The following is a 56,692-nucleotide window of genomic DNA, read 5'->3' on the forward strand; positions in this document are numbered from 1 at the left end:
AGACCCGGCAAGGCTGGAGCCTCAGCCGGATGCGCGAGCAGGTGCTGAAGGTCGCCGCCACGCTGAGGCTGCACGCTCGGCGAATCACCGTTCATCTGGGTGCCGCCGCCGACAAGTGGTGGCCGACGCTGCTGAAGGGGTTGCCGAAGCTGACCGCACTGAGCTGACGCTCCTGCGAGACCACCACAGCATCAGAAAGCGAGCGATCGGAGCGGCGGTCGGCGATCACGGCTGCTTGGACGGCCGCCATTGATTCCAAAGAGCTATAAGTAAGTAGGAAAAGGGCTGCGTTCTGGCATTACTCAACAGCCACTCGCGCTGAAGAGGCGAATCCTGATAAGCAATGCCAACAGCCAGTACCTTCAGACCGCTCAATCAGCGCCCTCGTGAATAAGGCGGGGTCAGGCCTAACCCGGTGCCGTTGGCGATGGGAACGCCGGGTTTGCGCACCCGTTCAAAGGGTTTGAAAATACGCTGAATATCCTCCTCTTCTATACCTACACCAGTATCGTGAATAGTGAATTCCGCCACTTGATTGCGGTAGCGGAAGTTCAGCGACACCTGGCCATGGTTAGTAAATTTGATGGCGTTGGAAAGCAAGTTGATGAGTATTTGGCGCAGGCGTTTTTCGTCGGTGATGACCCATTCAGGAATGCGGCCTTCGCTGGTAAAGGTAAAGTCGATGCCCTTTTCTTGAGCTTGGAGGCGAAACATTGCGACAATTTCATCAATCAGCGCGCTGACTCTGACCTGGTTGCGATACAGTTCCAGTCTACCCGCTTCAATTTTGGAGATTTCCAATAGCCCTTCGATCAAGTCAGACAGGTGTTCCGTGCTGCGGCGTATGATGGCGACCGCTTTGCGCCGTTCTGGGGGAATAGTGTCATCGTGTTCCAGTAATTGGGCATAGCCAAAAGCGGCATTGAGCGGAGAGCGAAGTTCATGGCTCAAACTGGTTAGATAGCGGCTTTTGGCCTGATTGGCTGCTTCAGCTAGCTCTTTGGCTTTTTGTAGTTCCCGATCGGTCTTCTCATGGGCATCGATTTCTTCCAGCAGCATGCGTGTTTGGCGATGAGATTCTTCGTGAGCGACGACGCGGCTTTCGCTGGCCAGCACAAAGAGCCAAGCTACTACGCCGCTGACAATCACAAAAATGGCAAATATTTTAGCCAGTGTGGTCGCCATCAAGGCTTCCACCTCCATAGAAAGGGTGGGAAGCTGATAAAAAACTAGAATCAAGAACCCCGCAATCACCAGAGTGACTAGCATCAATAGACTAGCGAAATGGCCCATTCGAGAGTTGAAATGCTTGAGTATACGATTAGGGAGCAGTGTGCCCAACCAGTCCATTAATTGCTCCTGAAAGGTAGCGTGCTGCTTGCATGCATCGTTGCAGCGAGCGTCCAGAGAACAGCAGAGTGAACAGATAGGGGCATTATAAGCAGGGCAAAAGGCCATATCTTCACTATCGAAATGGTGCTCGCAAATGATACAGGCTTGGCCTTGGAGGACCATCTGGGGTTCTGGGGGGCGAGCGATGTAATAGCGCCCCTTGGTCAACCAAGCGATGGTGGGAGCGCAGATGAACGCGGTCAACAAAGCCAAAAAGGAAGCCAGTGCTGCTGCCGTGTCGCCCCAGAGCCCTGCCCTGGCGGCGAGTGCAACGGCTGTTGCCAAGAGCATTGCGCCAAACCCTACAGGATTGATGTCATAAAGATAAGCGCGCTTGAATTCGATATGGCGTGGGCTAAGCCCTAATGGTTTGTTGATGACTAGATCGGCTACTAGCGCTCCTATCCAGGCCATGGCCACCATCGCGTAGTTGGCTAAAATGACTTCAAACGCACGGTAAATGCCGATCTCCATGAGTACCAGTGCGATCATGACATTAAATAGTAGCCAGACCACGCGCCCTGGGTGGCTATGGGTAAGGCGTGAGAAGAAATTGGACCAAGCGATGGAGCCCGCATAGGCATTGGTGACATTAATCTTAAGTTGGGAAAGTACAACGAAAATACCTGCCAGTGCCATCAAAGTGGCAGGATGCGTGGTGACATGACTAAATCCTACCAAGTACATATGCATCGGCTCTTGAGCTAGCTCTGTGGCCAAGCCGTGGTGGAGTGCGAGTACCGCCAGCAACGAGCCTGCCAATGCTTTTAGAGCACCAATGATGATCCAGCCTGGGCCACCGGCGAGCACTGCGGTCCACCAACGCAGGCGTTTACCCGGCTGTGCTTCGGGAATAAAGCGTAAGTAGTCGACTTGCTCGCCAATTTGGGCAACCAGTGAAAACATCACCGTGGTCGCCGCTCCGAACAGTAATAGATCGAACCCTTGAGGGCCTACAATGGTGTTGTCGAATGCCAACCAGCGTGGGAGAGAGTCGGGATCCTGAAATAGGATAAAAATAAAGGGAGTCAGCTGCAGAATAATCCAGAGTGGCTGAGTCCAAACCTGGAAACGACTAATGTAAGTAAAACCATGGGTGACGATGGGGATCACCACCAGAGAGCTGATGACATACCCCAGGGTGAGCGGAACGTTGAACAGCACTTCTAGTGCCATCGCCATGATGGCGGCTTCTAATGCAAAAAAGATGAAAGTGAATGTCGCGTAGATGAGCGACGTCAGCGTCGACCCCAGATACCCAAACCCAGCGCCGCGAGTGAGTAGGTCGATATCCACCCCATAACGGGCCGCATGGTAGCTGATCGGAATGCCGAGCAGGAATATCACGACAGTGACGGCGGCGATGGCGGCAATAGCATTGACGATGCCGTAGTTGAGGGTGATTACCCCGCCAATCGCTTCCAGAGCCAGAAACGAAATCGTTCCTAGAGCCGTTAGGGCAACACGTTTAGCGCTCCAGCGCCGGGCAGACTTAGCGGTAAAACGTAGCGCAAAATCTTCTAGCGTTTGGTTAGCCACCCATTTGTTGTAGTTGCGTCTCACCGGGAATATGCGTTGTTTTGTGGTCGTCATGGCGGGCCTTTGTGTTGGCCAATCATTATCGGCCAGTAGGATGGGATGCTCTCTTCTCTTAGTCTCTTAACGCTCAAAATTGAAAAGAATCATGCAAATTCCATGCCATGGACGTGTTGATGAGTTTAAATGGTTGGTTAGTGGCTAGGTATGGGGTAAATGACGTAGTGGTCTGGTGTATTCCCCGCATGGTGGCTTCAATAAACGCTCCCCATACTCGTTCGTGAGGAATCAATAAGGTTCTTTCTCTGACAGGGGGCTCACCATGATGATGAAGAAACACACAACGTTTTCGCACTTGCGGCGCTCTTTACTGACCGGCATCGTAGCGCTACCACTCGCGCTTAGCCTATCGTCCAAGGCGTTAAGTGCACCACCCACTGAAGAGGTTAATACCACTGGTCTTGCGGTGACTGACGATACGGTTCATGTGGGTATCCTTCACTCACTGACAGGCACCATGGCGATTAGCGAGACCGGCTCGGTTGAAGCTGAGCAGCTGGCTATTGAGCAGATCAACGCACAGGGCGGTGTTTTGGGCCGTCAAATTGTGCCAATTATTGAAGATGGCGCTAGCGATTGGCCGACTTTCGCTGATAGAACGCGGAAGTTGCTCACTCAGGATAATGTGCCCGCCATCTTCGGTGCTTGGACATCGGCTTCGCGCAAGGCAATGCTACCGGTGCTCGAGCGTGAGAATGGTCTGCTCTATTACCCCACTTTTTACGAAGGGCTAGAAGAGTCACCTAATGTGATTTATACCGGCCAGGAGGCCACCCAGCAGATACTGGCAGGCATCAACTGGGCATGGAATGAACAAGGAGCGCGAACATTCTATCTGATTGGTTCGGATTACATCTGGCCGCGTACCTCAATGAAAATTGCCCGTATTCATATCGAAGAAGTGCTTGGCGGGGAAGTGCTGGGTGAAGATTACGCCCCGTTAGGCCACACCTCCTTCGGCTCCAACATCAACCGCATTCGCCTTCGCAAGCCGGACGTCATTTTCGCAGCAGTAGTCGGTGGAAGTAACGTTGCTTGGTTTCGCCAGCTTAATGCCGCAGGCATTAATGCGGACAACCAAACGTTGCTGACCATTTCGGTCACTGAGGATGAAGTGCTCGGTATTGGTGGTGAGAACGTCGAAGGCTTCTACTCCTCCATGAAATATTTTCAGAGCCTAGATAACGAAAATAACGCTGACTTTGTGGAAGCGTTCAAGGAGCGCTGGGGTGAAGACAGCGTTATCGGAGACGTTTCACAAGCCGCCTATCTGGGGCCTTGGCTATGGAAGGCAGGGGTCGAGAAAGCGGGCAGCTTTGACGTAGACGCTGTTTCTGCTGCCATGGCCGATATTGAATTGACGACAGCGCCGGAAGGCTACGTAAAGGTGCACCCGAACCGCCACCTGTGGAGCAAAACGCGCATAGGTCGTTGGAACGAAGATGGTCAAGCCACCGTCGTGTGGGAGTCTGACCTGGTCGAACCCAACCCCTTCCCAGAAGGTTATCAATAAGCTTCGCTTCACATCACGGCGGTGAAAGCCGCTGTGATGTCGATGATGTTGCCGGATATTGATTTTTATAACGGGGGAGGCAGCCATGAGTGGATTTAGTACTCAAGAGCTATTAGCAATTTTTGCCATGCAAGGCTTTGCTGGCGTGAGCTTTTTTAGTGTTTTGCTACTGATGGCCCTAGGTCTGGCCATCATCTATGGCCAGATGCGCGTGATCAATATGGCGCACGGTGAGTTTATGGTCATCGGCGCTTACGCCACTTACCTGTGTTCTATCACTCTGGGTGCCTTGCCAGGGATGACTGATTACTATCTTTTCTTCGCTATCCCCATCGCCTTTGGTAGCGCTTTTTTGGTTGGCTATGTCGTCGAGATAGCACTCATAAGGCATCTTTATCATCGCCCCCTGGATACTTTGCTAGCCACCTGGGGCTTGGCCTTGATTATGCAGCAAGGGTTTCGGTCTGCTTTTGGGGCCCGAGAGGTGAGCGTACTAGTGCCGGACTGGCTACGTGGCTCTTACCGGCCCACCATGATGATTGATATTCCACTCAACGGTATCGCCATCCTGGTACTTACCCTGCTGGTAACAGTAGGCGTGTGGTGGTTCCTCTTCCGCTCACGCTGGGGGCTGCGAGTGCGCTGCACCACGGCCAACCGGGATATGAGCGGTGCGGTGGGTATTAATACCAAGCGTGTTGACCGTGTCACCTTTGCGCTGGGCTGCGGTATTGCCGGTATTGCTGGCGCTGCCTTTACCACCATTTCTTCCACCGGCCCAACCAGCGGTTCGCTGTATATCGTTGATACCTTCCTGGTGGTGGTGTTTGGAGGCGCGGGAAGTCTGGTGGGCACGATCGCGTCGGCCTTCTCTATCGCTCAGGCCCAGTCACTTATGGAATTCTTTCTGGGCTCCTCCATGGCCAAAGTACTCACGCTGCTGACGGTGATTGGCATTCTGCTGTTGCGCCCTGAAGGGCTTGTGGCTAGCAAGGTTCGCCGCTAAGGAGTCCCATCTAATGAACAAACTTTTCCATTTCTTTCAGGATCGTCACGCAGGCTTAGGCAGCATTCTGCTACTGGCGGTCGTCCTGATGGTGGTTATGCCGCTTGTGTTTGATATCTACCGCCTTAACTTGGCAGGACGTTACCTGACCTATGCTTTTGTGGCACTCGGCCTAGTGCTTTGCTGGGGGTATGGTGGAATTCTAAGCCTGGGACAGGGTATTTTCTTCGGTATCGGTGGCTATGCCATGGCAATGTTTTTGAAGATTGAAGCCTCTGACCCGGAAAGCACCAGCATCCAGACTACGCCGGGCATACCCGACTTTATGGACTGGAACCGTATTACTGAATTGCCGTGGTTCTGGGTTCCTTTCAATAGTCTGACGTTTACCATCATTGCTGTGTTGGTGCTGCCTGCGGCTTTTGCCTTTTTGATTGGTTTCGCCATGTTCAAACGGCGTGTCAGTGGCGTTTACTTTGCCATTATCACCCAGGCCCTTGCGGTAGTGCTGACTATCCTGATTGTCGGCCAGCAGGGCTATACCGGTGGTATTAATGGAATCACCGATCTGCGAACCTTGATGGGGTGGGATATTCGCGATGATAGCGCCCGCTACCTGCTGTATTACCTAAATGCTATTTTGCTAATCGGTTGCCTGCTGGTTGGCCGCTGGGTACTCAACTGCAAATACGGCCGTATTCTGACCGCCTTACGTGACAAGGAGGAGCGGGTGCGCTTTTCCGGCTACGACGTGGCCAACTTTAAAGTGTTCATCTTTTGCCTTGCCGCGTTTATTTCCGGTATCGGTGGCGCGATGTTCACCCTGCAGGTGGGCTTTATGTCGCCCTCCTTCATCGGCATTGTGCCCTCCATCGAGTTTGTGATTTTTGCCGCAGTAGGTGGGCGCCTATCACTAGTAGGAGGCGTTTACGGCGCGCTATTGGTCAGTTTTGCCAAAACCATGTTCGCCGAGGCCTACCCACAGCTTTGGCAGTTCTTGATTGGTGCCGTTTTTATCCTGGTGGTGTTAGTGCTGCCCTACGGATTGGCCAGTATTTACGGCCGCTTTGGTCAACACCTGCGCGCCTTTTTTGAACCCTGGCTCGGCGAAAGAAAGGCTCACCCGTCTGATTCAGGCGATGGATTTCAAGCGCCATCGCCAGAGGCGCTGCAGGAGAAAAGGCCATGAGTTCTAACACCAATTTTATGCTCGCCATCGAAAATCTAACGGTCTCTTTTGATGGTTTCAAAGCCATAGAAGATCTGAATTTTTATATGGATGAGAGTGAGTTAAGAGTGATTATTGGCCCTAACGGCGCAGGTAAAACCACGCTGCTGGATATGATTTGCGGCAAAACCCGCGCCAGTGAAGGGTCGATCAAGTTCAGGGGAAAAGAGCTTACCCGAATGCATGAGCATCGCATTGTCTGGGAGGGCGTAGGTCGTAAGTTTCAGACTCCTTCTATCTACGAGGAATTGAGTGTCTTTGACAACCTCGAAGCTTCTTACCCGCGGGGTCGAAGCGTCTTTGGCGCCTTGGCGTTCAAGCGTGACGAGGAAGTGCTCCAGCGTATCCATGAAGTGGCCGAAGAGATCCAGTTAGAAACGCGTCTTGATGATCTGGCGGGATTGCTTAGCCATGGCCAAAAGCAGTGGCTGGAGATTGGCATGCTGCTCATTCAAGACCCAAAGCTATTAATGCTGGATGAGCCGGTAGCGGGAATGAGCGTAAGCGAACGCGAAGCAACGGCGAAGCTTTTGCGTAAGATTTCCCAAGGGCGTTCAGTCATCGTGATTGAGCATGATATGGAGTTTGTCGCCTCTCTGGGCGGCAAAGTGACGGTGCTGCATCAAGGCAAGATTCTGGCCGAGGGCGACATGCAGTCAGTCAAGCAGGATAAGCGCGTCATTGATGTTTACTTGGGCCACTAAAAGGAGGCTATCCACATGCTTGAAGTCAACGATTTACGCGTTAGCTATGGCCAGAGCGAAGTGATTCACGGTATCAATCTTGCCATGAATCAGGATGAAACCTTAGCTGTCATGGGCCGTAATGGCATGGGCAAGACAACACTATTTAAAGCCTTGATGGGGGTGCTGCCAAGCGGGGAGGGCAGCATTTGTTTGGAGGGTCAAGAGCTGATTGGCCTGCCCGCCCATAAGCGTGTCGCCGCAGGTTTAGCCTATGTTCCCCAGGGGCGCATGATTTTTCCCAACCTCACCGTGATGGAGAACATCGAATCTGGGCTCGAGACCGCAAAAAGTCGCAAAGTGCCCCGAGAGATATTTGATCTATTCCCGGTATTGCTGGATATGCGCAACCGCAAGGGGGGTAACCTCTCTGGCGGTCAGCAGCAGCAACTTGCCATCGCCCGGGCATTGGTTACCGAGCCCAAGGTATTGCTGCTTGATGAGCCTACCGAAGGTATTCAGCCCTCAATCATCAAAGAGATTGCGCGGACGCTTAATGAGATTCGCGAGATGAAAAAGATTGCCATTCTGGTATCCGAGCAAGTGCTCAGTTTCACCATGGAGATTGCCGATCGGCTCACGGTCATTGAGCGGGGCGAGCTTATTCACGAAGAACCCCGTGCCACCGCCGATCAAGCCAAGATTGCCAGTTATCTGTCGGTTTGATTTTGCTTTTTAATCAATCGTTTTTATCAGTATTCAACAAGCAAAGGAGTGAACTTTATGCGTCATGGCGATATTTCCAGCAGTGCCGATACCGTCGGTGTAGCTGTGGTCAACTACAAAATGCCTCGCTTACACAATCGTGAGGAAGTTTTAGAGAACGCTCGCAACATCGCTGAAATGATCAAGGGTATGAAAGTCGGTTTGCCTGGAATGGATCTCGTCGTATTTCCCGAGTACAGCACGATGGGCATCATGTACGACAACGAGGAAATGATGGCCACTGCCGCAACTATCCCAGGGGATGAGACGGCAATTTTTTCAGCAGCCTGTCGCGAGGCGAATACTTGGGGCGTGTTTTCTCTTACCGGAGAGCGACATGAAGATCACCCTCATAAGGCACCGTACAACACACTGATATTGATCGATAACCAAGGTGAAATCGTGCAACGTTATCGCAAGTGCATTCCTTGGTGTCCCATCGAAGGTTGGTACCCAGGAGATACCACCTACGTTACGGAAGGCCCGAAGGGTATGAAACTTAGCCTAATCATCTGTGATGACGGTAACTACCCTGAAATCTGGCGCGACTGCGCCATGAAGGGAGCCGAGCTGATCGTGCGTTGCCAGGGCTATATGTACCCTGCCAAAGAGCAGCAGGTGTTGATGTCTAAGTCCATGGCCTGGGCCAACAACTGTTATGTGGCGGTGGCGAACGCCAGCGGTTTTGACGGGGTTTATTCCTATTTTGGCCACTCAGCGATCATCGGCTTCGACGGTCGTACTCTCGGCGAGTGTGGCGAGGAAGACATGGGCATCCAGTTTGCTCAGCTATCGATCAGCCAGATTCGTGATGCCCGTGCCAATGACCAATCGCAAAACCATCTGTTCAAGCTGTTGCACCGAGGCTATTCAGGTGTTCATGCATCAGGGGATGGTGACAAGGGTATCGCCGATTGTCCTTTTGATTTCTATCGCACCTGGGTGATGGATGCCCAGAAGGCGCAGGAAAACGTCGAGGCGCTAACGCGCAAAACGATTGGCGTTGCCGAATGCCCGGTGGGTGAATTACCCGTTGAAGGCAAGGAGCGTGGCGCAGGGCACGATTCACACTGAAAGGCCTCAAGGCCCAGGGGGAGTAACAAATGCCCTTTATTAATGATCGTCTGGAGGAGAGTCGTGCAATCGCTGGTCTAGAACACGTAGAGAAGGCCAAGGAGAGGCCTTCACGCTTCCGTTTTGACCCTGCAAGGGTAATGCAGCGATTGCGTGAACGTATTGTCGGCCAGGAAGAAGTACTAGATGCCATGGAAGCAATGTTGTACGTGGTCAAGGCTGATATCGGTGCCGAGGAACGCCCATTAGCCGTTAATCTTTTCCTTGGCCCCACGGGGGTGGGCAAGACCGAGACGGTACGACTGCTGGCTGAGGCTATTGCTGGTCGCGCAGATGCGCTGTGCCGTATCGATATGAACACACTGGCTCAAGAGCACTATGCGGCGGCATTGACGGGTGCCCCCCCGGGTTATGTAGGGAGCAAAGAGGGTCATACCCTGTTTGATATTGATGCTATTCAAGGCAGTTACAGTAAACCCGGTATCGTGCTATTCGATGAGTTGGAAAAAGCCTCGAAGGAGGTAGTGCGTAGCCTGCTTAACGTCATGGACAGTGGCCAGTTAGTACTATCGGGCGGCACACGGAAGATCGACTTTCGTAACACACTTATTTTTATGACCAGCAATATCGGTGCTAATGACGTGGTGGCCTATCGTCAACGCTTTGAGCAGGGTTGGCGGCGTTGGCTAAGGTTACAGCCAAGTAAAGAATCTTGGGTACAACAGCAGGCGCTAAAGCGTCATTTCGACCCTGAGTTTCTCAATCGTATAGACCGCATATTGCCTTTCGAGAAGCTGGATGAGAACTGGTGGTCGTCCCTGCTGGATATCGAGCTAGCGAAACTTGATAAACGCCTAGCTAAACAGCAAATCACGCTGCACCTAACCGACGATGCACGAAACTGGTTGTGCGAAAAACGCGACCCACAATTTGGCGCTCGCGATTTAGCTCGAAGGTTGCGCGTGACGCTAGAGCCAGCGCTGGCTAGCGCTCTGTTGAGGCATCCGGATAAGCAGTTATACCAAGCCAGCATCAACGAAAAGCATACTCTTAGCGTTTTGCCGATCACCACTCCATAGATTTTTATACGTCATATAACGTAGTGCCCGTGGTGCATTAGCTTATGGCTGCCTGAGTAACGATTTTACATAGTGGTACAGGGAAAACGGGTTTCTCTATAACCACTATTCGATGTTACGTAAAAGAGGTATGTGTCATGGCTGAAACAATTATTAAAATTGACCTTAATCAGTCGCCTTACGAGAACGAGCAGGTTCATAACCGCTGGCATCCCGATATACCTATGGCCAGCATGGTGAAGCCTGGCGATGACTTTATTATTGAGTGTCATGACTGGACCGGTGGGCAAATCCACAACAATGACAGTGCCGACGATGTTCGCGATGTGGATCTAACCCAAGTCCACTTTTTATCAGGCCCGGTGGGTGTTGAAGGTGCTGAACCCGGTGATCTACTGGTGGTGGATATTCTCGATATTGGCGCCTTTGAAGAGAGCCAGTGGGGGTTCAATGGTTTCTTTTCCAAGCAGAATGGCGGTGGTTTCCTAACCGAGCACTTCCCAGAGGCACAAAAGTCGATTTGGGACTTCAATGGCATGTTCACCAAATCCCGGCATATTCCCGGTGTCGAGTTTGCCGGTCTGATCCATCCCGGCTTAATTGGCTGCCTGCCTTCAAAAGAGATGTTGGATGAATGGAATAGGCGAGAAAAAGAGCTCTATGATACCGAGCCTGATCGTATCCCCCAGTTAGCGGCACTGCCCTATGCCGACACAGCCCATATGGGGAAGTTGACAGGTACCGCCAAGCAGCAGGCTGCCGCTGAAGGCGCTCGAACAGTTCCTCCGCGTGAACATGGTGGTAACTGTGATATCAAAGACTTATCAAGGGGATCAACAATTTATTTCCCCGTCTATGTCAAAGATGGCGGACTATCGGTAGGCGATTTACATTTCAGCCAAGGTGATGGGGAAATCACTTTTTGTGGTGCCATTGAGATGGCCGGTTGGATTCACTTGCGGGTTAACCTGATCAAAGGCGGCATGGAGAAGTACGCCATCAAGAACCCTATTTTCAAACCGAGTCCTATCACGCCTAAATACGATGATTATCTAATTTTTGAAGGGGTATCGGTAGACGAGCAGGGCAAGCAGCACTATTTGGATGTGCATGTGGCTTATCGCCAGGCCGTTCTCAATGCTATTGAGTATCTCAAAAAGTTTGGGTATACCGGTGCTCAAGCCTACTCATTGCTAGGGTGCGCGCCAGTGCAAGGGCATATTAGCGGCGTCGTCGATATTCCCAATGCTTGCGCAACGCTTTGGCTGCCAACGGATATTTTTGATATTGATGTGAAACCGAATGCGCATGGGCCCGGTGCCCAAGTCGCTCAGGGGGCTGACTTACCACTCTCAAAAGATAAATAGAGACTTCCAAGCGTTAATAGCATTGAGATAGGCGGCGACGTCTTAACATCGCTGCCTGTTTAAAACAGAAACTATTAAGGAGAAAGTGGTATGCCTCTTTATGATTATAAGTGTGCTTCCCATGGCTTATTCCATGAGCTTGTTCCCCTACGAGAGTCGGGTGATTCTCACGCTTGCCCAACGTGCGGAACGCTATCCCCTAGAGTGCTGATGGTTGCCCCTCAGCTTTTAATGATGGATGCCTCAAAACGCAATGCCCTTGCGCGCAATGAAAAAGCCGCACACGAACCCAGGCATGGGAACCAGCATAGTGAGCACGAGAACGGATGCTGTCATCGAGAACGTCAAAAACCCCAGGTATTTTATACTGCAGAAGGTAATAAGATGTTCCCCTCAGCACGCCCATGGATGATTAGTCATTAAGGCCTAAGTCACTTCTACTAGGCTCTTCGCCCAGGCCAGCAACGTGGATATTGAGCGCAAAGGCTAGGTAGGTAGCGATTGTTATCCGTTGTTAACTTAAGTTGCCTGATTAGGGCGTGATTGTCGTCGAACACCCGTAAAAAAGCTTTTCTTAACTTTGGGTGCCGTGTGTCTGAGCTATGGTGATACATGGCAGGACGCTATGCGCAACCATGTAAGGAGAAGCAGCCATGAAAGCACTTTGCTGGCACGGTAAGAACGATGTTCGTTACGATACCGTGCCCGACCCCGCGATCGAACACCCCCGCGATGCCATTATCAATGCCAGTAGCTGCGCCATCTGCGGCTCTGATCTGCACCTTTACGATCACTATATCCCCGGTATGTCCTGTGGCGATGTCCTAGGCCATGAGTTTATAGGCGAAGTGATGGAAGTGGGTAGTGAGACGAAAAATCTCAAAGTAGGCGATCGAGTGGTGGTGCCCTTCACCATTGCTTGCGGCGAATGCGAGCAGTGCCAGCGCGGCAACTACTCGGTTTGCGAGCGAGCGCTCCAACCGTAATAAATCCCTGGCGGATAAAGTCTTTGGCCATGGCGGTGCCGGGCTGTTTGGCTACTCTCAACTTACCGGCGGCTATACGGGCGGCCAGGCCGAGTTTGTGCGCGTGCCTTTTGCCGACACCACGCATATTAAAGTGCCCGATACGCTCACCGATGAGCAAGTGCTGTTTCTAGGGGATATTTTCCAAACCGGTTGGCAGGCCGCCGCGCAGTGCGACATTCAACCCACCGATACCGTGGTGATCTGGGGCGCAGGCCCGGTTGGTCAGTTCTGCGTGCGTAGCGCGGTGCTGCTGGGCGCCAAGCAGGTAGTGGTGATTGATAACGTACCCGAGCGGCTCTCAATGGCCGCTGCCGGTGGCGCGATCACTATTAACTTTGCCCACGAAAGCGTACTGGGCAGGCTGCAGGAGCTGACCCACGGTAAGGGGCCAGAAAAGTGTATCGATGCGGTGGGGCTGGAAGCCCACGCCACGCGTTCGCTGGACTCGGTGTATGACCGGGTAAAACAGGCCATGTGGCTGGAAACCGACCGTGCTCATGTGCTGCGCGAGATGATATATGTCTGCCGTCCGGCGGGTATTTTGTCGATCCCCGGGGTGTATGGCGGGCTGGTTGATAAAATCCCTATGGGGGCGGCGCTGATGAACAAAGGATTGACCGTGCGCACCGGGCAAACCCATGTCAAACGCTGGACGGATGATCTGTTGAGGCGCATTGACGAGGGCCAGATCGACCCTTCGTTTGTGATTACCCACTCGGTGGATTTAGCCCAGGGGCGTGAGATGTACCAAACCTTTCGGGATAAGCAGGATGGCTGCGTCAAAGTCATTCTGAAGCCGTAATACTGCACAGGGAGGAGAGTATGAAAACATCGATGAAACGCCATTCCCACTCGCCAACACGCTCAATGTCACCAGCGGATAAATTAGCTAGAGGCTTGGGTTGGCTAAGCTTGGGGATGGGGTTGTATCAGCTAGTGGCCCCGCGTCGGGGTTGAGCCGCGTGTTAGGTATGCCTCATCGTGAAAATAAGATACGCGCCAGCGGTGCGCGGGAAATCCTCAGCGGCATCGGCGCGCTGTCGGATAACCCGACCAACGCGATTTGGAGCCGAGTTGGCGGAGATGTGCTGGATTTTGCCGCGCTCACCTTTGCGTTAAAGCGCCACCCATCGCATAAAGAGAACCTCTATTTAGCACTTGCGGTGGGCGTGCTGACGGTAGTGGATTATAGCTGCGCCAAAGCGCTAAGCCAGCGCCATGCCTACCAGGGCAGTGTCACTCCGGATTACAGCCAGCGAAGCGGCTTCCCTGGCGGGCTGGAAAGTGCCTGGGGAGCCGCCCGTGCCGAAGGGAGTAAAGCGCAGGAAACACTCCGGCTGCCTTCGCCTAACGCGGTGTAATCAGGTCGCTTGCGCTGCCGCCTGCTCTTTTTCGGCGGCGCGGGCAAGCGCTGGGCGATTGGCGTGACGGGCACGGTAAGCCACCAACGGCTCTGGCAAGCGATGTTTCATGCTTGTGGCCCAAGTGAGCGTGTGCGTTAAGAACAGATCTGCCAACGTGAAGGTATCGCCCACTAGATTTTCCTGGCCACGATAGCGGCGCTCGAGCGCGAGCAGGGCTCGCTGGAATTCCCAAGCGGCGGTGGGTAGCACTGAAGGCACGCGCTTATCTTGAGGCAGGGCGAATTTGTGCTTGGCTTGCAGCCACAGTGGCTGCTCGATCTCGGTAACGATGAAACTAAGCCACTGGTCGACCTGGGCGCGCTCGGCAATGCTTTGAGGCAGCAGTTGCCCTGCGCCATACTGCTCGGCGAGATAACGGCAGATAGGCGCAGACTCAAACAGCATTAGCTCGCCATCTTCCAGCACCGGCACCTTGCCATCCGGGTGGCGAGCAAGATGCTCGGTACTTTGCCCCTCGCCTTTATCCAGCGCTACGTGGTGGCACTGGTACTCTAGGCCCAGCTCTTCAAGCGTCCAAGCAGCGCGTAGCGAGCGGGAATTGGGAAAGCTGTATAGCGTGATCATTTGGCGGCTCCAGGCAGTACCGTGAAGTTTTCACTGTAGCGACTCCCTGGAACCCTGTCACGAGCTACTAGCCCCGCGCCGCGCGGATGCGCTCGTAGGCATTGCCAATCTCGCTGGTGCGGGCCTGCGCCACCTCGCGCATGCTCTCCGGAAGCCCCTTGCCCGCCAGCTTGTCCGGATGGTTTTGGCTCATCAGGCGACGATACGCTTTCTTGATCTCGGCGTCGCTGGCGTCTTCTGATACCCCAAGAACGCGGTAAGCATCTTTTAAGGCTTCTTCGCTGGCACCTTGAGAATTGGCCGCCGCACCGTGCAGCATGGCTTCGATTTGCTGCACTTCGGCGTCGCTACAGCCAACGCCACGGGCAACGCGCAGAATCATCTCGTGCTCGGCGGGGTGCAGCACGCCATCGGCGGCAATCGCGCTCAACTGAACCTGTAAAAACACTTGGCGCAGTACCGGCTGGCGCTGGGTGAGACGGTTGACCTTGGCCAGCTCGGCATCCAGGTTGAAGTCAGCCGCGCGGCCCCGGTCAAAGGCGGCGCGAGCTTTGGCGCGGTGCTCGCCCTGAAGGCGCATCTGATCGAACAGCTTTTCGGCCACGCCCAGCTCACCTGGAGTGACCTTGCCATCGGCCTGGCAAAGGCAGCCCATCACCGAAAAGATCGACTCCAGGAAACCTTCCTGCAAACGCGTGCGGGCGGCATTCAAGCGGCGCCCCAGCTGGCGTGCCAACCACCAGCCCAGACCCGCTCCCACCAGCAGGCCCACGGGGCCGCCACTGGCAAGGCCAATCAAACCAAACAGAATCATCAAAAAAAGCATAACGGTCTCAACAAGTTAGTCAGTAAGCTCAAGGCGACGGCAGGCGCGAACGAATGGCTGCTTCGATGCCTTCAGCATCCAGTCCGCAGTCGCGCAATAGCTCGGCGGGGGTGCCGTGTTCCACAAAGGCGTCCGGCAGGCCTAAGTTCAGCACTTCCACCTGAACGCCTTCCGCGTTGAGCAGCTCGTTCACCGCGCTACCCGCACCACCCGCAATGACGTTCTCTTCCAGGGTGACCAGCAGCTCATGCTCGTCCGCTGCGTGGAGCACAGCATCGCGGTCCAGTGGTTTCACCGAGCGCATGTTGATATGGGTGGCGTTGAGCTTCTCAGCCACTTCGGCGGCGGCGCTATTGACGCTGCCAAACGCCAGCAGCGCGATGCGTACGCCGTCGCTGGTGCTCTCGCGACGCACCTGGGCCTCGCCAATCGCCAGCGGCTCTAGGTGCTCTGGAATGACGGCCCCAGGGCCGGTGCCACGGGGGTAGCGTACGGCAGCCGGGCCAGAATGGTGGTAGGCAGCGCTGAGCATGGCGCGGCATTCGGCTTCATCGGCAGGCGCCAGAATCACCATGCCCGGCACACAGCGCAGGAACGAAAGATCCATGCTGCCGTGGTGGGTGGGGCCGTCTTCGCCCACTAGGCCTGCCCGGTCGATGGCGAAGGTGACATCCAGGTCCTGCACGGCCACGTCGTGGATCAACTGGTCGTAGCCACGCTGCAAGAAAGTGGAGTAGATCGCCACCACTGGCTTCATGCCTTCGCAGGCCATACCGGCGGCTAGCGTGACCGCGTGCTGCTCGGCGATGGCCACGTCGAAGTAACGCTCGGGATAGGTTTGCGAGAAGCGAATCAAATCCGAGCCTTCGCCCATGGCGGGGGTAATGCCCATGAGGCGTGGATCGGCGGCGGCCATATCGCACAGCCAGTCGCCGAACACGTTGCAATACTTTTTCTTGGGGGCGTTCTTCGGCGCGCTGGGGCTGGCCGGTTTGCTCACCAGCGAGGTGCTCACGGTCGTGGTGGTTTTTTCCAGCTTAGTAATCGCGTGATAGCCAATCTGGTCGGCTTCGGCGGGCAGGAAGCCTTTCCCTTTGACCGTTTTGATATGCAGGAACTGCGGGCCTTTCTGGTCGCGCAGGTTACGCAGCGTTTGAGTCAGCGCCTCTAAGTCGTGGCCGTCGATGGGGCCCACGTAGTGAAAACCCATCTCCTCAAACAGCGTGGCGGGGCTGACCATGCCCTTCATATGCTCTTCGGTACGCTTGGCTAGCTCCAGGGCGCCGGGCAGGTGGGATAGCACCTTTTTTCCCTCTTCGCGCATTTTGAGGTAGGGCTTGCTGGAGAGCACCCGTGCTAAATACGTGGCAATTCCGCCGACGTTTTCGGAGATCGACATCTCGTTGTCGTTCAGCACTACCAGCATATTGGCATTCACGTGGCCCGCGTGGGCCAGCGCTTCAAACGCCATCCCTGCGGTGAGCGCGCCGTCACCAATAATGGCGCAGACCTTGCGCGGGTCGTTTTGTGCTTGCGCGGCCAGGGCCATGCCTAGCGCCGCAGAGATGGAAGTGCTGGAGTGGCCAACGCCAAAGGTGTCGTATTCGGACTCTGCCCGGCGGGGAAACGCCGCCAGGCCGCCGTGCTGGCGAATGCTGAGCATGGCATCGCGCCGCCCGGTGAGGATTTTATGCGGGTAGGCTTGATGACCCACGTCCCACACCAAGCGGTCTTTCGGCGTGTGAAAGGCGTGGTGCAGCGCGACACTGAGCTCAACAACGCCCAGGCCTGCGCCAAAGTGGCCGCCCGTCACGCCAACGCTGTAGAGCAGGTAGGCGCGCAGCTCATCCGCTAGCTGGGCGAGCTGTTTAGCATTCATGGCCCGCAGCGCGGCGGGATGATCAAAAGAGTCGAGCAGTGGCGTCGCCGGGCGCTCGCGGGGTATCTCGTCGAACAGCTTCATAGGCATGTGTTAGTGGTCGCGCTCGATCATATAGTGGGCAAGATCGGCCAGGGGTGCGGCCTGCTCGCCTAACGGGGCGAGGGCGGCAATGGCCTCGTCAATAAGCGTGTTCGCTTTGCGCTGCGCCCCCGCCAGCCCCAGCAAGCTTGGGTAAGTAGGCTTGGCACGGGCGGCGTCAGCGCCGGAAATTTTGCCCAGCGTGGCGGTGTCACCCGTCACATCCAGGATGTCGTCATGAATCTGGAAGGCTAGACCAATGGCGCGGGCGTAGCGAATTAGCGCTGCTAGGCGCGGGTCGTCCTCTTCCACCGCGACCAGACCGCCCAAACGTACGGCCGCCACGATCAGCGCGCCGGTTTTATGGGCGTGCATATGCGCCATCGCTTCGGCGTCCGGGTGGCCGCCCACGGCGGCTAAGTCCAGCGCCTGGCCAGCCACCATGCCATCGCGGCCAGAGGCGACCGCCAGCGTGGTGACTAGCTGGCCCAGGCGCGGGTGTGGGCGGCTGGCCAGCACTTCAAACGCCAGGGCTTGCAAGGCATCGCCCGCTAAAATAGCCGTCGCCTCGTCAAAGGCTTTATGCACCGTAGGCTGGCCGCGCCGCAGGTCGTCGTCGTCCATGGCGGGCAGGTCGTCGTGAATCAGCGAGTAGGCGTGAATCAGTTCAATGGCCGCCGCGGGAGCATCCAGGGCGTCGTCACTTGCCCCAAGTGCTTGACCCGCTAAATAGACCAGCAGCGGGCGCAAACGTTTGCCGCCTACCAAAAGCCCGTGGCGCATGGCCGCTTCTAAACGCTCATCTACCGCTGGGCGTGCATCGAATAGCGCGGCTAGCGTGGCATCTACTCGGGTGCTGCTGGCATGGCGCAGCGTGGCTAGTCGGGAGGCGTGGGCGCTCACCATGGCGGCGTCTCCTCGCTGTCATTGCCAGCATCCTGGGCTCCTGCGAACGGGGCAACTGCCAGTTTGCCGTCGGTATCTTCGCTCAGGGCCCGTACTTTTAGCTCAGCGCTATCGAGGCGCTGCTGGGCGTCGCGGGTCAGGCGAACGCCCTGCTCAAAAGCGGTCAGCGCATCTTCCAATGAGAGTTCGCCGGACTCCAGGCGTTCCACAATGGTCTCTAGCTGGGCAACCGTTGCGGCAAAATCTTGTGGGGGTGTGGTGTCGCTCATTGGGCAATGCCTACCGTTTTCCGGGCGCCCTGGTATCAGCAAGGGCGACGAGTGTGGCTGCGGATGCTGTTAAATAAACGCACAGTATACACCGAGGCGAGGGGGTGGCGTCTGCCCTCCCTATGGGTTGATTGTTCGACTTGTACTCTGTTCATCTTGAAAGCGCACACTTTTCATCACGCCAAGACACCGGGAGCGCAAGCGGCTGTGCTACTATACGGGCCTCCCGTGAACCGATACACGGCGCATGCCGCCGACCATAGAGGTTGATTCAGCCATGGCCAAAACGTCCCTGGAAAAGAGCAAGATCAAGATCCTGCTACTCGAGGGCGTCCACCAAAGCGCGGTGGACAATTTTCACAACGCAGGTTACGAGAACATCGAGCATCTGCCGACTTCGCTGGATGAAGAGTCGCTGATCGAGAAGATTCGTGATGTTCACTTTATCGGCATCCGTTCCCGTACTCAGCTAACCGAGCGCGTGTTTGAGGCGGCCGAGAAGTTAGTAGGCGTTGGCTGTTTCTGTATCGGTACCAACCAAGTTGACCTGGATGCGGCGCTCAAGCGCGGTATCGCGGTATTTAATGCGCCTTACTCCAACACCCGCTCAGTGGCGGAGCTGGTACTGGCAGAAGCCATTATGCTGCTGCGCGGTATTCCCGAGAAGAATGCTCGCGCGCACCAGGGCGGCTGGCTGAAGTCGGCGAAAAACTCCCACGAAGCGCGCGGTAAAACCCTCGGTATCGTGGGTTACGGCAGCATCGGCGCACAGCTCTCTGTATTGGCAGAGTCGCTCGGCTTCAACGTGATTTACTACGATGTGATCACTAAGCTGGGTATGGGTAATGCCAGCCAGGTCGCCAGCCTGGAGGAGTTGCTGGGTCGTTCGGACGTGGTCAGCCTGCACGTGCCGGACCTGCCCTCTACCCGCTGGATGATTGGCGCGAAAGAGATCGCCGCCATGAAGGATGGCGCTATCCTGATCAATGCCGCCCGTGGCAGCGTGGTGGAAATCGAGCCGCTAGCGGATGCCATTAAAGCGGGCAAGCTGAACGGCGCTGCTATTGATGTCTTCCCGGTCGAGCCGAAAGGCAACGATGAAGAGTTCCAAAGCCCGCTGCGCGGCCTGGATAACGTGATTCTGACGCCGCATATCGGTGGTTCTACCCTGGAAGCCCAGGAGAACATTGGTATCGAGGTCTCCGAAAAACTGATCACGTACTCGGACAACGGTACCACGGTCACCTCGGTCAACTTCCCCGAAGTGGCACTGCCCGCGCACCCGGACAAGCACCGTTTGCTGCACATTCACGACAACGTGCCCGGCGTGCTTTCCCAGATCAACCGCGTGCTGTCAGAAAACGGCATCAACATTTCTGGCCAGTATCTGCAGACCAACGATAAGGTCGGTTACGTGGTGATTGATGTCGATAAAGCCTACGGCCCGCAGGCGCTGGAAGCGTTGAAGCAAGTAGAGCACACGCTGAAGATTCGCGTGCTCTATTCGGCGCAGAATAGCTAGGCGTAGCTTTTACGACCCGAACAACCCTTGGCGGGGGCGCTGTAAACCCATCCTTGGGCGCTACTTTCGCCATCCCTGGCGAAAGACCCCCGCTACGGGTTGGTTCGGGTCTTAGTCTGGAGTGTAGCCTGCAGAGCACAACGGCCCCACCGGGGCCGTTGTGCGTTATACCATTTGCTTAGGCAGGTGCTGTTAGGCCAAATCAAACAGCAGTACTTCGCTGGCGTCGCTGCTGGTGAGCTCGACGTGCTCATCCGGCGTAAACGCAGCGGCATCGCCGGTGGTGAGCCGCTCGCCGTTCACCTCGACAGCCCCCTTCACCACATGCAGCCATGCGTAGCGTGAGGGCGGTGTCGTGAGGTGGTCCCCGGCGCTTAGCAGGCTGGCGTACAGGCTGACATCCTGATTCACGCTCACCGAGCCATCGCGACCATCTGGGGAGAGCACCAAGCGCCACTGGCCCTGCCGCTCGGCGGTGGAGAAGTGCTTCTGCTCGTAGCTGGGCTGAATGCCACGCTGGGCGGTTTCGATCCAGATTTGCAGAAAGTGCAGCCCGTTTTCTTGGGAGTGGTTGAACTCGCTGTGCAGTACGCCCGTGCCTGCGGACATGCGCTGCACATCGCCGGGGCGCATCACTTCGCCATTGCCCATGTTGTCCTTGTGCTCCATCTCGCCATCAAGCACGTAGGAGATAATTTCCATATCCCGGTGGGGGTGGGCGCCAAAGCCGTGGCCGGGGGCCACACGGTCTTCGTTGATCACCCGCAGCGCGCGGAAGCCCATGTGGTTGGGGTCCATGTAATTGGCGAACGAAAACGTGTGGTAAGAGCGTAGCCAGCCGTGGTCTGCGTAGCCCCGCTCGTTGGAACGACGAATCTTCATGAAAAGCACCTCATCACTGAGTTAAATTGCCGCCTACTATACGACCGAGTGCGTGTGACGTGGGGTGAAGCTTTCTCAATGATGTTGTCGAAATAATCGACGATTGGCGGTGTCGTTGATCTGAGTCAAACACGCCGAGATGCACCCACGGCGGGCTTTTTGTTATCATGCGCGCCTTTATTGACCCGGTCCGCCCTTTGCGAGGGCGACTACCAGGAGCACTCCATGACGACCCCGACCCCAACACCGCCCGTTGTGGTGGCAGCGCTGTATAAATTTGTCACCCTGAACGACTTTGAAGCACTGCGCGAGCCGCTGCGCCAAACCATGGTCGATAACGGCGTGAAAGGCACGCTGTTGCTGGCCAAAGAGGGCATCAACGGCACCGTGGCCGGTAGCCGCGAAGGCATCGACGCGCTGCTGGCTTGGCTCACCGCCGACCCACGTTTAAGTGATATCGACCACAAAGAGTCGTTTTGCGACGAGCCGCCGTTCTACCGCACCAAGGTCAAACTGAAAAAAGAGATCGTCACGCTGGGCGTGCCGGGCATCGACCCCAACGACACCGTGGGCACTTACGTTGAGCCGGAAAACTGGAACGACGTGATCTCCGACCCGGAAGTGCTGGTGATCGATACCCGTAACGACTACGAAGTCGCGATTGGCAGCTTTGAAGGCGCGGTGGACCCGAAAACGACTACTTTCCGCGAGTTTCCCGAGTACGTGCGCCAGCACTACAACCCGGAGCAGCATAAAAAGGTCGCCATGTTCTGCACCGGCGGCATCCGCTGCGAGAAAGCCTCCAGCTTTATGCTGAAAGAGGGCTTCGAAGAGGTGTACCACCTGAAGGGCGGCGTGCTCAATTACCTGGAAAAGGTGCCGGAAGAGCAGTCGCTGTGGCGCGGCGAGTGCTTCGTGTTCGATAACCGGGTCACTGTGCGCCATGATCTCACCGAGGGCGAGTACGAGCAGTGCCACGCCTGCCGGATGCCGATCTCTCAGGAAGACATGCAGTCGTCGGCCTACGAGCCCGGCATCAGCTGCCCGCACTGTATCGACTCACTGCCTGAGAAAACCCGCGCCGCCGCCCGCGAGCGTCAGCGCCAGATCGAGCTGGCCAAAGCCCGTGGTGAGCCTCATCCGCTGGGCTATAACCATCGCCAAGGCACTCGCGAGAAAGCGTAATCATCCTGGTCGACGATGTGGCAGAAGGCATCGATGCGTTTATCGAAAAGCGCGCCTCGCTGGCAGCATCGCTAGTACACGCTGCTAGCCATTGGTGGAATTTGTTTCCGTAAACGCGACAGCGCCCCCTGCGGCGCGTTATCCTGCTGGCTTTTTACGTATTGAGTGCCGTCAGGAGAGTAGTAGGTGAGTGAAGCCAAGCGCAGATCAGTCGGACGTCCGGCGGGAGCCACGAAAGCGAGCGGAGGGCATAGCCAATCGTTGGTGCGTGGCCTCACGCTGCTCGAATACCTATCCGCTAGCCCGCTGGGCCTTGCGCTTTCAGAGCTGGCGGAAATGGCTGACCTTGCCCCTTCCACCACTCATCGCCTGCTTCAGGCGCTGCAAAGCCAGGGCTTTGTCACCCAAGAGAGCGAGCAGGGCCTGTGGCGCATCGACGTCAAAACCTTCCGAATTGGTAACAGCTTTTTAGAAGCACGCGACGTGGTGGCCAAAAGCCGCCCGTTTTTGCGCCGCTTAACCGCAGAAACCGGCGAAACGGCGAATCTGGGTATCCGTGATGGCGCCACGGCGGTCTTCTTGGCTCAAAACGAATCCCCGCAGATGATGCGCATGATCACGCGGCTGGGGTCCCGTGCGCCGCTGCACGCCTCCGGCGTGGGCAAGGCGCTGCTGGCGTGGATGAGCGAGGAGGAGCGCAGCGCGCTGTTAGAAGGCGGCTACGAGCTGGCCCGTGTGACTGAAAATACCCTGTATCAAACGGATTCACTGCAGGCGGAAATGGCCGCCATTCGCGCCCAAGGCTTTGCCTGCGACCGGGAAGAGCATGCGATTGGCCTGCACTGCGTGGCGGCCTGCATTTTCGATGAGCACCGCACCCCGTTAGCCGCTATTTCTGTGTCTGGCCCCATGGCGCGCATTCCCGAAGAGCGCCTGCTGGTACTGGGGGCGCTGGTGCGTCAAATAGCCGACGAAATTACCCAGCAGCTCGGTGGCCAGTTGCCCCGTTAAACGTTAGAGGGCGCGTATCGTGTTCAGCCTGTTTTGGGTGGCGCTAGCCAGCGCCACCCTGCTGCCTGGTGGCTCGGAAGTGTGGCTGGCGCGGCTATGGTGTGTTGGTGAGCCAGCGCTGGTGCTGTGGGTTGTGGCGACGGCTGGCAACACGCTGGGCAGTTTGATCAACGTGGCTCTTGGTCGCTACGCTCGCCAATTTCAACATCGCCGCTGGTTTCCTGCATCTCCCCAAGGACTTGCCCGTGCCGAGCGCTGGTATCACCGCTTTGGCGAGGCGAGCCTATTACTCTCCTGGTTACCTGTGATTGGCGACCCGCTCACCGTGCTGGCTGGGGTGATGCGCCTTGCCTGGTGGCGGGCGCTGCTCTGGATTGTGCTAGCAAAAGGTGCCCGCTATGGGCTGCTGATTGCGCTGGCCCATCAATGGTTGGCGCCTTACTGCCAATAAACGGCAATTACCTTCACTCGGTTTCATTGGTGCTCCAAAAGCAGGCGCGTTAACGTCTCTTACATTGAGTCATGTTACGCTAGTTACTTTGGATCGAGCGTTATACAAAGCTTGCATTTCCATTGGATGCACTATCCTGTGTTTAACATTCTTAGGTTGAACTTTAACGAGGGCAGGATGGCAAATACTCACCCAAAAGGAGGTTATGGTGTGACGTCACTACGTTTACTCCCCTGGCTCAGCGTCTGGATGCTGGCGCTGTTCGCCATGCTGGCCGGGCCAGCCATGGCGCAAACCACGTTAAGCGCCGAGAGCGATGCGTCCGTCGCTGAAGAGCAGCCCTCTTATGCGGCGCTGGCCGACCTGCTGGAAGACGAGCAGGCCCGCCAGGAGCTCATTGAACTGCTGCGTAATCAAGCGTCTGAGTTGCCTGCTGGCGTTGCGGCCGAGCTGTCGCCGGAAGCCGCTGCCGCGGGGGGCAACGTAGCGCCCGAGGATGTCTCACTACCCCGCCAGTTGGCAGAGTTGACCAGCCGTGTAGTAGGTGATGTGGGCGGTCAGATCGAGCAGGCTGTGGCGATCGTCGGCAATATATTCACCGGCCAAGGCGCGGGCAGCAGCTTCGATATGGCGGCCTTCATGAACGCAGCCATCAATCTGGGCATCGTGATCGTGGCGACCTTCGCCATTTTTATGGTGTTCCGCCGGTTGGCAAAATCATTGTTCACCAAAATCAGCGGCTGGTCACAGCAGGGCACGGGACTGACGCCGGTGCTACGTTTAGTGCTGTGTGTCGCGATCGCCGCGGTCGTCGATATTCTTTTGATCGCCCTGGCGTACGTTGGCGGTAACTTGGTGGCCACCTTTGCCGTGGGGGAGACCGGTGAACTCTCTACCCGCGCGTCGCTGTTTTTAAATGCCTTCTTGATCATCGAGCTGCTCAAAGCCGGTGTGCGAATGCTGTTCTCCTCGCGTTACGAGGGTCTTCGCTTATTACCGATTTCAGCTCAAGAAGCCTCGTATTGGAACCGCTGGCTGGCGCGCCTGATTGGCATGGTGGGATACGGCCTGATGGTCGTCGTACCGCTGGTCAACTTCTATGTGGCCGCCACCCTGGGACAAGCGGTCGGCACGCTGATCATGCTGCTGGCGTTCATCTATGCGGTGGGCGTGGTGCTCAAAAACCGCGTGCGCCTGCGCGATAATCTAAATCAAATGAGCGCGCGCTCGACGCTGACGGCGAGCCGTGTATCGCTGCAGCTGTTTGCCCGCACGTGGCACCTATTCGCGCTGATCTATTTCTTAATGGTGTTTGTGCTGACGCTTACCCGTCCGGGTGATGCGCTGCCCTTTGTCCTCTTTGCGACGTTGAAGACGCTCGGCGCCGTGGTCGTGGGCCTGCTGCTGTCTACGTTCCTGACACAGACCATTGGTCGTCGTATTCAACTCTCCGATGACCTGCGCCGCAAACTGCCGCTTTTGGAAGTGCGCTTGAATAGCTACGTGCCCAACGCGCTGCGCGTGCTGCGCACGGTGATCGTCGTTGCGGTGATCATGGTGGTGCTGGATGCCTGGGGAGCCTTTAACCTCGCCGCTTGGTATGCTTCCGAGCGCGGTGCCAATCTGGTGGGTAACCTGATCAGCGTAGCAGTGATCCTGATTGTGTCGCTGGGCATATGGCTGGGCTTGGCAAGCCTGATTGAGCACAAGCTCAACCCGGAAACCGGTCACGGCGAACCCTCTGCCCGTGCCAAAACGCTGCTGAGCCTGTTCCGTAATGCGCTGGCCATTGCCATGGTGACCATCACCGGCATGATCGTGCTCTCGGAAATCGGCATCAATATTGGGCCGCTAATTGCTGGTGCCGGTGTGCTGGGTCTGGCGATTGGTTTTGGTGCCCAGAAGCTGGTGCAGGATGTGATCACCGGGGTGTTCATTCAGGTAGAGAACGCCATGAACACCGGCGACGTGGTGACCGTGGGCGGCGTGACCGGCACGGCCGAGCGTTTGAGTATCCGCTCGGTGGGCATTCGTGACCTGTCCGGTACCTACCATATCGTGCCGTTCTCCAGTGTGGATACCGTCTCCAACTACATGCGTGAGTACGGCAACCATGTGGGCGAGTACGGTATTGGTTACAACGAAAGTATCGACGAGGCGATCGAGCAGCTACAGCTGGCCTTCGAAGATCTTAAAGCCAGCGAAGAGCATGGTCATAAACTATTGGCAGATATGACCGTGGCGGGTGTCACCGCGCTGGCCGACAGCTCGGTTAATATCCGTGTCGTGATCAAGACCACGCCAGGCGATCAGTGGGCTGTAGGCCGTGCCTACAACCGCCTAGTGAAACTGCGCTTTGATGCGGCGGGTATCGAGATTCCGTTCCCGCATACCACGCTCTACTTTGGCGAAACCAAAGGCGGCAAGACTCCGCCCGCCAACGTGCGCATTCTGGATGCGAAAGCGGAAAGAAAGCGCACCGAGACGGCACCGCTTGCAGAGCGTAGCGAAGCCTCGCTTGAGCATGAACCGGATCACCATAAGCCGGACCATGATGATGTGGATGAAACCTAAGCGTACGCTTAGGTAAGCCAATGAGGCCGCCTTCGGGCGGCCTCATTGCGTTGGGTCAGTCGCGCCGCTCGCCAGGGTAGTTTTCGGAGTGGCGACCCTCTAGGTTGATCGATTCGCCGCCGTCTACAAATAGCACTTGCCCGGCCACAAAGGCATTATCCAGCAAATAGTGCAAGGCTTGTACAAGGTGTGCTGGGTTGCCTTGGTGATTGACCGGAATGCCTTCGATGCGCCATTGGATATAGTCGCTGGTACGTTGGGAGGCAGGCAGCACGACACCAGGGGCGATACCGTTAATCCGTAGGCGCGGAGCAAACTCCAGCGCTGCCATACGGGTCATCTCAGCTAGGCTTTTCTTGGAGAGCAGGTACGCCGCATACGGATATTGGTGATAGGCCACTTTGTTGTCGATGATATTGATGACCTGGCCGTGTTCGACCACCTCGGCAAAGTGGCGTGTGAGTAGCAGCGGGGTGAACATATTGACCCGAAACTGGGTCTCCAGCATGGCCATATCGGTACGGGCAATCGGCGCTGGTTCATAAGCTGAGGCGCTATTGAGCAGCACGTTCAACCCAGGAAAACGCGTTTTAGCTTGGGTGATTAATCCTTCTAGCGAATCCTCTAAAAAGTTGCAGGGCAGAATCTCGCACTCACGACCCTTGCCGCGAATTACGTCTGCCACTTCCTCTGCTTCCCCCCGGGAGCTATTCACGTGTAGCGCGATATCAAAGCCCTTATCGGCTAGCGCTTCAGCAAAATAGCGGCCCAGGCGCGTGGCGCCGCCAGTTACAAGTGCAGCAGGTGTCTCCATTGCTTTATCCCTCGCAGCAGGTAGTGTTTGTTAACTAACGTTGTCATGGTAATCAAAAAGACTCTCTGCGTGAGCGCAGCGTTTGTCAATAACTTGTACAGAGCTTGAACGGGATGGTTAACCGTCTACTCTGTTGGAGCGCCGATTGATGCCTATACGCTAAAACGGTGTGGGCTAGGTCATCGGCTCACCAGCCGTTAGTCATCCAGCCTCTTATATTGGGATATAGTTATGTCATTAAGGTCGTCACCCGTAACGTCAACTCCCTCGCCCGTGTCGGCTCAACACGAGTGCGTTATCTCGCTAGGAACCAATATTGAGCCAGAGTATCACTTTGCCAAAGCCCTTGAGATTTTGAGCAGTGAGTGCGAACTGCTGGCCCGCTCCGAAGCGGTGCGCACTGCCCCGGTAGGCTTTCAGCAGCAGCCAGACTTCTTAAATGCCGCCCTGGTGGTGCGCACTACGCTTGAGCTGGGCGACTTTAAAGCCTACCTAAAAGAGGTTGAGCATCGCTTAGGCCGTGTTCGCGGGCCGATCAAATCTGGCCCCCGGACCATGGACTTAGACATTGTGGTCTGGGATGGCGAAGTGGTCGACGATGGCTACTTTCATCATGACTATGTTCGGGGGCCAGTGGACGAAGTGCTAGCCGTACTGAAGAGACCGAACTGAAAAAACCGAACTGAAAAAAATAGTAGCGACTGGGAAAGTTTTACGGGGCAGGGCTCACGTTTTCTAAAGATAGGCCGATATTCACGCTACCACCGCACTGTTTGCGTTCACTTCCGAGGTCACGCCCGTGATCAGCCTTGCGACTAATATCACGTCGCTACTGGTGATGAATAATCTACGCAGTAGCCAGCAAGCGATGCAGACCTCCATGGAGCGTCTGTCATCTGGGCTGCGTATTAATAGCGCCAAGGATGACCCGGCAGGCCAGGCGATTGCCAATCGCATGGGCGCACAAATTCGCGGTATGAACCAAGCGATCCGTAATACCAACGACGGCATCTCTATGGTGCAAACCGCCGAAGGCTCGTTGGACCTGATCAACGATAGCCTTCAGCGCATCCGCGAACTCAGCGTTCAGGCGCTCAACGGCACCAATTCCTCAGAAGATCGGGCGTCTATTCAGTTAGAGATCGACCAACGGCTGGAAGAGATTGACCGCGTCGCCAAGCAGAGCAACTTTAACGGCATTAAGCTGATCGAGCGCGATAAAACGCTCAATATTCAGGTAGGGGCCAACGCTGGGGATGTGATTGGCGTGAGCTTTTCGGCGATGGGGCATCAGGCGCTGGGGTTGGATAACTTCAGCGTATTAGATGATGGCTCGGCCACGCCCAAACCAATGGATATCGTCGATGAAGCCATGAAGCAGGTCGACCGCCAGCGCAGCTATTTAGGCGCGGTGCAGAACCGCTTCGAGAGCGTCATTGACGGGCTCAACACCAACATCATTAACACCTCCGCCGCACAGTCGCGTATTCAAGACGCCGACTACGCGCAAGAAATTTCCAACCTTATTCGCGCCCAACTGCTTCAGCAGGTGGGTATCGCGATGCTGACCCGGGTGAACCAACAGCCGCAGATGATTCTGCGGCTGTTGGAAGGGCTGTAGTTAGAGCTAGCTGATCACCGTTAGTCGATGATGCCCTGTTCCCGCGCCATGGCGTAAGCCGCTTGCGGGCCGTTCCATAGCGAGGGCAGCAGAATCAGCGACACCGGGATCGCGGTGATCACGATAAACTGCTGCAGCGCGCCAATTTGACCTGCACCCATATACAGCAGCACGGCCGCCATCAGGGCCATCGCAATGCCCCAGAAAGCGCGCATGCAGGGGCTGGGGGCATCGTGTCCCGCACCGACAACGGCAATCGCGTAGCTCATGGAGTCGCCGGTGGTGGCCACAAAAATCGTGGTCAGCAGCAGAATCGCCAGTGCCATCCAGGTGCCACCGGGCAGCGCTTGAGCCACCGTGAGAGTCGCCACGTCAAACTGGAAGTTATTGAGCGCTTCGGTCAGGTCAATTACCCCGGTCAACTGATAGTAAATGCCGGAGCCGCCCAGTAGCGTAAACCATACGGTAGTGGCAATCGGGGCGAGTACGGCAACCGCCAGAATCATTTCGCGAATGCTGCGGCCCCGTGAAATGCGTGCCACAAAAATCGCCATCAGCGGTGCATAGCCGATAAACCAAGCAAAGAAGAACACCGTCCACCACTGCATCCACCACGCCGGGGCGGTTTCAGCGGTCATCGTGGCCATGGTGAAAAACTCGCTGACATACGCGCCCATGCTGGAAACGTAGGTGTTCACCAAAAACAGCGTGGGGCCGAACACGATAATCACGGCACCGATCGCTAAGGCCAGCAGTACGTTGAAACGGCTCAGCAGTTGGATGCCTTTATGCACCCCGCTCATCGAAGAGAGCACATAAACAGTGCCCAGTACGGCCAGAATCATCAGCTGCCCGGTGTAGCCTTCCGGCAGGCCAAACAGCTCATGCAGGCCAAAGCTTACCTGAGTGGCCAAAAAGCCGATGGGGCCGACTGTGCCCGCCACCAGCGCAATCACGCAGCAGGCATCCACTAAGCCGCCCAGCGGGCCACGCATCAAGCGCTCTCCCAAAACAGGGTAGAGCAGCGTTCGCGGCTGCAGCGGTTGGCCTTTCACGTAGTGCGCATGGGCCAGCACCACGGCGGTGAGCGAGCCCAGCACCGCCCAGGCCATAAAGCCCCAGTGCATAAACGACTGCGCCAGCGCGCCGGATACCGCTTCAGCGGTGCCTGCTTCGGTATCAAAGGCGGGTGGGGTGACCACAAAGTGGTACACCGGCTCGCCCGCGGCAAAAAACACCCCACCACCGGCTAACAGCGTACATAGAATGATGGAGAGCCACTTAAAGGTGCTCATTTCTGGTGCATCGAGATTGCCGATCTTAGCTTTTGCCGCAGGCGTTAACGCCACGCCAATGGCGATAAAAAACGTCAGCAGAAGCAGCAGCTGGAAATAGCTGCCCAGCACCAGCGCGGTCCAGGCAAAGCCTGCGCTGATGGAATTGGCGACTAGGTCAATGTCGTAAAACGAAAGCGCCAGAAATGCCACGATGAAGCCGATGCTAAGCACCAGCACAATAGGGTCACCGAGGGAAAACCGCGAGGGCCCCTCGGCGCGTTGGGCAGGTTGGTTCATGAAGAGTACCTATTTGGAATGGGAGGTTGCAGGAAAGAGCGGGAGCAGAACCTTTAGCTTAATAAACCCAAGAGGGAGCCGACTTAACGCCGCTGGCCACAGGTTTTCAAAGCAAAAAAAAGCGCCATTCAATGAATGGCGCGAGGACAGGAAACTGCGCATAGTATACGTGGTGTATAGACGAAAGTCTAAAAAAGTTGCTATTTGGTGCATATGGTTATGTCTACGCACCTTCATAAGGCATGTTGGCTTGGGAAGATAAGGCGATAGACGGCGATATCTTCCTAAGTATTATCTATCAATGCTTATTAACGTATTGAGATAATTATAGTTGTAAAAGATTGGCAGCATTCATGCTTGGTACGTAGCACAATTTTGTATACAAGGTGTGCTTGCTATGAATGCTTCAACAGCGGTTTTTCCGGGATTAAAACGCGTTGCATTATTGGGGGCGTCGGCTCTTTTATGGCTGCCTGGGGTCGGTCAGGCGGAAGAGACAACCATTCGCTTCCAGTTAGATTGGCGCTTTGAAGGGCCTTCCGCCCCCTTTCTGTTGGCTGAATCCCGCGGCTACTTTGCTGAAGAAGGCCTTGATGTACAAATTGATTCCGGCAGCGGGTCAGCAGGCGCGATTAACCGAGTGGCCTCGGGTGCCTATGAGATGGGCTTTGGTGACCTTAATGCGCTAGTGGAATTCCTAGCCGAGAACCCCGATGGCCCCGGTATTAGCGGCGTCTATATTGTATACGATGGTACGCCTGCCGCCGTTTTTGCTCGTAAGGATAGCGGGATTGAGACGCCCGCTGACTTAGCAGGCAAAACCATCGCTGCCCCGGCCTTTGATACCGGCTACCGCGCTTGGGGTATTTTTGCAGCGGCCAATGATCTAGCGGCCGATGCGGTGGAGTGGCAAAACGTCGACCCTACGCTGCGCGAAACACTGCTTACCCGAGGTGATGTAGATGCCATTACCGGCTTCTACTTCACCAGCCTGCTGAACCTGGAAGAGCGGGGAATGAGCGAAGAGGAGCTCACCATCATGCCGTTCCCCGAGTATGGGGTCCCGCTTTACGGCAATGCCATCATTGTTAGCGAGTCCTTCGCCAACGAGAACCCTGAGGCTGTGCAAGGCTTTTTGCGGGCGTTTAACCGCGCCCTGGGCGACACCCTGGATGATCCCGAAGCGGCGATTGAGTACGTGCGCGAGCGCGATAGCTTGATTGACGTTGAAATGGAAACCCGCCGTCTGAAGCTGGCCCTGGAAAGCGTGGTAGACACCCCAGATGCCCGCGAGCATGGCGTGGGGGGAGTGGACGATGAGCGCCTACGGGATGCTGTTGCGCTAGTGGCTAAGGCCTACGACCTACCCACACTGCCATCACCCAGCCAAGTCTTCGACTCCCGTTTCTTACCGCCCGTCGATGAGCGCATGCTGCTGCCGGAGGCTGAGTAATGTCGGCAGCGTTTGTCCGCTTTGATGATGTAAGCCTGGCCTATGACGGCACAGGCAACGCCATTGAGGATATTAATCTCTCCATCCGCGAGGGCGAGTTTGTCGCCTTCGTGGGGCCATCCGGGTGCGGTAAATCCACCTTTATGAAGTTATGCACAGGCCTGCACGCACCTACCCAAGGGAGTGTCAGCGTGGATGGCGCGCCGGTCACCGGACCACTGAAAATCTCCGGTATGGCGTTTCAGAATGCCAACCTGCTGCCCTGGCGTACCACGCTGGATAACGTGCTGCTGCCGCTGGAAATTGTTGAGCCCTACCGTCGGCAGTTTCGTAAGCGCCGCGAGGAGTTTGTGGGCTGGGCGCGCTCACTGCTGAAAACCGTCGGGCTCGCCGAGCATGAGAATAAATACCCTTGGCAGCTCTCCGGCGGTATGCAGCAGCGGGCATCCATTTGCCGGGCGCTGATCCACCAGCCGCGTCTACTGATGTTGGATGAACCGTTTGGCGCGCTGGATGCGTTTACACGCGAAGAGCTGTGGTGCGTACTGCGGGATTTATGGGAAGCCCAGCGATTTACCGTTGTGCTGGTGACCCATGACCTTCGTGAAGCGGCCTTCTTAGCCGATACGGTGTATGTGATGAGCCGCCGCCCAGGACGCGTGATTGAGCGTCGCTCCATTGAGCTGCCTCGCCCCCGAGCGTTGGAGACCACCTACGAAAAACCCTTCATTGATCTGGTGCAGGAACTACGCGCCCAGATTGGCGAAGTGCGTAGCACCTGATCGATGACTCTCTGCGTCGGCACCATTAAGGCATTTTTTTATGACCGTAAATAGCAAACTGATTGAACGTCTGGCGCCCTGGATCGCGGTGGTGGTGCTGGTGATGATCTGGGAAGTCACAGTGCGGCTATTTAACGTACCGAGCTTTATCTTCCCCAGCGCCTTGGAAACCGCGCAGGCGTTGATTACCTATGCAGGCCCCATTGGTCAGCACTCTTGGCAAACCTTCTGGACCACGCTGATCGGCTTTGGGTTGGGAGTGGCGGTCGGGTTAGTGCTGGGCTTTATCATCGGCTCGTCGCGCTTTTTGTATAACGCCTGCTACCCGCTGCTGGTGGGGTTTAATGCCATTCCTAAAGTGGCCTTTGTGCCAATTCTGGTGGTCTGGTTTGGTATCGGTTCGGTACCTGCGATTCTCACTGCCTTTTTAATCTGCTTTTTTCCCATTGTCGTGAATGTGGCCACAGGGCTGGCAACCCTGGAGCCAGAAATGGAAGACGTGCTGCGAGTACTGGGTGCGCGGCGCATGGATGTGCTTTTGAAAGTAGGGCTGCCGCGTTCGCTGCCGTACTTTTTTGCCTCGTTGAAAATCGCCATCACCCTAGCGTTTGTGGGCACCGTCGTATCGGAAACCGTCGCCTCTAACCAGGGCATCGGCTACCTGATGATGAGCGCTGGCTCACAGATGCGCATGGGCTTGGTATTCGCCGGATTGCTGGTGATCAGCGCCATGGCGATGGTGATGTACGAGCTGTTCGCGCTGTTGGAAAAGCGTATGACTGCCTGGGCACACCGTAGTTGAGAAAAGAAACGCCGTAGCGGCGAAGTGCCGCTGCGGTTTAACTGAATTTGCTGGCATAGCCAGTGTTGAACAATAAGGGGACCCAATGAAATATTTACCCATCGCTAGTTTAGCCGCTGCCATGTTGATATCACCGCTTGCCTCGGCTGAAAAACTATTTTCAGACTCAAGTATCTCGCTGCTATATAGCGATCAGTACCAAGCGTTTGGGCGTAATGAGCGCACCGATACCTATGTCACCTTTGAAAACGTGACGGCACACGACTGGGGCGGCACTTTTTTGTTTGTGGATCGTAACCAAGGGCGAGGTAAAGCCGATGGTGACGACGATCTGTATGGCGAATTCTCCCCAACGCTCAGCCTTGGCTGGCTAAGTGGCGTCGATTTGCAGCGGGGCGCGCTGAAAGATGTGTCGCTAGCAGGAACCTATGAATTTGGCGGCGGCACCAATGCTACCAACATTCTGACAGGCGTGAGCTTCGCCTGGGACGTGCCAGGCACAACGTACTTCAACAGCACGTTCTACTACGTCAATAACAGTGAAATCGCCGATGATCTGCAAATGACGCTCACCTGGGGTGCGCCGTTTGAGGTGGGAGCATCGCGTTTTCTGTTTGATGGCTATATCGACTACTCAACGTCGGCATCGGACCATGACGCAGAGTTTCATTTCAACCCACAGCTAAAATTAGACTTAGGGCACTACCGTGGCCGTCCAGGAGTGCTCTACGCAGGGATTGAGTACTCCTACTGGCACAATAAATATGGCCTTTCCGACAGCGTTATGGATACGGAAAGCGCGGTGAGTGCACTGGTTAAATTTCACTTCTAATCGGCGTGGGTAGCACCATGATGGTGCTACCAGCTATACAGCAGCGAGGCGCTGGTCGTGGTATCGGTGCGCTCGCTGGCGTCTTCGGGTGGTTGAGAGTTGTGCTTCACTTCGTAAGAGAGGCGCAGCGACAGCTTGGCATTCAGCCTGGCAGTGAGAGAGGTCAGCGAGCGAGCGGTGGTGTTGGCTTCGGTGTACTCCACCGACATCTCCTGGGCGAGATCGGCGAATTCAGAGAATCGGTAGCGGTAATCCAGCGCGGTATAGGCGACGGCGAGCTGCTCGTTATCCGTATCTCGCAGGCGGTCGTTGCGATAACCGGGCCCTGCTTCTAGCGATAGCGTATGGCGCTTACTCTCCAATAGCTGTCGCCCATAGCCGCCAATCACCGAGAGCTGCTGGTCGTAACCGGCAAAACGGTCCTTCTCCCAGCGGGCAAAGCCAAACAGGTAGTGCGGCCCGCTAAAGTCGTAGCGTTCACGCCCTGCGAGCAGATATTGCTCCGCGCTGGTTTCGCCATCCTTGCTGACGTTACGCACCTCCCCTCGCAGCGAATGGGTCAACTGACCGGTCAGCCAGGTCAGACGCGATTTACCGATCAGTGTTTGGCTATCGGTGTTGCCAGAAAGATGGGTAAAACCAAGCTCCGCATCGCCGCTAAATTCGGGGGTGTCCTCTTTCGGAGGCGGCGGCGCATAGAACGGCGAGGCAGCAACGCCGGTCGCCCAAAGTGCGCTGCTAGTGAATACCAGTGAGCGTAGCAAATGTCGCACAACACTCCTCCTTGAGCTTGGGTTCAGTAAGTGGCTGCTATATAAGCAAAGTGAGGTGAAAGCGCAACGACTAACGCCGCTTGGCGCTGCGTGCCATAATGACGCGGTCGCGCACCATGAGTTCCGTTATGACTGCTCCTCGCCCCCGAACACTAGCCGAATTACAGCGCTGGCGCCGTACCCGCGCCAAGCGCCGCTGGTACAAACGCAGTTTTCGCCTGCAAGTCATGATGCTGGTGGGGCTGCTGCTGGCGGGTATGTTGCTGGCCCAGGGCACCTATTTGAACCACCGCAAAGCCGAGATCATCACCCACCAAATGGGCGAGCGGGCACTGGCTGTGGCCAAAACCGTGGCCGGGATGCCGCAGATTGTAAACGCTTTTTCCTCTCCTGACCCCTCCGCCATTATTCAGCCCCTTGCCGAACGAGTCCGCCAGGAGACTGGCGCGCGCTACGTGGTGGTGGGTAATGCCCAATCGATCCGCTACTCCCACCCTGTGCCCGAGCGTATCGGCCAGCCCATGGTGGGCGGCGATAACGACCAGGCGCTTATCTATGGCCAGTCGTATGTTTCCGAAGCCACCGGCACGCTGGGTACGGCCATGCGCGGCAAAACTCCGGTGTGGGATGAGGAGGGCAATATCATCGGGGTGGTCTCGGTGGGCTTTATGCTCGATCGCGTCGATATGGACGTGGCCCGCTACACCAGCCTCGGCTGGGCGCTGGTGGCGCTGATGATTATGCTGGGGTTCGCCGGTGCTTACTGGCTGTCGCAGCACTTGAAAAAGATCATTTTAGGGCTGGAGCCTTACGAAATCGCCCGCTTGGCGATGGAGAAAGAGGCCATCCTGCAATCGATTCACGAAGGCATTCTCGCGGTGAACCGGGATGGCCATATCACCCTGGTGAACCAGCAGGCGCGGCGCTTTTTAGAGCTGCCCGACGAGCATGTGCTGCTGGGTCAGCCGATCCGTGAGGTGGTGCCCAATTCGCGGCTGTTGGAAGTCTTGAAGCATGGCGAGCAGGAGTTTGACCAGGAGATGTGGCTGGGGGATCACCCGGTGGTGGTCAATCGCGTGCCGATTCTGCATGAAGGGGAAATAGAAGGGGCTGTGGCCACTTTTCGTAGCCGCCGAGAAATTATCGACCTCTCCCAAGCACTCACCCAAGCCAGTCGCGATGTGGATATGCTGCGCGCCCAGGCCCACGAGTTCTCCAACAAGCTCTACACCATTTCGGGACTGCTGCAGCTTCAGCGCATCGACGAAGCGCTGGCGCTGATTCATCAGGAAACCGAGCGCGCCCAGGCGCAAATGAGCTTTTTAATGCGCCACGTGGCGGATGCGGTATTGAGCGGCACGCTGCTGGGCAAACTCACCCGCGCCCGCGAGCTGGGCGTTACGTTAGAAATCGACGAGCAGAGCTCGCTCTCCTGCCCGCTAACGCCCACCGGCCAAGAGGTCATGATGAGCGTGGTGGGTAACTTACTGGATAACGCCTGCCACGCTGCGCTCAACGGCCCTCACGGCGACCAGCCCACTGTGCGGCTGTTTTTCACCGACCTGGGCGAGCAGCTACTTATTGAAGTGGAAGATAACGGTGCCGGGGTGCTCGCCGAGCATGCGGAGTCGATTTTTGCCGAAGGATTTTCCACCAAAACCGGCAAGCATCGGGGCATAGGGCTGGCCCTGGTGGCGCGGCTGTGCCGCCAGCACGGGGGCGCAGTGACGCTGGAAGAGAGCGAACTGGGCGGCGCATGCTTTATTGCCGTGCTGGACCGCTCGCTATGCGCCGAGGCCGCCACCGAGCCTGCGCCCTGATAACGACACGAATAATGACGACGCTAATGAATAAGAGGAAACGCCATGTCTGCGACGCAATACGGCATTTTGGTCGTCGAAGACGATTTTCGCATTGCCGATATCCATCGCGCCTTCATCGAGCAGAGCGAAGGGTTTTACGTGGTCGGCATGGCGCGCAACGGCAGCGAAGCCAAGGCGCTAATGGCACAGCACGCCGCCGATATTCAGCTCATTTTGCTCGATGCCTACTTGCCCGACGTGGAGGGGCTCGAACTACTCTGGGCCATCCGACGGGATCATGTTCATGTGGACATCGTCATGGTCACCGCCGCCAAAGAGGTGGAAACCATCAGCGAAGCGCTGCGTGGCGGCGTGTTCGACTACCTGATCAAACCCATCGAAGCGACCCGCATGAACCAGATGCTGGCCCGCTTTCGCCGTGAGCGTGAGGCGCTGGCCAATCGCGCGGAAATGAGCCAGGACGAACTGGATCACGTGCTGTCCCGGATGACGCCCAGCGAGCCCACGCGCACGGCAAGCCGAACGCTGCCCAAAGGTATCGACCGCTTGACGCTGCGTCGGGTCGTAGACGCGCTGGCCTGCGAGTCCGATTCGCTCACGGCCATGCAGGTGGCGCGCATCATGGGGGCGAGCCGCTCGACGGCGCGTCGCTATTTGGAGTTTTTGGTCGCCGAGCAGGCCGTCAGTGCCGAGCTGGGTTATGGCGATGTAGGCCGTCCCGAGCGGCGCTATCGGCTATTGAGCGCCGCCAAAGGTTGGCTGGAAACGCTATGAGCATGTCTGCGTGAACAAAATGAACAAAACGCACAAAAAGAACAGTATGTCGTTAATGGCCATAAGCTTGTCGAGGAGGGTGGCACTCTTCTAACGTTCAGATCGTAACCACACAAAGCTAATCATCGAGTGCCAAGCGCTGCTGGTTAGCCGTGCTTTTGGTTCGTTCGGCGCACACAACAAACCGCGCCCACCAAAACACCGTTTGAACAATAACGCCTGAACAAAAACGTGGAGAACGCCAATGACTACGCTTTCCTTGAAGCGCATCGCCGTGCTGGCCCTGCCGATGGCGGCCTTGGCCATGACGACCGCTGCCCAAGCGCAGGAGTGGACGCCGAGCAAGTCCATCGAATTCATCGCCCCCGCCAACCCCGGCGGCGGTTGGGATACGCTGGTACGCACCATGTCCCGCGTGATTCAGCAGGAGTCTCTGGCAGACGAAAGCTTCGCGGCCATCAACGTACCTGGCGGCGGCGGTGCCGTGGCGTGGGCCCAGGTCGCCCGCGATAGCGGCAACCCCCACAAACTGTTTGCCACCAGCCCGCCAATGATTCTGGTGCCGCTGGCAGGCGCTTCCCGCTACGACCACACCGATTTTACGCCGATTGCGCGTATCAACACCGACTACTCCATCATCCTGGTCGCGGCGGACTCCGAGTACCAAACCCTCGATGACCTGTTCGAAGCACTCAAAGCCAACCCCGGCCTGAGCGTAGGCGGTGGCAGTGCGCCTGGCTCCATGGACCACATTTCAATGGCGGGCTTGGCCTCGGCGGCGGGAATGGAGCCCTCGGCAGTGAACTATATCCCGTTCTCCGGCGGTGGCGATGCCATGACCAACCTGATGGGCGGCCACATCGAAGCGGTGATCGGCGGTGCCGGTGAAGCCGTGGGCCAGCTTGGCGAAGGCAGCCAGCTGCGCGCGCTGGGCGTCTCTTCTGAAGAGCGTCTGGGCGGCGGTTTGGCCGACGTGCCCACCTACCAAGAGCAGGGCTACGACTACACCTTCGATATCTGGCGTGGCGTGATGGGCGCGCCGGAAATGCCGGAAGAAGCGGTGGAGTACTACGAAACGCTATTCGCTGAAATGCTCGAAACCGACGCATGGCGCGAAGCCAGCGACCAGCTGGGCTGGATCGATGCCTACCAGGATAGCGAAACGTTTGGTGCCTTCCTGGACGATCAGCAAGAGCAGTTCAGCAGCGTGCTGACCGATCTGGGCCTGCTGCGCCAGTAAGCGCCAGCGCCCGTTAGAGATTCCCCGGTGGCGCTACGCCGCTGGGATTTTCTGTCTGTTACCGCGAGGGCCAGCGCATCCGCGTTGGCTCCTTCGGAGAAATCCCAATGACCCGATTGAATACCAACCAGTGGCTAGCGCTTGTACTGGCGCTGGTGGCGGTTGCTTATTTAGCCATGGCTTGGCAAATCCCGACGTTCCCCTTACCGCGTCCGGTGGATTCCGACCTGTTCCCCAAAGTATTGGGCGTGTCTCTGCTGCTGCTGGCGGCGCTGCTGTTTTTTGAAAAGCCGAGCGCTATTGCCGGGGCCGACGAGATCGACCATGAGGCTACCAACGGCCCGCTGCTGTTCACCCCCTGGGCGCGTGTCATTGTGACCTCGTTAGCCATCGCCGCCTATGCGTTTTTGCTGGTGCCGCTGGGCTTTGTCTTGGCTTCCACGCTCTTAAGCGTTGGTTTAACCGCCTACTACGGCTATCGCCGCCACGGCGTCAACCTGGCGGCATCGCTGGGTGTGGTGCTGGCCCTTTACCTGACCATGACACGGGTAATGGATGTTTACCTACCCACCGGCGTACTGCCGTTCTAAGCAGGGCGTGCTGACGCACGCTTAGCGGGTTTTAACGCGAGACACTCCCATGGATGCCTTAAACAATCTGATGTATGGCTTTGGCATCGCGCTTGAGCCAATCAATATCGCTTACGTTTTCGCCGGTGTGTTTGCCGGTACCATTATCGGTATGCTGCCAGGCCTAGGGCCGATCAGCGCGCTGGCGCTGATGATTCCGATTACCTTTGCCATGGAGCCCTCCTCCGGTTTGATTCTGATGGCAGGGGTCTATTACGGCGCTATTTTCGGCGGCTCGACCTCATCCATTCTGCTCAACGCCCCCGGCGTGGCGGGCACGGTGGCAACCTCCTTTGACGGCTACCCGATGGCCAAGCAGGGCATGGCGGGTAAGGCACTGGCCATTGCGGCGTATGCCTCGTTTATCGGCGGTACGGTATCGGTGATCTTTTTGATGCTGGTGGCACCGCTGCTCTCCAAAGTGGCGGTAAGCTTTGGCCCTGCTGAGTACTTTGCACTGATGGTGCTGGGCTTAACGGCGGTGGTGTCACTGTCGGATAAATCCTTGGTAAAAGGCCTGATTGCGGCGGTAGTGGGTGTGATGATCTCGATTGTGGGGATCGACACGCAAACCGGTACTGAACGCTTTACCTTCAACTCGATTCAACTGCTCGACGGTATCGACTTTCTGGTAGTGGCGCTGGGCATCTTCGCCCTGGCGGAAGTGTTCTACATGCTGCTGCGTGGGGGCGGTGGCAAGGAAGCTCCGCGCAATACCATCGGCTCGCTGAAGCTGAGCCGTGGCGAAGTGAAGAAAATTGCTGGCCCGATTGGCCGCAGCTCCGTACTGGGCTTCTTTACCGGCGTATTGCCAGGGGCGGGCGCCACCATTGGCTCTTTCCTGGGCTATAGCATGGAGAAGCGCCTAGCGAAAGATGGCGACACCTTTGGCCAAGGCAACATCAAAGGCGTGGCCGCGCCGGAAGCGGCCAACAATGCTGCGTGTACCGGCTCTTTCGTGCCGCTTTTAACCCTAGGTGTACCGGGTTCCGGCACCACGGCGGTACTGCTGGGCGCGCTGCTGGTAATGGGCGTCACCCCTGGCCCGATGATGCTGGAGCAGCGCCCGGACGTGTTCTGGGGCGTGATTGCCAGTATGTATATCGGCAACATCTTCCTGCTGGTACTCAACCTGCCGCTGATCCCGCTGATCGCTAAAATCCTCGACCTGCCGCGCCCGCTGCTGCTGTCGATGATTCTGATCTTCTGCATGATCGGCGTTTACGGCATGAGCTTTAGCGTCTTCGACCTGCTGCTGCTACTGGGCTTTGGCCTGCTGGGCTTGGGCATGCGCCTGTTTGGCTTCCCCACTGCGCCGCTGATCCTTGCGCTGATTCTCGGCAACATCATGGAAGAGTCCATGCGCCGGGCGCTGCAGATCTCTGGTGGCGACTGGACCACCTTTATCGATAAGCCGATCTCGCTGGCGCTACTAGTCATCGCGGTGCTCTCCCTGGGCCTGCCGCTGCTGAAAAAGCGGCGTAGCAAGGCGGCTGCGGCAGCTAACTAAACGCCAACGCTTTACTCCTTGGCGCTCTAGGTCTCCTAGGGCGCTTTTTTATTGGCGGTGATAATACCCTCTTGTGGTGCAAGGCATCCTATTGGTGCATAACAAGCGTGCATGACGGCTTACTAATTGCGTCATATTTGTGCATGCGGCATAAAACAGTGTTTTTTGAAAACTGCTAAGTATTTGATTCTATTTTTATTAATAGTCTTTGCTTTAATCTGGCGCACCCCTTGCATAATGAATAGCGACGTGTGGATAACGAGCCATGGCTCGCTACCCACGAGTGGACGCACCAAGTGCCCCCGTCGCATTAATAACGACAACGCTTGGTCGCGATACCCCAAACACGAGCCCTAACCATAAGGGGCGCAAGGAGGTTCAAGTGACCACACTGCAGCGCAAGACACACCCACGTACCCTTAGCCGTTTCGCCACTGCCCTGGTCACCGCCGCTGTGATGGGCGCCAGCGCGCAAGCGGTTGCCCAAGACGACGACCCCATCAAAGTCGGTATTCTGCACTCGCTCTCCGGCACTATGGCCATCAGTGAATCGACCCTGAAAGACACCGTGGAAATGCTCATCGAGCAGCAGAACGAAGCCGGTGGCCTGCTTGGCCGTCAGCTAGAAGCCGTGGTGGTTGACCCCGCGTCTAACTGGCCGCTGTTTGCCGAGCGCGCCCGCGAGCTGCTGGCCCAGGAAGAAGTGGATGTGATCTTCGGTAACTGGACCTCCGTCTCCCGTAAAGCGGTGCTGCCGGTGGTGGAAGAGCTGAATGGCCTGCTTTTCTACCCGGTGCAGTACGAAGGCGAAGAGTCGTCTGAAAACGTCTTCTACACCGGTGCCGCCCCCAACCAGCAGGCCATTCCTGCCGTTGAGTATTTGATCAACGAAGTCGGTATCGAACGCTTCGCGCTGATCGGCACCGACTACGTCTACCCGCGCACCACCAACCGCATCTTGGAAGCGTTCCTGAAAGATGAGCACGGGGTGGCCGAAGAAGACATCATGGTCAACTACACGCCGTTCGGCCATTCGGATTGGCAGAACATCGTCTCTGAAATCCGTCGTTTTGGTGAAGAGGGCAAACCCACGGCGGTGGTGTCCACCATCAACGGCGATGCCAACGTGCCGTTCTATCGTGAGCTGGCCAACCAGGGGATCGATGCCGCGGATATTCCCGTCATTGCCTTCTCGGTGGGTGAGCAGGAGCTGTCCGGTATCGATACCGGGCCGCTGGTGGGCCACCTGGCCGCCTGGAACTACTTCATGAGCGTGGACACCGACGCCAACTACGACTTTATCGACGCCTGGATCGAGCACACCGGTGACGAGATGGCGGTGACCAACGACCCCATGGAAGCGCACTACATCGGCTTCAACATGTGGGCCGAAGCGGTGCGTAAAGCGGGTACCACCGACGTGGATACGGTGAAAGACGCGATTATCGGCGTGACCGTGCCTAACCTTTCCGGTGGCTATGCCGCCATGATGCCCAACCACCACATCACCAAGCCGGTGTTGATCGGTGAAGTTCAGGATAACGGTCAGTTCGATATCGTCTGGCAAACGCCCTCTACCGTGGCCGGTGATGCGTGGTCGGATTACCTGCCGGGCTCCCGTGACCTGATCTCTGATTGGCGCAAGCCCATGGAGTGCGGCAACTTTAACGTTGTGAACGGTTCCTGTGGGGGCAGCACCGCAGCAGAAGAAGCCGAAGCAGCGCTCGCCGAGTAACTTTCGTCCCCTACTGTGCCAGCGCAATGGCGCAGTAGGGGAGCACGCTACCTCTCCCGTTTGATCACCAAAGGAAGAACCCCATGAGGCGTTTCCTTTCCTTGGGGCTACTGTGCCTGATGCTACTCGGCACCGCCGTGTCGGCGCAGGCACAAAGCAGCTCCTCGACTCCCGATGACCAAGCCGCACTCGCGCTGTTGACCGCGCTGGATGTGGACTCCTACCGCGATAAAGGCGAAGCCATTACCGCTATTCTACAAAGCGACGATGAGCGCGCCCGCGACTGGCTGCAGGCACTGCTCGATGGCCGCCTGCAGCGCACTGACGATGGCCGCTTCGTGCTGGTGCTTGAGAACCGTGGCCGTGACTGGCCAGTGGCGGATGCGCTGACCAACGAGCCGCTGGGCGAGATGTCCCGCCGCGACCTGGACCGTATCGGCATCAACAACGCGCTGCGTAACCAGCTACGCAGCGCCATTGCCGTGGTGGACCTCTACTCGCCTAACGTAGAGCGCCGCCGTACCTCCGCCGACCGTTTGCTGGGCGAAGTGGACGGCGAGCTGGCCGAAACGCTGGAACCGGTGATTGCTGACGCGGAAGATGAGTACGTTCGCACGCGCTTGGCCCAAGCGGTGGCGATTTATCGCGCCGAGCAGGGCGAGATGGCGGGTGTCGAGGCGCTCACCGGCAGCCTTCACCCGCGTGCTCGCGTGGCGTTAGGCCGTGCGGCTAATAGCGACGACCCTGTTGTTGCCGAGGCAGCAGCCACGGCGCTGGCCGGTATTGAACAGCAGCTCAAGATTAACCGGGGCCTGGAAACGCTCTACTTCGGCTTGAGCTTGGGCTCGGTGCTGGTGCTGGCAGCGATTGGCCTGGCGATTACCTTTGGCGTGATGGGCGTGATCAACATGGCCCATGGCGAGCTGATGATGCTGGGCGCCTACACCACCTGGATGATGCAGCAGCTGCTGCCGGGCCAGCCCGGGCTGGCGCTGATTCTGTCTATCCCCGCAGGCTTTATGGTGGCCGCCCTGGTGGGCATTGCCATTGAGCGGGGTGTGATCCAGTTCCTCAAAGGCCGCCCGCTGGAAACCCTGCTGGCAACCTTCGGTATCAGCCTGATTCTGCAGCAGCTGGTGCGCACGGTGATTTCACCGCTCAACCGCACCGTGGTGACGCCAGAGTGGATGAGCGGCTCGCTGGTGATCAACGACGCGCTCTCGCTGACCCTCAACCGTATGTACGTGCTTGGCTTTGCGCTGGTGGTGTTTGCCGCGCTGATGCTGATTATGCGCCGCACCCGCTTAGGGCTAGAAGTGCGTGCCGTGACCCAAAACCGCGCCATGGCGCGCTCCATGGGCATCCGCGCCACCCGCGTGGATATCATGACGTTTGCGCTGGGCTCCGGCGTGGCGGGCTTGGCGGGCGTGGCGCTCTCCCAGCTCACCAACGTCGGCCCCAACCTGGGCCAGAACTACATCATCGACTCGTTCATGGTGGTGGTGTTCGGCGGCGTGGGTAACCTGTGGGGCACGCTAGTGGCGGGGCTCTCGCTGGGGGTGATCAACCAGGTACTGGAGCCCTGGGCGGGCGCGGTGCTGGCCAAGATTATCGTGCTGGTCTTCATTATTCTGTTTATTCAAAAACGCCCGCGTGGACTCTTCCCGCAGAAGGGCCGGGCTGCGGAGGGCTAACCCATGATGACGCAAGCAACATCCAGCCAGTTTTGGCTCACCCGCCCGTTCGGTGAGCGGGCCACTCAGACCTTCCTCGGCGTGCTGTTTGCCGCGCTGCTGCTGGTCACCGTGCTGCATTTGGCGGTGCCCCAGGGGCATCCGCTGCATGTGAACGCTTACACCGTTAACCTGTTCGGCAAGTACCTAAGCTACGCGCTGCTCGCCGTTGCGGTCGATTTAGTATGGGGTTACCTGGGCATCTTGAGCCTGGGGCACGGAGCGTTTTTCGCCATTGGCGGCTACGCCATGGGCATGTACCTGATGCGCCAAATCGGTGACCGTGGCACCTACGGCCACCCGATACTGCCGGACTTTATGGTGTTCCTGAACTGGGACAGCCTGCCCTGGTACTGGCACGGTTTCGATATGGCCTGGTTCGCCTTTGCCATGGTGCTACTGGCACCGGGGATGCTAGCGCTGGTGTTCGGCTTTTTGGCCTTCCGCTCACGGGTAACGGGGGTGTATCTCTCGATCATTACCCAGGCGCTCACGTTTGCCCTGATGCTGGCCTTCTTCCGTAACGAGATGGGTTTTGGTGGCAATAACGGCCTGACCGACTTCCGCGAGCTGCTGGGCTTTAACCTGCGTAGCGATGCCACGCGCTTGGGGCTGTTTATCGCCACCGGCGTGGCGCTGGCGCTGGGCTATATCCTCTGCCGGGCAATCGTGACCAGCAAACTGGGCCGGGTATGTGTGGCCACGCGGGACGCCGAGGCGCGCACGCGCTTTATTGGCTACCGCGTCGAGCGCTTCCAGCTGTTTGTGTTTGTGGTCTCGGCCATGCTGGCGGGCCTGGCGGGGGCGCTTTATGTGCCGCAAGTGGGTATTATCAACCCCAGCGAATTCTCTCCGCTGCTCTCGATTGAAATCGTGCTTTGGGTGGCGCTGGGTGGCCGGGCCACGCTGTACGGTGCGGTAATTGGCGCGATTTTGGTCAACTACGCCAAAACCATCTTCACCGGCATTATGCCCGATGCTTGGTTGTTCGCTCTGGGTGCGCTGTTCGTACTGGTCACGGTGCTACTGCCTAAAGGCGTAGCGGGGCTGTTAGGCCACCTAAAGCGCCGTAAAGAGGATAGCCACCCATCCAAGGAGGCCGCTGCATGAGCCTATTACAATCGCTAAAAGCGCGGGATCGGGTGTTTGATTTTATGGCGCCAGAGGCCTCGCCGGTCGATGTTCGCCACGGCCCGATTCTGTATATGGAAGATGTCACCGTCAGCTTCGACGGTTTTAAAGCCATCAATAACCTGAACCTGACCATCGACGACGGCGAGCTGCGCTGCATTATCGGCCCCAACGGGGCCGGTAAAACCACCATGATGGATATCATCACCGGCAAAACCCGCCCCACCGAAGGCAGCGTGTGGTTCGGCAGCCGCCATAACCTGCTGCAGATGAACGAGCCGGAAATCGCTAGCCTCGGCATTGGCCGCAAGTTCCAGAAGCCCACGGTGTTCGAAGCGCTCAGCGTGTTCGACAACCTGGAGCTGGCCATGGCCGCCGACAAGCGCATCTTTCCCACGCTGACCGCCCGCATGACCAGCGAGATCAGCGACCGCATCGACGACGTGCTGGATACCATCGGCCTGACCGCGCTGCGCTTCCAGCCCGCCGGGATTCTCTCCCACGGCCAGAAGCAGTGGCTGGAGATCGGCATGCTGCTGATGCAGCGCCCGCGCCTGCTGCTGGTGGATGAGCCGGTGGCCGGGATGACCGAGCAGGAGATGGAGCGCACCGCCGAGCTGCTCACCGGTTTGGCGGGCAAGCAGTCGGTGGTGGTGGTGGAGCACGACATGGGCTTTGTGCGCTCGATTGCGCGCAAAGTAACCGTGCTGCACCAGGGCAGCGTGCTGGCCGAAGGCAGCATGGATCAGGTCTCCAACGACCCCAAAGTGGTCGAGGTGTATCTAGGGTCGGATGAAGAGGAGAGCGCCTGATGCTGGCGATTGAAAAGCTCAACCAGTTCTACGGCGAGAGCCATACGCTGTGGGACTTAGACCTAGACGTGCCCGCCGGGCAGTGCACCTGTGTGATGGGTCGCAACGGGGTGGGTAAAACCACCCTGATGAAAGCCATCATGGGCGAAGTCGCGGTGAAGAGCGGCCAACTGCGCTACCAGGGCAATGATGGCGAGATCGAACTCACCAAAAAAGCCGTGGAAGCGCGCTCGCGACTGGGCATCGGTTTTGTGCCCCAGGGGCGGCAGATCTTCCCGCTGCTCACGGTGGAGGAGAACCTGCGCACTGGGCTTGCCGCCCGGGGCGACGGGCTGAAAAAAATCCCCGAGCGCATCTACGAGCTGTTTCCGGTGCTCAAAGAGATGAAGCACCGCCGAGGCGGTGACCTATCCGGCGGGCAACAGCAGCAGCTCGCCATTGGCCGCGCGCTGGTAATCGAACCGAAGCTGCTGATTCTCGATGAGCCAGGGGAGGGCATTCAGCCCAATATCGTCGCCCAAATCGGCCAGGTGATTCGCCAACTGATCAAAGAGGATGGTTTAACGGTGCTGCTGGTCGAGCAGAAGCTACCCTTCGCCCGCAAATACGCCGACCGCTTCGTGATTATGGATCGCGGCCGCCCGGTGGCTAAAGGCGAGATCAGCGAACTCTCTAACGAGCTGATTAAGCAGCATTTGACGGTTTGAGTTATCCACAACCCTTTTAACCTTTCTTTCCTGTTGACAGAGCACACTCTAATAGCCCTCTCGTTTCATGTAGAAAAGAGGGGGTTTTTTGCTTAAAACCCTGCGCTGAGTAGGTTTTGGCGCTGCGTTTTATGTGTAACATGGCGGGTTTCAAAATAACCATCGGGTGGGGTATGCGCTATAAAGACAAACATCAGCTCGCTGCCGAGTGGCAGTCACTCCTGGAGCGCACGCCTTTGGCGCTACGCCAGGCGGTGGAGACACTGGTGGAATCCCGCCGCGATATCTTTGCCGATCATTTCTATCAAGTGATGCTGGAAGACCCCCACGCGTCGCTGTTTCTCTCCAATGAGCAGGTGAAAAACCGGCTTCACCCCTCCATGCAGCGCTGGCTCAGCGCTATGTTTGCCGTCGAGCATGCGGATTTCGAATCGCTGGTCGAGCAGCAGGAAAAGGTCGGCCAGGTGCATGCGCGTATCGATATCCCGGTGAACTTGGTACTTAATGGTGCACGGCAGTTAAAGCAGGCGCTTTATGAGCACATTAACAGCACCTTTAGCGCTGAACTCTCTTCCGGTGATGCAGCGGTTTACGTGTCTGATCATATTGATATGGCCATGGAAATAATGAGCCATGCCTATTCAGTGGCGAATAATCGTAATACCCGTATGGAAGAAGCCTATAAGCTGTTCTCTTTGACCCAGAGTATTGGTGATGAGCGCGAGCGCCAGCGCTCCGCGCTGCTTAATTGGGAGAACGCACTGATGTTTGCCGTGGCTGCGCAGCAGGCAACGACGGCTTTACCCCGATTAGCCAGCTCCGAGTTTGGGCTTTGGTATCACCACAAGGCGTGTCACGCCTTTGAGGGCGCGCCGGAAATTACCACCATTTCACAGCATGTTCGTCGCGTGGACGAGGAGTGGCTCGCCCAGCTAGGCGACTCAGACAGCCAGCGTCGCCTGACTGCGTTGAGCAGCATTCGCGATGCGGCTCGCACGATCTTGATGCTGTTGGATGACGTTCTGGATCGCGCCTCGGGGCTCGAAGTAGGCCGCGATAGCCTGACGCGTCTGCTCAATCGCAAGTTCCTCTCGGTGGTGCTGAGCCGTGAAATAGAGATCGCCCGGCATTCGGAAAAGTGTTTTGCGCTGCTCATGGTGGATATCGATCACTTCAAGGCGATCAACGATACCCACGGCCATGACGCTGGCGATAACGTACTGCAGCAGGTAGCCAGTATCCTTGACCGCTCGACCCGAGGCGGCGACTACGTGTTTCGCATGGGCGGTGAAGAGTTTTTGATCGTGCTAGTGGATACGGATCAAGACGGTAGCCGCCTGTTTGCCGAACGGCTGCGCCACGCGGTGGCCAAAGAGCCGATGTTAGCCGCTGCCGATACGCTACTGAACGTCACGGTGAGCGTCGGGGTTACGCTTCATGATGGCCACCCAGACTACCAACGCTCGATGCAGCGCGCCGACCAAGCGCTGTACCAAGCGAAGCGCAGCGGGCGTGACCGGGTGGTGGTTGCCGCTGCCACTGAGTAATATCGCGGTAAGCGCTAGGTTTTGGCGATGTGACCCACGGAGAACACTATGTTAATGCGCCGTTTTATGCTGTTAACCGCACTGCTGTTCATGAGCACGCCGCTGATGGCGGCTCATCATGGCAGCGACCACTCTAATGCCATGGAGGGCCACTCCTCTATTGAAGTGGCGCAACCCTGGACCCGTACAACGCCGCCGGGGGCCGGGGCGGGCGGTGGCTTTGTCACTCTCACCAATCACGGCGCTGGCGATGACATGCTGCTGGGGGCGACCAGCCCGATCACCGAGCGTGTCGAGATTCATATTATGGAGATGGACGGCGATGTGATGCGCATGGCACCCCTGCCCGGTGGCATTGAGCTACCGGCGGGCGAGAGCGTGACGCTAGCGCCGGGCGGTTTACACTTAATGTTGATGGAACTGGGTTCTCCCATCGTTGAGGGTGAACCTGTCCCTGTGACGCTTGAATTCCAGCACGCCGAGCCGATGGAGATCGAGCTTCAGGTGCTGCCAGTAGGTGCTTCTCCGGAAGGGAGCCACCATGAAGGTGCCCATGATCATGGGCACGCGGCGCACTAAGTCGGCCCACCGCCCTGTTAGCCTTGGCGAGCGGGGCGACGCTTCCACCACATCACGCCTGCGGCCACGCACATCACGATGATGGCGATGCATACCGCCAGCAGGAAGAGCTGATTGGTAAGCCCAAACTCCTGCCCCAAGTGAACGTTAATCCCAAACTCCAGCCAGCGGCCTAGCGGGCCATAGTCGGCGTAGCTCATATCGAGCAGCGGCCCACCACGCCGCCCCTGCCGTTGCGCGGCCACCAGAGATAAATGCCGGTGGCGACTAACAAAATCGACCAGCCCGCGGCAATCTCAATCAGCTTGCGCGGGGTTTGCCCGAAAAACTTGAAGCTATGCAGGTAGCGAGCGGTCCTCATCACCGTTCCCCGGTCATCCAGCGAACCAAGCACCTCAGCCGTATAGGGATTGACGTACACCGCCAGCCGTTCGCCGGTTAGGTGCAATGTGATGGCTATATGCACATATTTGGTGCATTGGAGGGCTGGGCAAGAGGGTTGAGGCTCAAAAAAAGGTCTTTATGACGGTAAAAAAGCGCCTTTCACCATTTTGGCGCATTCTTTGCATTTATAAGGCAATGATGAATCCACCAGAAAGCGACAGCGCCCCATGATGTTGAGCGAACTTGCCCCACCCGCTGCTGGTTCCGGCCACCGCTTTGACGCTGAGCGCCGCTGGGCCGCCTCGCTGGCCCTGCGTTTTGCCAACCGCGATGGAGTGACCCGGTTAGTGCAAGCGCGCCACCAAGGTCCGTTACGGGTACAGCGCCCCTTCTACCCAGAAGGCAGCCAGGAAGCGTGCCACGTTTACGTATTGCACCCGCCCGGCGGGCTGGTGAGCGGTGATGCGCTGACCATTCGCGCTCATATCGAGCGCGATGCCCATGCGCTGCTCACCACCCCCGCTGCCAATAAGCTCTACAAAGCCGACAGCCAAGGCGTGGCCTGGATACAGCACACCGAACTGACGGTAGAAGAGGGCGGCACCTTAGAGTGGCTGCCCCAGGAAACCATCGCGTTTAATGGTTCAAAGGGCACTCAACGCACCCATATTGCGCTGCAGGGCAATGCCCGCTGCCTAGGCTGGGAAGTGATGGCACTCGGCCGCCCGGCCAGTGATCTGCCCTATGTCACGGGGCGCATCGAACAGCACTTTCGCTTAACCCTGGATGGCAAGCCGCTATGGCTTGAACGCCAGCCGCTGGACCCCGCGCACCCACGCTTTGCGGGCCGCTGGGGGCAGGGCGGCGCCACGGTGCAAGCCACGCTCTGGGCGGTGGGTATTGACGATGCCGCTGCGGCTATTGAAGCACTGCGCGAAGCGCTGCCGGATAACCCCCGCTGGGCGGTAACCGTGCGCCACGGCGTACTGCTGATGCGCTATCTAGGCATATCCCGTAACGAAGCCTGGGCGCTGTGTGAACAGGCCTGGCACCTGCTTCGGCCGCGCTGGATCGAGCGCGAAGCGCATACGCCGCGCATTTGGCTAACTTAATTGGCAACACGCTGATAACGCTGGAGACACTCCATGGAACTGACCCCACGAGACAAAGACAAGCTGATGCTGTTTACCGCCGCCCAGCTTGCCGAGCGCCGCAAAGCGCGTGGTTTAAAACTGAACTACCCCGAAGCGGTAGCGCTGATCAGCTTTGAGATTATGGAAGGCGCGCGAGATGGCCGCAGCGTGGCGGATTTAATGAGCTACGGCCGCGAAATCCTCACCCGAGACGACGTGATGGAAGGCGTGGCGGAGATGGTCGATGAAGTGCAGGTGGAAGCCACCTTCCCCGACGGCACCAAGCTGGTCACCGTTCACACGCCGATCAACTAATCATCCACCGTTAGGAGAGCGCCATGATTCCAGGACAGTATCAGTTACAAGAGGGTGATATCGAGCTGTGCGCGGGTCGCGAGCGTATCACCGTGGAGGTGGCCAACACCGGCGACCGCCCCATTCAGCTTGGCTCCCACTACCACTTTGCCGAAGCCAACCCCGCGCTGGTGTTTGACCGCGATAAAACCCGGGGTTACCGCCTGGACGTCGCCGCCGGCACCGCCATCCGCTTCGAACCCGGCCAAACCCGCGAAGTCACGCTGATTCCGTTTGTCGGCAAGCGGGAAATCTACGGCTTCCGTGGCGATGTGATGGGGCCGCTCGATTAGCCAACGGATTAATAAAGAACAACCGACGGTAGGGCGGGCATCGGCTGGGTGACTGTCTGCGCCATGGATGGCGCAGTCAAGCGTACAAGGACGTATTCACAGCGTGTCCCATGAGTGATGGCCTCCCCAGTGCCAAGCTTCATCTTTTAGGAGAGGCAAATATGAAACCGGTAAACAAAATCAGTCGGCAAGCCTACGCCGATATGTACGGCCCCACCGTAGGCGACCGCGTGCGCCTGGGCGATACCGAGCTGTGGATTCAAGTCGAAAAAGACGCCACCCACTACGGTGAAGAAGTGAAGTTCGGCGGCGGCAAAGTTATCCGCGATGGCATGGGCCAAAGTCAGCGCCAGGACGCCTCGGTGATGGACACCGTGATCACCAACGCGCTGATTCTGGACTGGTGGGGCATCGTCAAAGCCGATGTAGGGCTGCAAAACGGCCGCATCGCCGCCATCGGCAAGGCAGGCAACCCCGACACCCAGCCCGATGTCGAGATCGTCATTGGCCCCGGTACCGAAGTGATCGCCGGTGAAGGCAAAATCCTCACCGCAGGCGGCATCGACGCCCACATTCACTTCATCTGCCCCCAGCAGGTGGAAGAAGCGCTGATGAGCGGTGTCACCACCATGCTGGGCGGCGGCACCGGCCCCGCCACGGGCTCCAACGCCACCACCTGCACCCCCGGCGAGTGGCACATTGGCAAGATGCTTCAAGCGGTGGACGACCTGCCCATGAACATCGGTCTGCTCGGCAAAGGCAACGCCAGCCTGCCAGAAGGGCTCGAAGCACAGCTGGAAGCGGGCGCGATGGGTCTCAAGCTGCATGAAGACTGGGGCACTACCCCCGCCTCGATTGATACCTGCCTGAGCGTGGCGGAAAAGTACGATGTGCAGATCGCCATCCACACCGATACGCTCAACGAATCCGGCTTCGTGGAAGACACCCTGGCGGCGTTTAAAGAGCGCGGCATTCACACCTACCACACCGAAGGCGCAGGCGGCGGCCACGCCCCGGACATTCTCACTGCCTGCTCCAAGGAGTACGTGCTGCCGTCCTCCACCAACCCCACGCGGCCCTACACGGTGAATACCATCGACGAGCATCTCGACATGCTCATGGTCTGCCACCACCTGGACCCCAATATTCCCGAAGACGTGGCCTTTGCCGATTCACGTATTCGTCGCGAAACCATCGCCGCCGAGGATATCCTCCACGACCTGGGCGTGATCTCGATGATCGCCTCCGACTCCCAGGCCATGGGCCGCGTGGGTGAAGTGGTCTGCCGTACCTGGCAAACGGCGCACAAAATGAAGGTGCAGCGCGGCCTGCTGCCGGAAGATGAAGCGCTGGGGGCCGACAACCTGCGCGCCAAGCGCTATATCGCCAAATACACCATCAACCCCGCCATTACTCACGGCATCGCCCATGAAGTCGGCTCGATTGAAGTCGGTAAGCTGGCGGATTTGGTGCTGTGGAAGCCCGCTTTCTTTGGCGTCAAACCCGCGCTGATTCTGAAGGGCGGCATGATTGCCGGTGCGCCCATGGGCGACCCCAACGCCTCCATCCCCACGCCGCAGCCGGTGCATTACCGCCCCATGTTCGGCACCTTTGGCCGCGCCGCCAGCCAGACCCGGCTCAACTTTGTCAGCCAAGCGGCGATTGACGCGGGCATTAAAGAGCGACTGGGACTACAAAGCACGCTTTCCGCCTGCAAGAACGTGCGCGGCGTGCGCAAAAAGGACATGAAGCTCAACGACGCCTGCCCAGAACTCACCGTCGACCCGCAAACCTACGAAGTGCGCTGCGACGGCGAACTGCTCACCTGCGAACCCGCGACCGAGCTACCGCTGGCGCAGCGGTATCACTTGTTTTGATTGAGCTGCTGTCCGGAGCGCCGGGGGTAGGCCTACGAGAGGGCGCTGTAAATACGTCCCTGTACGCTACTTTTGCCATCCATGGCAAAAGACCCTCTCTACGGCCTACCCCCGGCTCAGCCTTCAAGGATCGAGAAAGGATGAGAGCATGTTGAAATTAATTGAACGCCTCGGCCCCATAGATGAGGGCACCGCCAGCGACACGCTGACACTGCCCTTTGAGCTACGCATTCGTGGCCGCTTAAAAGCTGAGAGCGACAGCGGCCAGCCTCTTGGGCTGTTTCTGGATCGCGGCCCCGTACTGCGCGATGGCGAAGGCCTAAAAGCCGAAAATGGCGAGATCGTGCGCATTTGCGCCGCCATTGAACCCGTGGTGACCGCGCGAGTGAGTACTGGCTTACCGCTGGCCCGGCTGGCTTACCACCTCGGCAACCGCCATGTGCAGCTCGCACTGGGTGAAGACGCGAAAGGCGGCTGGGTACGCTTCCCGCCCGACCACGTCCTCGAGGAGCTGGCCGAGCTGCTGGGTGCCACGCTTGAGCACCACAACGCCACCTTCGACCCCGAACCGGGCGCTTACAACCAAGTGGGCGGTGGGCATTCGCACAGCCATTCGCATAGTCATTCCCACGATCACGATCACGATCACGCGCATGAGCACCACCATGCCCACTGAACAGCCCTCCGACCTCGCCCTGCTAGGGCTGATGCAGCTCGTCAGCCCCGCACTGCCCATTGGGGCCTTCGCCTTTTCCCAAGGGCTAGAGAGCGCTTTTGAGTTGGGCTGGGTGAGTGATGAGCCAAGCCTCTCTCAGTGGCTATCCGGCGTGTTAGAGGATGGCCTGAGCCGCTGCGAACTGCCGCTGATTGAGCGGCTGTATCGCGCTTTCGAGCACCAAGATGGCGTTGCAGTGGCCGAGTGGGACGACTGGCTGGCTGCCACCCGTGAAACCGCTGAACTGGCTGCTGAAGACAGCCGCCTGGGCGCCTCGCTGAAGCGGCTGCTGGGCAGCCTCGACCTATTACCCAAAAATGAAGGGCTGCCTAGTGAAGACTCACTTACGCCCTTGCTACCGGTCCAGGCAGGCTATGTGACCCTATTTGCCTGGGCGGCCTACCAGCGCGGCATCCCTGTGCGTCAAGCGCAGCTCGGCTTTGGCTGGGCGTGGCTGGAAAATCAACTCGCGGTGGCCTGTAAAGCGCTGCCGCTGGGGCATACCGCTGCCCAGCGCATTATCGAGCAGTTACGTGGCGAGCTGGTGAGTGCCGTTGAGAAGGCCCAGCGGCTAGACGATGACGAGCTTGGCCCTGCGCTGCCCGGTGTGGCGCTGGCCAGCGCCCTACACGAAACCCAATATTCCCGTTTGTTTAGAAGCTAACGAGCGTTGTTATTTAGGAGAAAACCATGACTCACTGTTTACGCGTTGGCGTGGGTGGCCCGGTTGGTTCAGGTAAAACCGCCCTGCTCAAGCAGCTCTGTACCGCGCTGCGCGACCACTATGACATTGCCGTTGTCACCAACGATATCTATACCCGCGAAGACGCCGATTTCCTGCTCAAGCACGATGCGCTGCCCGCCGACCGTATTCTCGGCGTAGAAACCGGCGGCTGCCCGCACACGGCGATTCGTGAAGATGCTTCGATGAACCTAGCGGCGATTGACGAGCTACACGCCCGTCATCCCAAGCTGGAACTGGTACTGGTCGAGTCTGGTGGCGATAACCTTTCCGCCACCTTTAGCCCCGAGCTTTCTGATCTGACGCTCTACGTGATCGACGTGTCGGCAGGCGACAAAATTCCCCGCAAAGGCGGCCCCGGCATCACCAAATCCGACCTGCTGATTATCAACAAAATCGATATTGCCGAGCAGGTTCACGCCTCACTGGAGGTGATGGAGCGCGACTCGAAAAAGATGCGCGGCGAGCGCCCGTTCGTGTTCACCAACCTCTACGATGGCGTGGGGCTTGAAGAGATCATCCGCTTCATTCTCGATAAAGGCATGCTGGACGAGCGTCGCCCAAGGGCCGCTGTAACACATTAAACGGAAGTGGGTATAGGTATAATTAGCAGATATAAAAAACTGCCCAGCTTTGATGGTATGAAAGGCTGGGCAGTTGCAGTTGTTTAGGTGAGATCCTGCCAAAACGGGCCATCCCTGGCCACCACATTTCTACAATGAACTGATAGGCTGTTGATATCCTTAACTCATGTTATGTAAAGGTGTTTTGTAGCTTGAATTTATTGTTCATAAAGCAAAAAATCATGAGAAGTGACTAAAGCTGACACACTTTTTGCCGATAACAAAGCACCGATTACAACGCATATCCCCCACTTGATGAGGATAGAACTCGAACATGATGGCTACTTCTGAGAAGAGAAGTCGTTGGGCCTTGGGTTTGCAGACCAAGGTGCTGATGCTGGTATTACTCCCCTTACTGTTGGTCACCGTTGTCTTGGTCTGCTTTGAAGCCTATAGCAACGCCAAGGACACCCGCGAAGCATTAGCGGAACAGCGTGAGTTGTTGATTGAAGGGCGTCGTGCCGCAGTGCGCGATATCGTGCAGATGGCAACAACGGCTATCGCCCCGATTTATGAAAACGCCGGTGCCAATGACCGTGAAGCTAAGGAGCGCGCTGCTGAAATGCTGCGCTCCATGCGCTTTGAAGGCGAAAACTATATTTTCGTATATGAGTACGATGGTACTAACATCGTACTGCCTCACTCTCCGGAGCGTGAAGGTCAAAACCTGAGAGACCTGCAAGCACCTGATGGCACCTATATCGTGCGGGATTTCATTCGAGTTGGCCAAGATGGCGGTGGTTTTTACGAATACCCGTGGGAATACCCCGGCACCAATGAGTCTAAGCCCAAGCACTCCTACATTGATCGTTTAGAAAAATGGGGCTGGATTGTAGGCGCTGGTGTGTATGTAACAGATGTTGATGAAGCAATGGCCGAGTTAGAGGCTGCTGCCGCTGCCGACCTACGAAATGCGATTATATCTGCGACGCTGCTAGGCGCTGCACTATTTGCAGCTATTGCTCTGCTGGCCTTTGGCTTTGTGCGTCGTATCGTCGGGCCGATAAAGCGCACCGCTGATGCGATGGGGGATATTGCGCAAGGTCGTGGTGACCTAACCCGTCGTCTTACCATAGAGAGCAACGATGAAGTGGGGAACCTCGCTGTCCAGTTCAACGCCTTTGCTGGCCGCATGCAGGATACCCTGCGCGACGTACGCCGCAGCACGGTCAGCGTTTATCACTCTGCTGGCGAAATCTCGCGTAGCTCCGAGGAGCTGTCTACTCGCACCGAGCAGGCGGCGGCCAATCTTCAAGAGACATCGGCCTCCATGGAGGAGATTACCTCCACCGTGAACCACAGTGCTGACAATGCCCAACAGGCCAACAAGCTGGTGCAGTCCACTGCGGAAGTGGCCCACCAGGGTGAAGAGGCCATGGGGCAGGTAGAAAACAC

At 57.3% G+C, this 56,692-nt stretch carries 55 protein-coding genes and 1 pseudogene (1 of these 56 cut by a window edge); 44 read left to right on the forward strand and 12 right to left on the reverse strand.

The genetic code is table 11. The features are described from left to right. Positions 1-167, forward strand: a pseudogene (locus L1249_RS11995) (IS1380 family transposase); the annotation flags it as partial. A gap of 208 nt (positions 168-375) precedes the next feature. Here the strand turns inward: L1249_RS11995 and L1249_RS12000 are convergent. Further along, a complete protein-coding gene (locus tag L1249_RS12000; RefSeq protein WP_235253608.1) occupies positions 376-2,985 on the reverse strand; it encodes an ATP-binding protein in 2,610 nt (869 codons plus the stop codon). 265 nt (positions 2,986-3,250) lie between these two features. Here L1249_RS12000 and urtA (L1249_RS12005) point away from each other — a divergent pair, with 265 nt between their 5' ends. The 12 genes from urtA (L1249_RS12005) to L1249_RS12060 all read left to right on the forward strand — a co-directional run bounded on the left by urtA (L1249_RS12005) (position 3,251) and on the right by L1249_RS12060 (position 14,092). Further along, complete coding sequence (gene urtA / locus L1249_RS12005; protein WP_228168781.1) at positions 3,251-4,501, forward strand: urea ABC transporter substrate-binding protein; 1,251 nt, start codon at positions 3,251-3,253, stop codon at positions 4,499-4,501. An 85-nt stretch (positions 4,502-4,586) separates the two neighbouring features. Next, positions 4,587-5,507 (forward strand): urea ABC transporter permease subunit UrtB, encoded by a 921-nt coding sequence (gene urtB, locus L1249_RS12010; protein ID WP_058579776.1) that lies wholly within the window; start codon positions 4,587-4,589, stop codon positions 5,505-5,507. Positions 5,508-5,520: 13 nt separating this feature from the next. Continuing rightward, positions 5,521-6,696 carry an urea ABC transporter permease subunit UrtC gene (gene urtC, locus L1249_RS12015; protein ID WP_058579777.1) on the forward strand — a complete coding sequence of 392 codons (1,176 nt, stop codon included), beginning with the start codon at positions 5,521-5,523 and terminating at the stop codon, positions 6,694-6,696. Continuing rightward, positions 6,693-7,439 (forward strand): urea ABC transporter ATP-binding protein UrtD, encoded by a 747-nt coding sequence (urtD, locus tag L1249_RS12020; RefSeq protein WP_058579778.1) that lies wholly within the window; start codon positions 6,693-6,695, stop codon positions 7,437-7,439. The genes urtC (L1249_RS12015) and urtD (L1249_RS12020) overlap by 4 nt, the downstream gene beginning before the upstream one ends. 15 nt (positions 7,440-7,454) lie before the next feature. After that, positions 7,455-8,144 (forward strand): urea ABC transporter ATP-binding subunit UrtE, encoded by a 690-nt coding sequence (gene urtE, locus L1249_RS12025; RefSeq protein ID WP_058579779.1) that lies wholly within the window; start codon positions 7,455-7,457, stop codon positions 8,142-8,144. 57 nt (positions 8,145-8,201) lie between these two features. Beyond that, the gene (locus L1249_RS12030) at positions 8,202-9,257 is read left to right on the forward strand and encodes an aliphatic amidase (RefSeq protein WP_172416668.1); all 1,056 of its coding nucleotides are present in this window, start codon (positions 8,202-8,204) and stop codon (positions 9,255-9,257) included. Positions 9,258-9,286: 29 nt separating this feature from the next. Then, positions 9,287-10,336: an AAA family ATPase gene (locus tag L1249_RS12035; RefSeq protein ID WP_058579781.1), complete on the forward strand. Its 1,050-nt coding sequence runs from the start codon at positions 9,287-9,289 to the stop codon at positions 10,334-10,336. Between the two features lie 137 nt (positions 10,337-10,473). After that, positions 10,474-11,703, forward strand: coding sequence for a formamidase (gene fmdA / locus L1249_RS12040; RefSeq protein ID WP_058579782.1), 1,230 nt, complete (start codon positions 10,474-10,476; stop codon positions 11,701-11,703). 90 nt (positions 11,704-11,793) lie between these two features. After that, positions 11,794-12,126, forward strand: a complete 333-nt coding sequence (locus tag L1249_RS12045) for an FmdB family zinc ribbon protein (RefSeq protein WP_172416667.1) — start codon at positions 11,794-11,796, stop codon at positions 12,124-12,126. 230 nt (positions 12,127-12,356) lie between these two features. Further along, positions 12,357-12,689, forward strand: a complete 333-nt coding sequence (locus L1249_RS12050) for an alcohol dehydrogenase catalytic domain-containing protein (RefSeq protein ID WP_232059471.1) — start codon at positions 12,357-12,359, stop codon at positions 12,687-12,689. Then, positions 12,619-13,533, forward strand: coding sequence for a zinc-binding dehydrogenase (locus L1249_RS12055; RefSeq protein ID WP_228168784.1), 915 nt, complete (start codon positions 12,619-12,621; stop codon positions 13,531-13,533). The genes L1249_RS12050 and L1249_RS12055 overlap by 71 nt, the downstream gene beginning before the upstream one ends. 169 nt (positions 13,534-13,702) lie before the next feature. Beyond that, positions 13,703-14,092 (forward strand): hypothetical protein, encoded by a 390-nt coding sequence (locus L1249_RS12060; protein WP_228168785.1) that lies wholly within the window; start codon positions 13,703-13,705, stop codon positions 14,090-14,092. Here L1249_RS12060 and L1249_RS12065 read toward each other — a convergent pair whose 3' ends face one another. The 5 genes from L1249_RS12065 to L1249_RS12085 all read right to left on the reverse strand — a co-directional run bounded on the left by L1249_RS12065 (position 14,093) and on the right by L1249_RS12085 (position 18,680). After that, on the reverse strand, positions 14,093-14,719 hold the full coding sequence (locus L1249_RS12065) for a glutathione S-transferase family protein (RefSeq protein WP_235253609.1): 627 nt from the start codon (positions 14,717-14,719) through the stop codon (positions 14,093-14,095). It abuts the gene before it with no gap. A gap of 67 nt (positions 14,720-14,786) precedes the next feature. Then, on the reverse strand, positions 14,787-15,545 hold the full coding sequence (gene djlA / locus L1249_RS12070) for a co-chaperone DjlA (RefSeq protein WP_301272763.1): 759 nt from the start codon (positions 15,543-15,545) through the stop codon (positions 14,787-14,789). 28 nt (positions 15,546-15,573) lie between these two features. Further along, positions 15,574-17,514, reverse strand: a complete 1,941-nt coding sequence (gene dxs / locus L1249_RS12075; protein ID WP_235253610.1) for a 1-deoxy-D-xylulose-5-phosphate synthase — start codon at positions 17,512-17,514, stop codon at positions 15,574-15,576. Between the two features lie 3 nt (positions 17,515-17,517). Beyond that, positions 17,518-18,411, reverse strand: coding sequence for a (2E,6E)-farnesyl diphosphate synthase (gene ispA / locus L1249_RS12080; protein ID WP_062359205.1), 894 nt, complete (start codon positions 18,409-18,411; stop codon positions 17,518-17,520). Beyond that, positions 18,405-18,680: an exodeoxyribonuclease VII small subunit gene (locus tag L1249_RS12085; protein ID WP_044629907.1), complete on the reverse strand. Its 276-nt coding sequence runs from the start codon at positions 18,678-18,680 to the stop codon at positions 18,405-18,407. Before L1249_RS12085 ends, ispA begins: the two co-directional genes overlap by 7 nt. A 277-nt stretch (positions 18,681-18,957) precedes the next feature. Between L1249_RS12085 and serA the strand changes: the two genes are divergently transcribed. Then, entirely contained in the window at positions 18,958-20,202 is a 1,245-nt protein-coding gene (gene serA / locus L1249_RS12090) for a phosphoglycerate dehydrogenase (protein ID WP_058579786.1), read from the forward strand. 192 nt (positions 20,203-20,394) lie between these two features. Here serA and L1249_RS12095 read toward each other — a convergent pair whose 3' ends face one another. Continuing rightward, positions 20,395-21,084 (reverse strand): pirin family protein, encoded by a 690-nt coding sequence (locus tag L1249_RS12095; RefSeq protein WP_235253611.1) that lies wholly within the window; start codon positions 21,082-21,084, stop codon positions 20,395-20,397. Between the two features lie 225 nt (positions 21,085-21,309). Between L1249_RS12095 and trhO the strand changes: the two genes are divergently transcribed. From trhO to ybiO, 4 genes are all read left to right on the forward strand, one after another. Further along, on the forward strand, positions 21,310-22,269 hold the full coding sequence (gene trhO, locus L1249_RS12100) for an oxygen-dependent tRNA uridine(34) hydroxylase TrhO (RefSeq protein WP_058579787.1): 960 nt from the start codon (positions 21,310-21,312) through the stop codon (positions 22,267-22,269). A gap of 186 nt (positions 22,270-22,455) precedes the next feature. Further along, complete coding sequence (locus L1249_RS12105; protein WP_044629911.1) at positions 22,456-23,280, forward strand: IclR family transcriptional regulator domain-containing protein; 825 nt, start codon at positions 22,456-22,458, stop codon at positions 23,278-23,280. A 19-nt stretch (positions 23,281-23,299) separates the two neighbouring features. Beyond that, positions 23,300-23,731 carry a YqaA family protein gene (locus L1249_RS12110; protein ID WP_058579789.1) on the forward strand — a complete coding sequence of 144 codons (432 nt, stop codon included), beginning with the start codon at positions 23,300-23,302 and terminating at the stop codon, positions 23,729-23,731. 210 nt (positions 23,732-23,941) lie between these two features. Next, the gene (ybiO, locus tag L1249_RS12115; protein ID WP_062359200.1) at positions 23,942-26,305 is read left to right on the forward strand and encodes a mechanosensitive channel protein; all 2,364 of its coding nucleotides are present in this window, start codon (positions 23,942-23,944) and stop codon (positions 26,303-26,305) included. A 55-nt stretch (positions 26,306-26,360) separates the two neighbouring features. Here ybiO and L1249_RS12120 read toward each other — a convergent pair whose 3' ends face one another. Further along, on the reverse strand, positions 26,361-27,119 hold the full coding sequence (locus L1249_RS12120) for an SDR family oxidoreductase (RefSeq protein ID WP_058579790.1): 759 nt from the start codon (positions 27,117-27,119) through the stop codon (positions 26,361-26,363). 231 nt (positions 27,120-27,350) lie between these two features. On the opposite strand from L1249_RS12120, the gene folK reads away from it, so the two are divergent. Both folK and L1249_RS12130 read left to right on the forward strand, forming a co-directional pair. Further along, a complete protein-coding gene (gene folK, locus L1249_RS12125; RefSeq protein ID WP_052509952.1) occupies positions 27,351-27,791 on the forward strand; it encodes a 2-amino-4-hydroxy-6-hydroxymethyldihydropteridine diphosphokinase in 441 nt (146 codons plus the stop codon). A gap of 127 nt (positions 27,792-27,918) precedes the next feature. After that, positions 27,919-28,740 carry a flagellin N-terminal helical domain-containing protein gene (locus L1249_RS12130; protein WP_058579791.1) on the forward strand — a complete coding sequence of 274 codons (822 nt, stop codon included), beginning with the start codon at positions 27,919-27,921 and terminating at the stop codon, positions 28,738-28,740. Positions 28,741-28,760: 20 nt separating this feature from the next. Here the strand turns inward: L1249_RS12130 and L1249_RS12135 are convergent, their stop codons facing one another. Then, positions 28,761-30,314, reverse strand: a complete 1,554-nt coding sequence (locus L1249_RS12135) for a BCCT family transporter (RefSeq protein WP_235253612.1) — start codon at positions 30,312-30,314, stop codon at positions 28,761-28,763. 397 nt (positions 30,315-30,711) lie between these two features. Between L1249_RS12135 and L1249_RS12140 the strand changes: the two genes are divergently transcribed. The 4 genes from L1249_RS12140 (at position 30,712) to L1249_RS12155 (ending at position 34,183) form a co-directional block, all read left to right on the forward strand. Further along, positions 30,712-31,767 (forward strand): ABC transporter substrate-binding protein, encoded by a 1,056-nt coding sequence (locus tag L1249_RS12140; protein WP_054644895.1) that lies wholly within the window; start codon positions 30,712-30,714, stop codon positions 31,765-31,767. After that, on the forward strand, positions 31,767-32,549 hold the full coding sequence (locus L1249_RS12145) for an ABC transporter ATP-binding protein (protein ID WP_044629919.1): 783 nt from the start codon (positions 31,767-31,769) through the stop codon (positions 32,547-32,549). The genes L1249_RS12140 and L1249_RS12145 overlap by 1 nt, the downstream gene beginning before the upstream one ends. Positions 32,550-32,589: 40 nt before the next feature. Continuing rightward, positions 32,590-33,351 carry an ABC transporter permease gene (locus tag L1249_RS12150; RefSeq protein ID WP_137094019.1) on the forward strand — a complete coding sequence of 254 codons (762 nt, stop codon included), beginning with the start codon at positions 32,590-32,592 and terminating at the stop codon, positions 33,349-33,351. Between the two features lie 85 nt (positions 33,352-33,436). Continuing rightward, positions 33,437-34,183: an outer membrane protein OmpK gene (locus L1249_RS12155; protein ID WP_044629921.1), complete on the forward strand. Its 747-nt coding sequence runs from the start codon at positions 33,437-33,439 to the stop codon at positions 34,181-34,183. Positions 34,184-34,209: 26 nt separating this feature from the next. On the opposite strand, the gene L1249_RS12160 is transcribed toward L1249_RS12155, so the two are convergent. After that, positions 34,210-34,947 (reverse strand): DUF481 domain-containing protein, encoded by a 738-nt coding sequence (locus L1249_RS12160; protein WP_232059520.1) that lies wholly within the window; start codon positions 34,945-34,947, stop codon positions 34,210-34,212. A gap of 137 nt (positions 34,948-35,084) precedes the next feature. On the opposite strand from L1249_RS12160, the gene L1249_RS12165 reads away from it, so the two are divergent. The 12 genes from L1249_RS12165 to L1249_RS12220 all read left to right on the forward strand — a co-directional run bounded on the left by L1249_RS12165 (position 35,085) and on the right by L1249_RS12220 (position 49,176). Next, entirely contained in the window at positions 35,085-36,776 is a 1,692-nt protein-coding gene (locus L1249_RS12165; RefSeq protein ID WP_062359192.1) for an ATP-binding protein, read from the forward strand. 45 nt (positions 36,777-36,821) lie between these two features. Next, positions 36,822-37,553 (forward strand): response regulator, encoded by a 732-nt coding sequence (locus L1249_RS12170; RefSeq protein WP_062359191.1) that lies wholly within the window; start codon positions 36,822-36,824, stop codon positions 37,551-37,553. Between the two features lie 244 nt (positions 37,554-37,797). Continuing rightward, positions 37,798-38,793: a tripartite tricarboxylate transporter substrate binding protein gene (locus tag L1249_RS12175; RefSeq protein ID WP_062359190.1), complete on the forward strand. Its 996-nt coding sequence runs from the start codon at positions 37,798-37,800 to the stop codon at positions 38,791-38,793. A 107-nt stretch (positions 38,794-38,900) separates the two neighbouring features. Then, complete coding sequence (locus tag L1249_RS12180; RefSeq protein ID WP_062359189.1) at positions 38,901-39,383, forward strand: tripartite tricarboxylate transporter TctB family protein; 483 nt, start codon at positions 38,901-38,903, stop codon at positions 39,381-39,383. Between the two features lie 49 nt (positions 39,384-39,432). Beyond that, on the forward strand, positions 39,433-40,932 hold the full coding sequence (locus L1249_RS12185; RefSeq protein WP_062359188.1) for a tripartite tricarboxylate transporter permease: 1,500 nt from the start codon (positions 39,433-39,435) through the stop codon (positions 40,930-40,932). 382 nt (positions 40,933-41,314) lie between these two features. Then, positions 41,315-42,667, forward strand: a complete 1,353-nt coding sequence (urtA, locus tag L1249_RS12190; protein ID WP_044630206.1) for an urea ABC transporter substrate-binding protein — start codon at positions 41,315-41,317, stop codon at positions 42,665-42,667. 83 nt (positions 42,668-42,750) lie between these two features. Further along, on the forward strand, positions 42,751-44,361 hold the full coding sequence (gene urtB, locus L1249_RS12195; RefSeq protein ID WP_172416659.1) for an urea ABC transporter permease subunit UrtB: 1,611 nt from the start codon (positions 42,751-42,753) through the stop codon (positions 44,359-44,361). 3 nt (positions 44,362-44,364) lie between these two features. Then, on the forward strand, positions 44,365-45,510 hold the full coding sequence (gene urtC / locus L1249_RS12200; RefSeq protein ID WP_044630208.1) for an urea ABC transporter permease subunit UrtC: 1,146 nt from the start codon (positions 44,365-44,367) through the stop codon (positions 45,508-45,510). Then, positions 45,507-46,343: an urea ABC transporter ATP-binding protein UrtD gene (gene urtD / locus L1249_RS12205; protein ID WP_044630209.1), complete on the forward strand. Its 837-nt coding sequence runs from the start codon at positions 45,507-45,509 to the stop codon at positions 46,341-46,343. The genes urtC (L1249_RS12200) and urtD (L1249_RS12205) overlap by 4 nt, the downstream gene beginning before the upstream one ends. After that, positions 46,343-47,050: an urea ABC transporter ATP-binding subunit UrtE gene (gene urtE, locus L1249_RS12210; RefSeq protein ID WP_089674721.1), complete on the forward strand. Its 708-nt coding sequence runs from the start codon at positions 46,343-46,345 to the stop codon at positions 47,048-47,050. Before urtD (L1249_RS12205) ends, urtE (L1249_RS12210) begins: the two co-directional genes overlap by 1 nt. 173 nt (positions 47,051-47,223) lie before the next feature. After that, a complete protein-coding gene (locus L1249_RS12215; RefSeq protein WP_235253613.1) occupies positions 47,224-48,597 on the forward strand; it encodes a diguanylate cyclase in 1,374 nt (457 codons plus the stop codon). A 48-nt stretch (positions 48,598-48,645) separates the two neighbouring features. Then, complete coding sequence (locus tag L1249_RS12220; protein WP_235253614.1) at positions 48,646-49,176, forward strand: copper chaperone PCu(A)C; 531 nt, start codon at positions 48,646-48,648, stop codon at positions 49,174-49,176. Between the two features lie 17 nt (positions 49,177-49,193). Here L1249_RS12220 and L1249_RS12225 read toward each other — a convergent pair whose 3' ends face one another. Beyond that, positions 49,194-49,376: a PepSY domain-containing protein gene (locus L1249_RS12225; RefSeq protein WP_044630212.1), complete on the reverse strand. Its 183-nt coding sequence runs from the start codon at positions 49,374-49,376 to the stop codon at positions 49,194-49,196. After that, positions 49,373-49,642 (reverse strand): PepSY domain-containing protein, encoded by a 270-nt coding sequence (locus L1249_RS12230; RefSeq protein ID WP_044630213.1) that lies wholly within the window; start codon positions 49,640-49,642, stop codon positions 49,373-49,375. The genes L1249_RS12225 and L1249_RS12230 overlap by 4 nt, the downstream gene beginning before the upstream one ends. 145 nt (positions 49,643-49,787) lie before the next feature. Between L1249_RS12230 and L1249_RS12235 the strand changes: the two genes are divergently transcribed. The 8 genes from L1249_RS12235 to L1249_RS12270 form a co-directional block, all read left to right on the forward strand. Further along, positions 49,788-50,672, forward strand: coding sequence for an urease accessory protein UreD (locus L1249_RS12235; RefSeq protein ID WP_228168796.1), 885 nt, complete (start codon positions 49,788-49,790; stop codon positions 50,670-50,672). Positions 50,673-50,705: 33 nt separating this feature from the next. Further along, positions 50,706-51,008, forward strand: coding sequence for an urease subunit gamma (ureA, locus tag L1249_RS12240; RefSeq protein ID WP_016915359.1), 303 nt, complete (start codon positions 50,706-50,708; stop codon positions 51,006-51,008). 23 nt (positions 51,009-51,031) lie between these two features. Continuing rightward, positions 51,032-51,340 carry an urease subunit beta gene (locus L1249_RS12245; protein ID WP_089674735.1) on the forward strand — a complete coding sequence of 103 codons (309 nt, stop codon included), beginning with the start codon at positions 51,032-51,034 and terminating at the stop codon, positions 51,338-51,340. A gap of 161 nt (positions 51,341-51,501) precedes the next feature. Further along, positions 51,502-53,217 carry an urease subunit alpha gene (gene ureC / locus L1249_RS12250; protein ID WP_213262662.1) on the forward strand — a complete coding sequence of 572 codons (1,716 nt, stop codon included), beginning with the start codon at positions 51,502-51,504 and terminating at the stop codon, positions 53,215-53,217. A 148-nt stretch (positions 53,218-53,365) separates the two neighbouring features. After that, positions 53,366-53,893 carry an urease accessory protein UreE gene (gene ureE, locus L1249_RS12255; RefSeq protein WP_062375545.1) on the forward strand — a complete coding sequence of 176 codons (528 nt, stop codon included), beginning with the start codon at positions 53,366-53,368 and terminating at the stop codon, positions 53,891-53,893. Then, on the forward strand, positions 53,883-54,596 hold the full coding sequence (locus L1249_RS12260) for an urease accessory protein UreF (RefSeq protein WP_228168801.1): 714 nt from the start codon (positions 53,883-53,885) through the stop codon (positions 54,594-54,596). Before ureE ends, L1249_RS12260 begins: the two co-directional genes overlap by 11 nt. A gap of 26 nt (positions 54,597-54,622) precedes the next feature. Then, on the forward strand, positions 54,623-55,258 hold the full coding sequence (ureG, locus tag L1249_RS12265) for an urease accessory protein UreG (protein WP_044630219.1): 636 nt from the start codon (positions 54,623-54,625) through the stop codon (positions 55,256-55,258). Positions 55,259-55,574: 316 nt separating this feature from the next. Further along, positions 55,575-56,692: the 5' portion of a methyl-accepting chemotaxis protein gene (locus L1249_RS12270; RefSeq protein WP_228168802.1), read on the forward strand. Its footprint extends 667 nt past the window's final position; the window shows 1,118 of its 1,785 coding nt (coding positions 1-1,118); its start codon is at positions 55,575-55,577; its stop codon lies beyond the right edge, outside the window.

Origin of the sequence: Halomonas sp. Cn5-12 (genome assembly GCF_021532545.1) — a bacterium.
Classification (GTDB): Bacteria; Pseudomonadota; Gammaproteobacteria; order Pseudomonadales; family Halomonadaceae; genus Vreelandella; species Vreelandella aquamarina.

What these genes read in the sequence shown, in the direction of transcription:
- L1249_RS12000 (WP_235253608.1), bottom strand. Translation starts at nt 2,985, where the DNA reads ATGACGACCACAAAACAACGCATATTCCCGGTGAGACGCAACTACAAC.
- urtA (WP_228168781.1), top strand. Translation starts at nt 3,251, where the DNA reads ATGATGATGAAGAAACACACAACGTTTTCGCACTTGCGGCGCTCTTTA.
- urtB (WP_058579776.1), top strand. Translation starts at nt 4,587, where the DNA reads ATGAGTGGATTTAGTACTCAAGAGCTATTAGCAATTTTTGCCATGCAA.
- urtC (WP_058579777.1), top strand. Translation starts at nt 5,521, where the DNA reads ATGAACAAACTTTTCCATTTCTTTCAGGATCGTCACGCAGGCTTAGGC.
- urtD (WP_058579778.1), top strand. Translation starts at nt 6,693, where the DNA reads ATGAGTTCTAACACCAATTTTATGCTCGCCATCGAAAATCTAACGGTC.
- urtE (WP_058579779.1), top strand. Translation starts at nt 7,455, where the DNA reads ATGCTTGAAGTCAACGATTTACGCGTTAGCTATGGCCAGAGCGAAGTG.
- L1249_RS12030 (WP_172416668.1), top strand. Translation starts at nt 8,202, where the DNA reads ATGCGTCATGGCGATATTTCCAGCAGTGCCGATACCGTCGGTGTAGCT.
- L1249_RS12035 (WP_058579781.1), top strand. Translation starts at nt 9,287, where the DNA reads ATGCCCTTTATTAATGATCGTCTGGAGGAGAGTCGTGCAATCGCTGGT.
- fmdA (WP_058579782.1), top strand. Translation starts at nt 10,474, where the DNA reads ATGGCTGAAACAATTATTAAAATTGACCTTAATCAGTCGCCTTACGAG.
- L1249_RS12045 (WP_172416667.1), top strand. Translation starts at nt 11,794, where the DNA reads ATGCCTCTTTATGATTATAAGTGTGCTTCCCATGGCTTATTCCATGAG.
- L1249_RS12050 (WP_232059471.1), top strand. Translation starts at nt 12,357, where the DNA reads ATGAAAGCACTTTGCTGGCACGGTAAGAACGATGTTCGTTACGATACC.
- L1249_RS12060 (WP_228168785.1), top strand. Translation starts at nt 13,703, where the DNA reads ATGCCTCATCGTGAAAATAAGATACGCGCCAGCGGTGCGCGGGAAATC.
- L1249_RS12065 (WP_235253609.1), bottom strand. Translation starts at nt 14,719, where the DNA reads ATGATCACGCTATACAGCTTTCCCAATTCCCGCTCGCTACGCGCTGCT.
- djlA (WP_301272763.1), bottom strand. Translation starts at nt 15,545, where the DNA reads ATGCTTTTTTTGATGATTCTGTTTGGTTTGATTGGCCTTGCCAGTGGC.
- dxs (WP_235253610.1), bottom strand. Translation starts at nt 17,514, where the DNA reads ATGCCTATGAAGCTGTTCGACGAGATACCCCGCGAGCGCCCGGCGACG.
- ispA (WP_062359205.1), bottom strand. Translation starts at nt 18,411, where the DNA reads ATGGTGAGCGCCCACGCCTCCCGACTAGCCACGCTGCGCCATGCCAGC.
- L1249_RS12085 (WP_044629907.1), bottom strand. Translation starts at nt 18,680, where the DNA reads ATGAGCGACACCACACCCCCACAAGATTTTGCCGCAACGGTTGCCCAG.
- serA (WP_058579786.1), top strand. Translation starts at nt 18,958, where the DNA reads ATGGCCAAAACGTCCCTGGAAAAGAGCAAGATCAAGATCCTGCTACTC.
- L1249_RS12095 (WP_235253611.1), bottom strand. Translation starts at nt 21,084, where the DNA reads ATGAAGATTCGTCGTTCCAACGAGCGGGGCTACGCAGACCACGGCTGG.
- trhO (WP_058579787.1), top strand. Translation starts at nt 21,310, where the DNA reads ATGACGACCCCGACCCCAACACCGCCCGTTGTGGTGGCAGCGCTGTAT.
- L1249_RS12120 (WP_058579790.1), bottom strand. Translation starts at nt 27,119, where the DNA reads ATGGAGACACCTGCTGCACTTGTAACTGGCGGCGCCACGCGCCTGGGC.
- folK (WP_052509952.1), top strand. Translation starts at nt 27,351, where the DNA reads ATGTCATTAAGGTCGTCACCCGTAACGTCAACTCCCTCGCCCGTGTCG.
- L1249_RS12135 (WP_235253612.1), bottom strand. Translation starts at nt 30,314, where the DNA reads ATGAACCAACCTGCCCAACGCGCCGAGGGGCCCTCGCGGTTTTCCCTC.
- L1249_RS12140 (WP_054644895.1), top strand. Translation starts at nt 30,712, where the DNA reads ATGAATGCTTCAACAGCGGTTTTTCCGGGATTAAAACGCGTTGCATTA.
- L1249_RS12145 (WP_044629919.1), top strand. Translation starts at nt 31,767, where the DNA reads ATGTCGGCAGCGTTTGTCCGCTTTGATGATGTAAGCCTGGCCTATGAC.
- L1249_RS12150 (WP_137094019.1), top strand. Translation starts at nt 32,590, where the DNA reads ATGACCGTAAATAGCAAACTGATTGAACGTCTGGCGCCCTGGATCGCG.
- L1249_RS12155 (WP_044629921.1), top strand. Translation starts at nt 33,437, where the DNA reads ATGAAATATTTACCCATCGCTAGTTTAGCCGCTGCCATGTTGATATCA.
- L1249_RS12165 (WP_062359192.1), top strand. Translation starts at nt 35,085, where the DNA reads ATGACTGCTCCTCGCCCCCGAACACTAGCCGAATTACAGCGCTGGCGC.
- L1249_RS12170 (WP_062359191.1), top strand. Translation starts at nt 36,822, where the DNA reads ATGTCTGCGACGCAATACGGCATTTTGGTCGTCGAAGACGATTTTCGC.
- L1249_RS12175 (WP_062359190.1), top strand. Translation starts at nt 37,798, where the DNA reads ATGACTACGCTTTCCTTGAAGCGCATCGCCGTGCTGGCCCTGCCGATG.
- L1249_RS12180 (WP_062359189.1), top strand. Translation starts at nt 38,901, where the DNA reads ATGACCCGATTGAATACCAACCAGTGGCTAGCGCTTGTACTGGCGCTG.
- L1249_RS12185 (WP_062359188.1), top strand. Translation starts at nt 39,433, where the DNA reads ATGGATGCCTTAAACAATCTGATGTATGGCTTTGGCATCGCGCTTGAG.
- urtB (WP_172416659.1), top strand. Translation starts at nt 42,751, where the DNA reads ATGAGGCGTTTCCTTTCCTTGGGGCTACTGTGCCTGATGCTACTCGGC.
- urtC (WP_044630208.1), top strand. Translation starts at nt 44,365, where the DNA reads ATGATGACGCAAGCAACATCCAGCCAGTTTTGGCTCACCCGCCCGTTC.
- urtD (WP_044630209.1), top strand. Translation starts at nt 45,507, where the DNA reads ATGAGCCTATTACAATCGCTAAAAGCGCGGGATCGGGTGTTTGATTTT.
- urtE (WP_089674721.1), top strand. Translation starts at nt 46,343, where the DNA reads ATGCTGGCGATTGAAAAGCTCAACCAGTTCTACGGCGAGAGCCATACG.
- L1249_RS12215 (WP_235253613.1), top strand. Translation starts at nt 47,224, where the DNA reads ATGCGCTATAAAGACAAACATCAGCTCGCTGCCGAGTGGCAGTCACTC.
- L1249_RS12220 (WP_235253614.1), top strand. Translation starts at nt 48,646, where the DNA reads ATGTTAATGCGCCGTTTTATGCTGTTAACCGCACTGCTGTTCATGAGC.
- L1249_RS12225 (WP_044630212.1), bottom strand. Translation starts at nt 49,376, where the DNA reads ATGAGCTACGCCGACTATGGCCCGCTAGGCCGCTGGCTGGAGTTTGGG.
- L1249_RS12235 (WP_228168796.1), top strand. Translation starts at nt 49,788, where the DNA reads ATGATGTTGAGCGAACTTGCCCCACCCGCTGCTGGTTCCGGCCACCGC.
- ureA (WP_016915359.1), top strand. Translation starts at nt 50,706, where the DNA reads ATGGAACTGACCCCACGAGACAAAGACAAGCTGATGCTGTTTACCGCC.
- L1249_RS12245 (WP_089674735.1), top strand. Translation starts at nt 51,032, where the DNA reads ATGATTCCAGGACAGTATCAGTTACAAGAGGGTGATATCGAGCTGTGC.
- ureC (WP_213262662.1), top strand. Translation starts at nt 51,502, where the DNA reads ATGAAACCGGTAAACAAAATCAGTCGGCAAGCCTACGCCGATATGTAC.
- ureE (WP_062375545.1), top strand. Translation starts at nt 53,366, where the DNA reads ATGTTGAAATTAATTGAACGCCTCGGCCCCATAGATGAGGGCACCGCC.
- L1249_RS12260 (WP_228168801.1), top strand. Translation starts at nt 53,883, where the DNA reads ATGCCCACTGAACAGCCCTCCGACCTCGCCCTGCTAGGGCTGATGCAG.
- ureG (WP_044630219.1), top strand. Translation starts at nt 54,623, where the DNA reads ATGACTCACTGTTTACGCGTTGGCGTGGGTGGCCCGGTTGGTTCAGGT.